Source organism: Psychromonas antarctica, assembly GCF_022267535.1.
GTDB lineage: Bacteria > Pseudomonadota > Gammaproteobacteria > Enterobacterales > Psychromonadaceae > Psychromonas > Psychromonas antarctica.
This window is the reverse complement of record NZ_JAHNZV010000003.1, coordinates 1-57671: the sequence shown is the minus strand read 5'-3', so window position 1 is coordinate 57671 and position 57671 is coordinate 1. Positions and strand designations below refer to the sequence as shown.

Here is a 57671-nt window from a genome sequence, read left to right as displayed (position 1 = left end):
ACGTGTTTCGCCATTGACAGAGCAGTGAGAGATTTAATCGCAGACAAAAATCGAGTTAGCGTCATAACCGATTCTAATAACAAGGAAAAAAGGAGAGCACTTTTTAGCAACATGTAAGCTCTCCTGATTATTTTTACACTAGCACTTTTCAGCACCTTTACTACTGCGCTGTGCCGCTTTTAATGCTTGTTTTTTGCTGCGATTTTTTTCCTGATGCGTCATTACATCTGAGCCAATATGCACTTCACCTCGCTCACTGGCCAAGCGAATCTGCTTTTCACGTTGTGCAAAACGGCTCTTTTGCAAATCGCTCAGCTGATCGTAACAGTGGTGACACGCGATCCCCTCGCTATATTTTTCTGAGCGCTTATCTTGCTCGGTAATCGGTAAACGGCAACCGTGACATTGGTCGTACAAGCCCTTTTCCAACTGATGGTTTAGGGAAACCCGATTGTCAAAAACAAAGCATTCTCCTTGCCACAGAGTGTCCTCTTCAGGCACCTCTTCAAGGTATTTAAGTACGCCTCCCTGAAGATGATAAACCTCATCAAATCCTTGCTCTTTAAGATATGCCGTCGATTTTTCGCAGCGAATCCCTCCGGTACAAAACATCGCTACTTTTTTATGTTTTTCAGGGTCGAGATGGTCTTTCACATATTGCGGAAACTCTCTGAAATTCGTTGTATGAGGATTCACTGCATTTTTAAAAGTGCCAATGCTTACCTCATAATCATTACGCGTATCAACTAATAACACCTCTGGATCGCTAATTAATGCATTCCAGTCTTTTGCTTTCACATAACTGCCGACCACTTTTTGTGGATCTATCCCCTCGATCCCCATGGTGACAATCTCTTTTTTAAGTTTCACTTTAGTACGATAAAAGGGATTTTCCGGAGTAAATGATTCTTTGCTAGTTAAAGCACTTAATAGTGGATTGGATTTTAACCAAGCAATTAGATTATCGACTTCCTCCCGACTACCGGCGACCGTGCCGTTGATCCCTTCACTGGCGAGTAATAACGTCCCTTTAATATTATTGGCTTGCATCACGCGGAGTAACTGCGGCTGAATTTCTAAGTAGTTGTTTAATGTAACAAAGCGGTATAACGCGCAGACAACTGTATTTGACATGTTTTTTTCCTCTGAGCTAACTGAAACGTAAATCCAGCGCTACTATTAATCGAGGGGGTATTATACGAAGCTAAATAAAGGTCGCAATCAATATTTTTAACAAAAATTTAACATGCGATTAGTGGAGATTCAGAAGTAAATAAAGATAAGTGACAGTTACTACTCGCGGCTTTATTTTCAAGGCGCAAGCCCGCTACAATCCCCAGCTGATTTGATCAACTCGAAATAGCAGCATGCTTTTGAACTGCAGTCATTATTTAGCGCTGCTGCCACCCGCTAAATTGAGAATTTTCAATGCTTCACAAAAAATAGCATCTATCTTGTCGGTATTAGCTATGTTGTCCGGTAATGCGTTTTGATCCGCTTCTACCCCCTTAATGATATCTTCAATAAGGCCGGTTTTTTCTCGCTCTAAACGCTGTAACAAAGCGGTTAATATATACACACATGCTTCTATTTTTGGGTTTTCCATCTTCACACTCTCTCTATAATTAAATTCACTAACCGATAAGGTAGATCTTTATTTTTTTAAGGGCGCGCCAACAATGTGGGTACTGCAATCACATGTCACCTCAAGCGGCTTTATCAGGCACTAGCTCGGATCCTAGAATAAGGCGTAACATGAGTATAGGTTTTAATTTTAAAGATAGTAATCCCTCCCACCTATGATTGCGATGGCAACGCCTTAACAAGATAAATTTATATTGGGTAAAAAGAGTATCGTATTCATACCATTAAGCGGCACAACATTAGTGATATAACCCTATAAAAACAAGGTGTTGTTAATTACATCCAAAACGAAAAAAGGAAAAAAGGAAAAAAGGAAAAATTATGAACAATCTATAATTTTAAATATACCGCTTTTTCTATCCCTATGAGATAATCGGAGGATGAGAATATATACCCGAATACATAAAGCGCCGGTTCGTGTTCTGCGTATCAGCAGACGACGTTTTTGGCTGCGCGTAAGACGTGAATTGCTGATTTTAAAAAGTGCATTGACACAGGAAAAACAAGAAACCAAAGAGATGCTGGCCATCTACAAACGTTATACGAAAAAGCAGGCAAGCGCCGAGGAGCTTCGCGAAGCGAATAAACAATTTGCGGACATATTGAAAGGACTCGGATTAGGTATGTTTGCTATTTTACCTTTAGCCCCTATCACGATACCGTTAATCGTCTGGCTCGGTAAAGTCGTCGGTGTAGATGTGCTGCCCAGCGCATTTAACGCAGGTTCGACAAAAACAGAAAAAAAAGATAAAGATTAATTACCCCCCACCCTGTAACACCCTTTACCTACAAATTTTATTATCCTATTTATACTATGATCACTTTTCAGCCACCGACGATCGTAAGATCTAAAAAATATTACGCTATGCTTGTCATACCCATGCAAAAAGTCGCTCTGTAGTTTGCTAAAAATTGTACTGAGGAAAGAGAAAATGCCTAAACGGAGCAAGCAGACCGCTGTGCAAAGCGATCAAAATAAGCTCGGTACTTTCGCAGGTGTCTTTACGCCGAGCATTTTAACCATACTCGGCATAATTCTATTTCTACGTCTCGGTTACCTGGTTGGCTCTGGGGGCTTACTACAGACATTACTAATTATTTTGATTGCTTACACGATCACAATATTGACTAGCATCTCACTATCGGCGATCGCCACCAATCTAAAAGTCCGCGGTGGGGGAGATTATTATCTAATATCACGAACATTGGGGATAGAATTTGGTGGCGCTCTGGGCCTAGTACTATTTTTTGCACAATCAATCTCAATCGGTTTTTACTGCATCGGTTTTGGCGAAGTGGTTGCAGGAATGTTCCCGATAGCCCACGGGATGGCGCAGATCATCGCGCTTGCTGCTATTGCTGTATTATTTTTCTTAGCATGGCGAGGCGCGGATTGGGCTACCCGTTTTCAGTATGCTGTCATGACGATCCTCTGTTTAGCGCTGATCTCCTTTTTTATCGGGGGGCTACAACATTGGGATAGTACACTGCTACAGGAAAATTTACTCTCCAGATCAGAAAGTCCGCCTTTCTGGCTACTATTTGCACTTTTTTTCCCCGCCGTTACCGGATTCACTCAAGGAGTCAGTATGTCTGGCGACCTGCGTTCGCCAAGTCAAAGCTTGCCACGAGGGACCTTTCTTGCGGTGAGTATTTCGCTACTTATCTATTTGCTCGCGGCACTATTTTTTGCTGCAAGCCTACCGCAACCATTATTAGTCAGTGATTATTCGGCAATGAATCGAGTCGCTTGGCTACCTAACTTTATTTTTGCTGGCGTCTGTGCTGCCACTTTATCTTCTGCGATGGCCTCTTTTCTGGGGGCTCCACGTATTCTACAATCATTGGCCAGTGATAAAATTTTTCCACTGTTAACACCGTTTGCTAAAGGGGCTGGCCTTTCCAATAACCCCCAACGAGGGGTATTATTGGCTGCCGCTATAGCATTACTTACTGTTGCCCTAGGCAATCTAAACTTGATAGCGAGTATTGTCGCTATGTTCTTTCTTATTTCCTATGGGCTGCTTAATTACGCTACCTATTTTGAAGCCCGATCAGCCAGTCCCTCTTTTCGTCCCCGTTTTAAATGGTTTCATAAATATGCCAGCCTAGCAGGCGCGATTATCTGCTTACTCGCCATGTTAGCTATTAACTGGGAATCGGGCGCACTGGCCGTTGCTTTGATTTTTGGCCTTTACCAATATCTACAACGCACCGTTAAGCAAAGTCGGTGGGCCGATGGTCGCCGCTCTTACCACTTGCAACAAGTGCGCGAGCATCTACTACAGATTTCACTAGAATTAGAGCATCCCCGCGATTGGCGGCCACAAATACTCGCTTTTTCGAGTAGTAAAGAGCGGCGAGAGCGACTACTCAAATTTTCTTCTTGGCTCGTAGCAGGTAGTGGCCTGACAACCCTGGTACATATATTGGAAAAGAGAAAATCAGAAAAAGTCGCAGCAGAAAATGAGCTTTACGAGGACATAGCCGCCAGCGGTGTACAAGCTTTTCCACTGGTGGTCAATGCACCGTCTCTTGCGATCGGCAGTGAATTATTACTACAATCTTTTGGTGTTGGTCCATTAAAAGCAAATACCATCTTAATCAATTATCTAGGTACCTATGCCCAACACTTTTTTAGCCAACAGCTGAAAAGCTTTGGCAAAAATCTGCATGCCGCATTACGCCTTGGTTATAATATAGTCATCCTCGATGCCAAGGAAGATGAGTGGCATCAACTTGAGCTACAGCCAGCTGATCAACGTCGCATTGATATCTGGTATATCCCCGGAAACAGCGGTTCACTGATGCTGCTACAGGCCCACCTGATTACCCGAGCCCCTTTTTGGGATCAAGCTGATTTACGGGTACTGAGTGCCCCTCATGGCAATAATAAAGGCGCGTTACAGGCCTTGCAAGATGAGTTAGAGGAGAGCCGCATTGATGCACAAGCGATGATTGTTAAAGATTTTAGCCGCGCTACTATCCGCCATTATTCGAAGGATGCCAGCTTAGTTTTATTGCCATTAACACTACAAGCCGAGCAGCTTGTAGACTGCTCAGGGCTCCCGGTAGCAGATCTCCTTGCAGAGCTTCCTCTTGTCGCTCTGGTTATCGCTGTGCAAAAGATTGATCTCGATGCTGAACCGGAGCAAGGTATTGCCGGTTTACTGGCAGAGGCGCAGGACAAATTAAATGCAGCACACACAAGCGCTAAACAAGCAGAAGAGGAGGTAAAGAATGAAAATATAGCCATCGAAGCAAGCCTAAAAGCGCTACTAAAAACACCACTGCATGGCGACGATGAAGATCGGAATACTATCTATGCTCAGTTAGCGAAGATCCGCCAAAAACTAGATAGTGCAACTCGCCGCTCCGCTAAAGCAGAAACAAAGCAAGAATTATATAAGCAACAACTCGAACGATTACAAAAACAATGTCACCTCACTAATGGTGACATTAAAAAGACTGCAAACGGAGAAGACAACAAAGAAAGTTAAGTAACCTCAGTTCGGGGTTAGCAAATCGATATCGTACAGCTATTCCCGTGTACTTCTGCGCTAAAGCATTACGTTTCAAGAAGGGGCGAATGATCTGATTACCCCCCTCTTTATTAACTTTCAAATGAAAGTTTATCAGCGAAAGCGCCATGCCAGTCCTTGCTGAACTGATCAACTGCAGGTTGTACTGCCGGATGGGCAAACATCTGTGCGGCCACTTCGACAGGCAGTGTAATTGCGCCGATCCCCAGCTTCATAACCTCCAACGCTTGCTGGGTGTTTTTAAAACTTGCCGCTAATATCTTAGTCGGTAACCGATGTTGATTTATCAAATGCTGTAGATCAGCAACAACGCCAACACCATCGGCGCCCATTGTATCAATACGATTGACATAGGGAGCAAGGTAATCAGCCCCGCATAATGCAGCCAGAAAACCTTGTTGAGCAGAATATATCGCTGTTGCAAGCACGACAATCCCCTCTTGTTTTATTTGCTTAATAGCAGCTAAGCCAACCTCAGTCGCGGGCACTTTAACAACCATGTCATAAGGCAACTGATTGATTTTTTTAGCTTCCTCAACCATGCCTTCAACAGTGGTACTGACTACCTGCGCAAAAAAACGCGCATTGGGCCCCATTATCTCTGCTAATGAAGCAAGTAGATCTCTCAGACCGGTGAGAGACTTGGCAAGAATAGTCGGATTAGTAGTCACTCCTTTTAATGGTAGGCATTGCTTGAATCGAGCTACTTGTTCGATATCTGCGGTATCAAGATACAGTTCAATCATCGTTATTACTCCGTGGGTTTATGAGGTAGCAAAACTATAACGATTAAAAAGCACCTACCACTTGATCTATATCAAAGCAGGTTTCGTATGTAAGTATTATTGTTTCACTTATCGAAACTTTAAAGTTTCATTTGAGGTGACCATGTATTTTGATATTCAACGATTTTCTACCCATGATGGTGATGGCATCCGTTCTATCTTGTTTTTGAAGGGATGTAGCCTTGCCTGCCCATGGTGTCAAAATCCAGAAAGCCGCAGTGAAAAGCGTTCATTATTATTCGATCAGCGTCTCTGCTTACAAGACTGCCAAGCATGCCAAAAAGAGACAAATACAATTACCCGCAATAAAGAAGGTCTGATAGTCATCGATCGTTTAGCTATTGATGAAAAAGTATTAGACAGCTTAACGCAATGCTGCCCAACACAAGCGCTCTCTGTTTGCGGAAAAGAGACACAACAAGATATTCTCTTTGAGACGCTATTAAAAGACAAAGCCTTTTATATTCAAAGTGGTGGTGGTGTAACATTTTCAGGTGGGGAACCGCTAATGCAGCCAGAATTGGTTGAGAATATAGCCAAAAGAATGCATCAACAAGGAATCAATACGGCCATTGAAACCTGTATGCATGTGCCATGGAAAAATATTGAACGGGTTCTCCCGTATATTGATTGCTGGTTAACGGACTTAAAACACACCGATCAACAAAAATTTCAAGAGTGGGCAAAAGGCTCTCTATCCCGTATACAAAAGAACTTTCAACAACTCGCATTACACGCTAAACGCATTGTGATCCGCATTCCTATCGTGCCAGGTTTTAATGATACGGAGCAAGAATTACACGCGATCATTGATTTTGCAGTTTCACTTAAAGCTTGCTGTGAACTTCATCTATTGCCCTATCACACGTTAGGCATCAATAAATATGACTTACTTGATATGCCTTATCACTGTGCCGACAAGCCATTAGACAACCCTGTATTACTTATCAATGCACAAGAATATGCACAAAACCATCCACAGAGTGTGCAAAAGCTTACCGTTACTATTAGAGGTTAACCAAAATGAATCTTAATTACTTAGCAAAACGTATTAGTGCTCATAAGCTTCAGCTGATTAATATCCTTACACCGCCAATTTGTACTGAGCGGGCGCAGGCCTATACCCATATTTATCAACAACATGAAGATAAACCGGTGATTGTGCAGCGCGCTTTTGCATTACAAGCACATTTACAAACACGCACCCTTTGGATAAAGCATGACGAGTTGATTATCGGTAATCAAGCCAGTAAAGTCCGTGCTGCACCTATTTTCCCTGAATACACAGTACGTTGGCTTGATGCGGAAATTGATGATTTAGCGGAGCGGCCGGGAGCTGGATTTTCAGTAAGCGAAGAGGATAAAAAAAACATCCATCAACTGGCGCCATACTGGCGAGGTAAAACGGTGCAGGATCGTTGTTACGGTTTGTTTACTGATGAACAACAAGCGCTGCTCGCATCAACCATTATCAAAGCAGAGGGCAATATGACCTCTGGCGACGCACACCTAGCGGTGGATAATGAAAAAATATTACGTATTGGTCTTACTGGTTTAATTGATGAAGTGCGTGCACACCGCGCCAATATCGATCTTGCCGATTATGAAGATTTAAAACGTGAACAATTTTTAAAATCGGTTGAAATTGTGCTCTTAGCCGTACAACAACATATTATTGATTATGCCAACCTTGCAGATACAATGGCGACGCAAGAGACACGTCCAGAGCGAGTTAAAGAGCTGCAAACTATGGCCGCTAATTGCCGTTTAATTGCATTTAATAAACCCGAGTCTTTTTGGCAGGCTTTGCAGTTATGTTATTTTGTGCAGCTTATATTGCAAATTGAATCAAATGGACATTCAGTTTCATTTGGGCGAATGGATCAATACCTGCACAGTTTCTATCAGCAAGACGTTGAAACAGATAAAACAATCACTAGAGCGTTTGCACTTGAACTGTTACAAAGCTGTTGGTTGAAATTACTGGAAGTGAATAAGATCCGCTCTGGTGCCCATTCAAAAGCCTCCGCAGGCAGTCCACTTTACCAAAACGTCACTATTGGCGGGCAAAAATTAGCGCAGGATGGCACCCCTTGCGATGCGGTAAACTCGTTATCTTGGGCAATTCTTGAATCTTGTGGGCAATTACGCTCAACCCAACCCAACTTAAGCGTGCGTTACCATGAAGGCTTAGATCAGCCGTTCTTAATGGCCTGCATTGAAGTGATTAAATGTGGATTTGGTATGCCTGCATTTAATAACGATCAGATTGTGATCCCCGAATTCATTAAATTAGGCGTTGAAAAACAAGACGCTTATAACTACTCTGCGATTGGCTGTATTGAAACAGCGGTGCCGGGTAAATGGGGATACCGCTGCACAGGCATGAGTTTTATCAATTTTGCACGTATTTTATTAGCGGCACTAGATGAAGGTCGTGATGCAACATCAGGCAAGGTTTTCTTGGCATCAGAAAAGTCATTAGCAAAAGGTAATTTTACAGACTTTGAGCAAATCATGGCAGCATGGACCGAGCAGATTAGTTACTTCACGCGTAAATCTATTGAGATTGATTGCGTAGTCGATTCTGTGCTCGAGCAACAAGTACAGGATATATTCTGCTCTTCCTTGGTAGATGATTGCTTAAGCCGTGGTAAAACGGCTAAAGAAGGCGGGGCAAAATATGATTGGGTATCCGGTTTACAGGTCGGCATTGCCAATTTGGGCAACAGCCTAGTAGCGATTAAGCATCTCGTTTTTGATCACCCTAAAATTACCCAACCAGAATTAGCGCAGGCATTAGCGAACAATTACGCAACATCTGAAGGTGAGCGACTACGTCAGCGTTTATTAAATTTTGCGCCGAAATACGGCAATGATGATGACGCGGTGGATCAACTTATCACTATTGCCTATAACGCCTACATTGATGAGTTGTCAAAATTCCACAATACCCGTTATGGACGCGGCCCGATAGGCGGTAAATACTATGCGGGTACATCGAGTATCTCTGCAAATGTGCCCTTTGGCGCAGCGACAATGGCCACTCCCGATGGGCGTAAAGCAGCCTCACCATTAGCTGAAGGCGCAAGTCCCGCTTCGGGTTCGGACAGATTAGGGCCAACAGCGGTGTATAATTCCGTTGCCAAAATGCCGGTAAATAAGATCCTCGGAGGCGTACTGCTTAATCAAAAACTGACCCCCGCTACCATTGAAAGTGAAGGCGATATGCTGAAGTTATCGATGCTCATTCGCACATTCTTTAATCACCATAAAGGTTGGCATGTGCAGTATAATATAGTCTCACGAGAGACCCTGCTAGCCGCTAAAGCGAATCCAGAATTGTATCGTGATTTGGTGGTCAGGGTGGCGGGATACTCAGCCTTTTTCACGGCATTATCACCCGATGCACAAGACGATATTATTGCTCGCACTGAGCATAACTTGTAAGATGTCAGGCTTTCACTGCAGTTTCACCTGAAACCAAGCTGAAAGCCTATTCATCACAGGATTGTTTATGAACCCCAGACACAGCGAAATAGTACAGTTAGTCAATCAACAAAAGCGCGTGATGGTCTCAGAGCTTTCTGTTTATACGGGCGTATCAGAGGTCACTATTCGTCAGGATCTCAATCAACTGGAAAAAGAGGGTTACCTAAAACGGGTGCATGGTGCTGCTATGTCATTACAAAGTGATGATCTCCGTGACCGCATGGCGGTACGTTTTGATGCTAAACAAAAGCTAGCGGAACGCGCCGCGCAACTGGTTAAGTTCGCTGAAACCGTGATCATTGAAGGTGGCAGTGCGAACGCTTTATTAGCACAGGTATTAGCAGCACGCGGTGATGTCACTATTATCACACCAAGTGCCTATATTGCACATCTCATTCGCCATTCAAAAGCCAATATCATTCTACTCGGCGGTGTTTATCAGCATCAGGGAGAAAGTTTAGTGGGATCGCTGACCACTTTATGTATTGAACATATCCATTTCAGCAGTGCATTTTTAGGTATCGATGGCTACCATCAAGATACGGGATTTACCAGTCGAGACATGATGCGCGCTGATGTTGCCAAAGCCATATTAGCTAAAAAAAGACGTAATATTGTGCTCACCGACGCCAGTAAATTTGGTCAAATTTTTCCAACGAGCTTAGGGAATGGTCAGGAAATTTCAGTGCTGGTTACCAATAAAGATGCCCCACAGCATGATATTGACGTTTTACGTACACAAGGTGTGGAAATATTCTTAGAATAAGCGTTATAACGCGGGTAGAGAAAAATAACCCTCAATCTAAGTTAAGAATAAGGATTATTATTTGCCGTCTAGAGAGTTACGATAGCCATCGCAGCCATAGGCTTCAATACTAGCGAATCAAGCATGTTCAACAAGTGCAACTTCTGGTGCAACAAATTCCATATGATGTGCGACGGCGACACTTTCACATGTCAACTTTCCGTTAATCACATTAAGGCCGTTTAATAAACCTTGATCATTTAATAGCGCAGCTAGGTAACCTAGATTTGCTAGTTTAATGATATAAGGCAACGTTGCATTATTAAGTGCGAAAGTTGAAGTACGCGCAACTGCACCCGGCATATTAGCGACACAATAATGAACCACTTCATCGACAATGTAGGTTGGATCTTGGTGAGTCGTTGCATGCGAGGTTTCAAAGCAACCACCTTGGTCAATCGCAACATCGACAATTGCTGAGCCAGCTCTCATTTTTGCGATATGCGCTTTAGTGATTAGTTTCGGTGCTGCAGCCCCCGGAATAAGCACCGCACCAATAACTAAATCGGCGGCTATTACTTCTTTTTCCAACACATCAGCTGTTGAATAAAGCACTTTAGCAGTGTTAGCAAATTGAATATTTAGGCTGCGTAATGTATCAATACTACGATCTAAAATAGTGACATCAGCACCGAGACCAACAGCCATTTGCGCCGCATTATTACCCACCATGCCACCACCAACAATAACAACTTTAGCAGGCTCAACACCGGGGACGCCGCCTAATAACATACCACTGCCTTGATTTGACTTTTCTAATGCTCGCGCTCCCGCTTGAATGGCCATTCGCCCAGCAACCTCAGACATCGGTGCTAATAGCGGCAATCCGCCCTTAGCATCTGTTACTGTTTCATAGGCAATACACACAGCTTTAGAATCAATCAGATCCTGTGTTTGTGGCAAATCAGGTGCCAAGTGTAAGTAAGTAAATAAAATTTGTCCTTCACGCAACATTGCACGTTCTGTCGCTTGTGGTTCTTTCACTTTAACAATCATTTCCGCTTTAGCAAAAATAGTTGCAGCTTCATTTTCAATACTCGCGCCGGCTGTAATATAGTCTTGATCATTAAAACCAATCCCCATTCCGGCATTTGTTTCAACAATAATATCATGACCGTTTTGCACTAGTTCACGGACACTCGCAGGGACCATACCAACACGATATTCGTGATTTTTAATTTCTTTAGGTACACCGATAAGCATAATTATTTCCCTTAAATTGATCATTAGTTGTTGATTAGACGTTTGTGACTAAATACCCATTTAGTGGATAAAGTATAAAATATTTGCTACAGTTTTTTTGCCACTATTTTTCTGTTTTGCATACAAAACTTAGTTTATAATTCTGTTTAATGCATTAATTTAGATGATAAAACTACACGCGAAAGGATAGCAAGTTGATCTCACTAGACAGAATAGATCGTAATATATTACAGGAACTGCAAAAACAGGGGCGGATCTCTAATGTTGAATTATCTAAAAGAGTCGGGTTAAGCCCAACACCTTGTTTAGAAAGGGTTAAACGCCTGGAAAAAAATGCGGTTATTAAATCTTATACAGCATTACTTGATCCTCATTACTTAAATGCATCACTGTTAGTTTATATTGAAATCACGCTGAAGCGTGCTAATCCAGATGTCTTTGAACGCTTTAACAAAGCAGCCAACCAACTGGATGAAATTTTAGAGTGTCATTTGGTTTCAGGTGATTTTGATTATTTATTAAAAACGCGGGTAGCCGATATGTCCGCATATCGCAAAGTGCTCAGTCAAACCTTGCTTGCACTGCCGAATATAAAGGAGTCACGAACTTACGTGGTAATGGAAGAGGTTAAATGTTTAACCTCTATTAATATTATGCACCCATAACACTTCAACGCGCTGTATCAGGACTCAGCGAGGTGTTCAGTAAAGGGCTTTCTAGGTAAGCCCAAATTCGACTCCTCTGCGCTGTTATAAAATGTCAATCTTGAAACACGATACTTCAATTTTATTCCTATCACCTAAGTACACAATTTGTCTTGCTGATTGTGTACTTTAAAGCAACAAGAGTATAAATGGCTAAGGGAATAAAAAAGTCAATGGCCACAATAAGCAGGCATCTTTTAATCGTGGAGCTTATTTTTTAGCTTGCGTAAACAAGTTGAAAAAGTTTTCCGTGGTTGTTTTTTCCAACTCCGCGAATGAAACCCCTTTTAAATCGGCAACAAACTGCGCGACATCACGCGTGTAAGCAGGTTCATTTTCCTGACCGCGATGGGGCACCGGCGCTAAATAGGGTGAATCTGTTTCAACTAATAAACGATTCAACGGAATGGCTTTAATCACCGCTTGCAGCGCTTTGGCATTTTTGAAAGTGACGATACCGGAAACCGAGATATAAAAACCCATCTCCATTGCCGCCTGCGCCATCTCTAAAGATTCAGTAAAACAGTGTAAAACACCACCCACCTGCTCAGCCCCCTCTTCACGCAAAATAGTCAATGTTTCTTCTCGCGCATCGCGGGTATGGACTATCAGCGGTTTATTAACCAATTTAGCAACACGAACTTGTGCGCGAAAAGAGGCTTCTTGCTGCGCTTTATTATCAGGAGAATAGAAAAAATCAAGCCCCGTCTCGCCAACGGCGACCACATTTTTATGCTGTGCATATTCCAGTAATAAAGCTGAATCAACCGCTTCATCCTGATATAGAGGATGCATGCCAACGGAAGAGAATATTTGTGGGAAAGGGGCAATAAGTTGCGCCATGGCAGGATATTTTTTTAATTCTACGCAAACGCTAAGTAAATAATTGATTCCTTGCTGTGCGGCTTTACTCACAACATCCGCTAAATCTTTATGTCTATTTTTATAATCTAGGCCATCAAGATGGCAATGCGAGTCTACTAACATGTTGTATTTTCCTTAAATTCATTTTTTATTTTGATAAGTAGAGCATTAATTAACAACTCTTTTTTTAGCCCCGAATGATCAATTAGTAAGGTACGCGTATGCAGTAGTTCGGAGCACAAATAACGTAAACTTTTCAAGGTTACCTGCGACTGCCAAATTTTTAATTGTGGCAATGCAAAGGTATAAATAGCATCGTTATCAATCGCATCATCCGATAGTTTTAATTTATGTAAATCGTGGAGCAGATGAAAAAGTAGCTGTAACCGTTTTTCTACTGACTCTGCTAAAAAATGGCTAAAAGTAAACAAAGTTTCAGGCATATATAGAAGAGTAAAAAGCCCTTCAACACAGTTTTTCCGCTCATCCTGTTCACTTCCTTGCTGCACATTTTTCAGATGGTTTAACAAGGCGAGTGGACTATTTTGATATAAGCGCAACAGACCTTTATCTTCAACAACAAAACCCAAATCAGCAAGCCAAGCTAATAAGACTGAATCTTCCGGAGTATGAAGATGGGTATGTTGCACTCGACTTAGCATAGTCGGCATCAATTGATGATGGGTACGGGCCAATAAAATAATATAACTATTACCTTGTGGCTCTTCTAAAGTTTTAAGTAGCGCATTTGCAGCAGGAACAGTTAACAACTGTGCATTTTTTATAATCACTACTTTATTATCACCCAAGTTCGGGCGCTCATTGAGTATTGCTATTAAACTCCGCACCTGCTCAATACCGATTGTTTTATTTACTTCATTTTCCAAAAAGTGAAAATCTAAATGGTTATGCGCGAGAAACAAGTTACAAGAATGGCAGTGATAACAAGGTCCATCTGCTTGCTTATTACTGCACAACAGATATTGCGCAATCTTTTGTGCTTGCTTAAATATTCCAATGCCGGTACTGCCCGTTAGTAATAAACCATGAGCAAATCGTCCCGTCTGATAGGTGGCCACTAAATGTTCAAAAATAGGCGTTAACCACGGGGTGGAAACATCAGAAAATTGATTATTCATATCCACATCCATTATCAATTTAAACTCGCTAGCCAGTTATCTAATTGTGTAAAAATCGCTTTTTCAACAAGCAATGGCGTTTGTGAAGCGTCAATAGTAAAAGCATTTTGATCCTTGGCAACCAAATCCAGAAACACCGCACGTGTTCGTTGAAAAAAACTAATAGCTTGACGCTCAATACGGTCTAACTCCCCCCGCCCTCTTGCACGACTCAACCCCAGCTCAGGCTCAATATCTAAATAGAGTGTCAGATCAGCTGTAAAATCCCCCAGTGAAAGTTGTTTAAGCCCTTCAATAAGGGCCATATCAATACCGCGGCCTCCTCCTTGATAAGCAAGCGAAGAATAATTATGACGATCGCCGATCACGACTTTGCCGTCGGCTAAAGCAGGTTTAATAATATGTTCAACAAGCTGCACGCGTGCGGCGTACATTAGCAGAAGCTCCGCTTTATCTTGCAACGTCTCACCCTGCACCTCCATTTTTACAATATCTCGGATTCTTTCAGCCAGCTCGGTACCACCAGGCTCTCTTGTATAAACAATTTTTTCAGCGGGCATATTTTGTAATGCCAGCCATTTATCGATATAGGAGATGGCGGTACTTTTACCCGCGCCTTCGAGTCCTTCAATAACAATAAATTTATTTGCTAATTTTTTTAAAGCTGACATGGATTACTTTCCTAAAATACAATTATCACAGCGCAATTATACGCATTTAAAAGAAGAGGGAAACAACACACCTAAAGAAGAACGATTACATTCTGCATTATTCATAATGACCGCGATTATTATTCTGCGCCAAAATCCAATTTAAAAAGGCTTGATACTTCGGCCGAACCTCCTGTCCTTTTGAGCACATCAAATCATAACCCAGCCCCGCTTTAACAGAAGCAAAAGGGGTAATCAGTTCACCAGATTGAAGATAAGATTGAATAAGTTCAACACGTCCAATGGCAACCCCCATCCCTTGCCTAGCGGCTGTAATTGCCATTTCACCATGATTAAAGACATACTGCTTCTGCTGTGTATCGAGATCAATTTCATTCGCTTTCAGCCAAACAGACCATTCATGTGCAGGAGAAATAGTTTCAAGCGACTCAATACAATGAATAAATGTTACTTCTTTTAATTGCTCAATACCGTCCATTAAAGCAAATTTTTGGGCATACAAAGGAGTACAAACAGGCACTAATCTTTCTGAAAAAAGACGTAGGCAATGCAGGTCGGGATTAAATTCATTACCATAATAAATAGCCAAATCAACCGGCTCATACTTAAAATCGAGTTTGCTGGCTTTTATTCTGATTTTTACATTTAGATTGGGGTATTGCTGTTGAAAACTAGGCAGTCGCGGCATCAGCCATGCAAGAGCGAAGTTAGGAGATGCACCAATATACAACTCACCACGTAATTCATTAAAACGGATATCATCCAATTCCGAAAAAATTTGTGCAAAAGAGTCATTTAATGTGGCTAATAAACGCGCACCTTCAATGGTTAACTCTAAACGACGCGTTAGACGCACAAACACTAAAAAACCGAGATGTTTTTCAAGATTTTTAATCCTATGACTCACCGCCCCTTGCGTTAAACACAATTCTTCACCCGCTTTGGTAAAACTGAGAAAACGCGCCACGACACTGAAAGTATGCATATTGGCCAACAATGCCTGTTTATTATCCATCCGCCCCTCCTTTTTGTATAAAGCAGCAAAGTACAAATCTACTTAATATCAGAATATACATTAAAATTTTTAATAGATAGTGTTTTTTATTTCGTTTGCCTGACGACTTTATTGCGCATGTAATAGATGTGAGTTAACACACAACGAGGAGGTTATTATGAAAAACGGATTAAAGATTGCAGTTATCGGTGCAGGCTCTAGCTACACTCCCGAACTGATTGAAGGACTGTTAAAAAGAAAAGATGAATTACCAATCAGTGAACTATGGCTGGTTGATATCGAAGAAGGCAAAAAGAAAGTTGATATTATTGCCGCTCTTGCTAGGCGAATGATTAAAAAAGAAGGCGTTAAGATCAAAGTTGAAGTTACTTTAGATCGCCGCCTTGCTTTGCAAGATGCTGATTTTATTTGTTCACAATTTCGCGCTGGTTGCCTTGATGCTCGTGTCAAAGATGAACGCATCTCTCTAAAATACGGCATGATTGGACAAGAAACTAATGGCCTAGGCGGCTTTGCCAATGCCTGTCGTACCATTCCTATCGCACTTGAAATATGTAAAGAAATTGAAGAGTTATGCCCAAATGCTTGGCTACTCAACTTCACGAACCCATCAGGGATGGTCACTGAAGCTATTTTAAAACATAGTAAAGTAAAAGCGATTGGCTTATGTAACATCCCGGTTATTATGCAGAAAGGGATGGCTGCAATGCTTGATAGCGATGAAAAAGATATTATTATGCAGGTTGCGGGGATCAATCACTTTATCTGGGCACGGCAAGTATTACATAACGGTGAAAACAAACTCGAAAAAATTGTCGATAAGATTATTGCCGGTAACGATCAGCTTGTTCCAAGTAATATTCCTGCTTTTTCTTGGCCGGCTGAGTTATTAAAAAATATGGGCATGATCCCTTGTGCTTATTTACGTTATTACTATATGAGTCAAGATATTCTCGAGCAAGAGTTAGTCGAGGCAGAAGGCGAAGGAACACGCGGTGAAGTCGTTAAAGCAATGGAAAAACGGCTATTTGATATTTATAGTGATCCGCAAGTCAATACTAAGCCCAAAGAACTAGAAAAACGCGGGGGGCAATATTATTCTGAAGCCGCCTGTGAATTAATGACGTCTATTTATAACGACAAACGCACTATTATGCATGTCAATATACGTAATGATGGCGCGATTGCCGGTCTGCCCGATGACTGCGTAGTGGAAGTAAGTTCAATAATAACTAAAAGTGGTCCATTAGCGCTTAATGTTGCGCCATTTCCAAGCGACACTTTACGTCTACTGCAGCTCATGAAAGAGTTTGAAACACTGACCGTTGAAGCTGCCGTTAGCGGCGATCTGAATAAAGCTAAACGTGCACTTATTTTAAATCCACTGGTAAACACCGGCACTATTTTGGATCGTGCGCTGCGAGAAACTGTGCGCGAGAATATTGAATTAATGCCGCAGTTTGCACACATACTAAAATAAAATTTAAAAGGCGCATTAACGCTTATTGATAATGTGCCTCTTAAAATAAATAGGAAGTTACTTTCCTAAAATATATTTTTGCACGGCGCGATTATGTTCGACTAAATTTTTGGAAAAATAAGAACTCCCATCACCTTTGCTGACAAAATAGAGATAGTCAGTTTTAGCTGGATGCAACGTCGCATAGAGCGCGGCTTCGCTAGGCATGCAAATAGGTGTTGGCGGCAAGCCATTAATCCGATAAGTATTATAAGCAGTTTTCTCACGTAGATCCTTAGTGCGGATGCGCCCTTGGTAATTATCTCCCATTCCATAAATAACCGTCGGATCGGTTTGTAAACGAATGCCTTTTCGCAAACGGTTAATAAACACCGAGGCAATTTTGTCACGATCCACAGAGATACTGCTCTCTTTTTCAATAATAGAAGCCAAAATTAGCACTTCATAGGGGGTCTTTAATGGCAGATTTTTATCACGTTCAGCCCACAATGCATCTAAAGTCTGTAACTGTTGTAGATAAGCTCTTTCAATAATTTTAAATGCACTCATCTGCGCGTGGTAATGATAAGTTTCAGGAAGTAACAACCCTTCCAGTTTAGAATGTGGACTACCCAGCTGTTGTAATATTTCTTTTTCGCTATTCACTAAAGGGGCGAGCGCCTCAGCATTAGCGAGCGTTGCAAGCCACTCCCTAAATGTACTGCCTTCAACAAAAGTCACTTTAAACTGATATTCAATACCTTGATTCAAAATGGTGAACATATCTTCGAGATTGGCCCCCTCTTGAAACTGATAAGTGCCTGATTTTATTTTTGTAAATTCAGGATGCAATTTAGCGACGATTTTCCACCAGGTGAGATCATTAACAATTGCCTGTTCTTCAAGCTGATCGCCTAATAAATAAAAATTACTACCAGCGCTGACGGTAAATAACATGGTTTTATCGATACGAGAAATAGTCAGATAATTTTCTATTTTTTCCTGTACGAAAAAAATGCTCGTAAATATCAAACCTAGTAATATTAATATCGCTATTGATATTTTCTTGATCGTCATTTTACAGTTAGACCTCTTGTAATAGTGATTGTAATCGGTGAATAAAAGAGAAACCCGATAGTGGGTAATAATGCGATTGCAGCTGTTTAACTGGCACGACCCCCATCAGGGAATTAGTTAAGCATAATGCTTGCGCATTAAACAGATCTGCAGGTTTAATTCTGACCTCAGGGATAACTATTCCTGCATTTTTTGCGCATCTGATCACTTCCCGGCGTTTAACCCCGGCCACACCGCAACCATCAATTTTAGGCGTTAACCAATGATTATCTAAGTAGATAAAAAGATTAGCGCTGCAGGCTTCAATCACATCCCCTTGATTATCACAAACGATCCCCTCAAGCGCTTGCTGATTTTCTAATTCATGTTTTATTAAGATTTGCTCTAAGCGGTTTAATGTTTTGATCCCTGCTAATTGTGGGTTAATCGCTAATTTTTGCTCACATAAAATGACTTTAATGCCTTCTGTTTTCCACGCATTGTAAAAATCAGGAAAAGGATAACTGGCAATAATACGTGTCGGAGAGTCACACCCTTGAATACTGTATCCACGTCCGCCGCTGCCACGCGTTAGTGTCACTTTAATCACCGCTTGCGGCTGTGCAGCCAGACTTTGCGCGACAGTGATCACTTCGGTGCACAATAATGCCCAGTCCACAGAGGGGAAAAAAAGACGCTGCGCACCGAGCTGTAAGCGTTGCAAGTGAAACGCCCACAATTGCAATTCGCCCTGTTCAACTTTTATTGTTGAAAATAATCCATCACCATAAGCCAAGCCACGATCAGTGGCTGCAATAACAGTTGATTCTATTCCATTAATTAGCATATCTAATACCAAATCTACTCATTTATACTTGTTAAAACGTATGCTGGCTGTGTTATTTGTTTTCCAATTAGAGCAACGAGTTGTTGCAAAAATGTATTGCTTTCATCCATTTACCCTACGCCTAAACAGATCATTTGATAAGTGAAATGAGTATGATTTTATTTAAGTCATAAAAAACCCGATTATAAAATCGGGTTTTTATTCTAACTTGATTTTATAAAACTAGATACGTTTAAAGATTAATGTACCGTTTGTACCGCCAAAACCAAATGAATTAGACAGTACATATTCGATATTAGCTGGCCGTGCTTTGTTACCCGCCACATAATCTAAATCACAACCTTCGCTTGGATTAACTAAGTTAATCGTCGGTGGAGCAACCTGATCACGTAGTGCTAAGACACTAAAAATAGCTTCAATGGCACCAGCAGCACCTAATAGGTGCCCCGTCATCGATTTAGTCGAACTCATCATTACTTCATTTGCTCTATCACCCCAAAGGCCTTTTACAGCTTGCGTTTCTGCGATATCACCAGTCGGTGTTGAAGTACCATGCGCATTGATATATTGAACATCAGTCGCTGCGATTTTTGCATCCTTAAGCGCATTTTTCATTGATAATGCAGCACCCGCACCGTTTTCTGGTGGCGCGGTCATATGGTAAGCATCTCCGCTCATACCAAAACCGACAAATTCAGCGTAGATTTTTGCTCCACGCGCTTTTGCATGTTCGTACTCTTCCAGCACCACAACACCAGCACCGTCACCTAATACGAAACCATCGCGAGATTCATCCCATGGACGGCTCGCAGTTTGTGGTGAATCATTACGCGTTGACAGTGCGCGTGCTGAAGCAAACCCACCCATACCCAATTGACTCGATGCTTTTTCAGCACCACCAGCGAACATGACATCGGCATCGCCATATTGAATCATGCGAGCTGCCAGTCCTATGCTGTGCGTACCTGTCGTACAGGCTGTTGTTACAGCTATATTCGGACCTTTTAAGCCTTTGTTAATTGATACATGTCCGGAGATCATATTAATAATTGTTGCAGGTACAAAAAATGGGCTGATTTTACGCGGACCGCTTTTTTCGAAATTTTGTACATTTGTTTCGATGGTCGTGATGCCACCAATCCCCGAACCAATGGCAACACCAATACGCTCTGCATTTTCTTCTGTTACCACAAGGCCCGAATCTTGAAATGCCTGCTCTGCGGCGGCAACACCGTATTGGATAAAGGTATCCATTTTACGTGCCTCTTTTTTAGGCATGTAATCTTCAGCATTGAAATTTTTGACTAACCCGGCAAATTTACAAGCAAATTTTTCAGTATCAAAATGCTCAATATTGGAGATCCCGCTTTGTCCTGCTTGTACTGCCTGCCAAGATTGCTCTACTGAATTTCCTACTGGGGATAACATTCCTAAACCAGTGATTACAACTCTACGCTTTGACACTATGACTTCTCCTAAATACGTACTAAATTAGACTAAATAAATATATTTTTATCTGTTTGTATAATGATTTAGTTAGTTTAACTTTTGCCTGTCTATAAATACAAAAGGCGGTCTGAAGACCGCCTTTTGATAGTTAAAATCCATTCTAAAATGAATGATTAACCATTTTTCTGAATGTAATCAATCGCTGATTGAACTGTTGTTATTTTTTCAGCTTCTTCATCAGGGATTTCTGTATCGAATTCTTCTTCAAGCGCCATTACAAGTTCAACTGTATCTAAAGAATCAGCACCTAGATCGTCTACGAAAGAAGCATTATTGACTACTTCGTCTAGTTGAACACCAAGTTGCTCAACGATGATGTTTTTTACGCGTTCTTCGATATTGCTCATTTTTATTTTCCTTTGTGGATACGCTGTTGCGTTAATTAATGGCGGTAGTTTATGCTATCGCGTTTAATATTCAAGTATTCTATCACTGGTTAGACCAGAATTATTTGGATTTTAATCAATAAATGAGTAAATTCCAACTGTTTTCTCTTTTTACTGGCCTAACTTAGACCATATACATACCGCCATTAACGTGAATAGTTTCACCATTAATGTAAGCCGCACCTTCAGATGCTAAAAATACGACCGTCGCAGCTATCTCTTTTGTTGAGCCTAAACGCCCTGCAGGTACAGCAGATAAAGTCGCTGCGCGTTGCTCTGCAGTTAATGCTTGAGTCATATCTGTTTCAATAAAACCCGGTGCCACTGTATTCACTGTGATACCACGACTAGCCACTTCACGCGCAAGTGATTTAGTAAAACCAATCACCCCCGCTTTAGCCGCTGCATAGTTAGCTTGGCCAGCATTGCCCATTGTACCAACAACAGAGCCGATATTAATAATGCGTCCAGCACGTTTTTTCATCATAGGGCGAAGCGCTGCTTTGCTCATTCTAAAAATCGGCGTTAGATTGGTTTCGATGATGTCATTCCACTCATCTTCTTTCATGCGCATTAATAGATTATCGCGTGTAATACCCGCATTATTAACTAATACATCGACAACACCGTATTGTGCTTTGATATCAGCAAAAAGTGTACTAATTGAATCGATTTCTGTTACATTTAGCACAAAACCTTTACCCGCTTCACCAAGATAATCACTGATCGCAGCAGCGCCGGTTTCACTTGTTGCAGTGCCTAAAACGGTGGCTCCTAATGCAGCAAAACTTTCTGCAATTGCGCGGCCAATACCGCGGCTTGCTCCAGTAATTAATACCACTTTATCTTGCATACTCATCATTATTCTCCTTTAACTGCAATTAATGCATTTTCTAAGCTGACACTGTCATTGATAAACTCAGCAGTAAAACTTTTATCGATACGGCGAACTAAACCGCTTAATACTTTACCTGGACCCGCTTCAATTTGTAATGTGATACCGTCAGCGGCCATTTTTTTAATGATCTCAGTCCAACGGACCGGACAAAACAGTTGGCGTACTAGCGCATCTTTGATTTTATCTGCAGCGGTTTCCGCAACCACATCAACATTATTAATCACTGTGATTTCAGGTGTTTTAAATTCTATCTGCTGTAATGCAATCGCTAATTTTTCAGCGGCAGGTTTCATCAATGCACAATGTGAAGGTACACTAACAGGTAGCGGCAAAACACGTTTCGCACCAGCCGCTTTAAGTAAAACACCCGCACGTTCAACGGCTTCTTTATTACCCGCAATCACCACCTGTCCGGGTGAGTTAAAGTTAACTGGCGAAACAACTTGTCCTTCTGCCGCCTCTGTACAACACTGTGCAATTTTATCGTTGTCTAAACCAATAATGGCAGACATAGCGCCCGTTCCTGCGGGAACAGCTTGCTGCATTAACTGACCACGTAGCTCAACCAGTTTTATCGCCGCTTTAAAATCAATCACACCCGCGCACACAAGGGCTGAATATTCACCTAAACTATGACCGGCGATCACAGTCGGTTTTTGGCCGCCTTGCTGCAACCAGACTCGCCAAATAGCCACTGATGCGGCTAATAAAGCGGGCTGTGTTTTGTCCGTTTGGTTTAAAACTTCGCTAGGACCTTGTTGCACAAGCGCCCATAAATCATAATCTAATGCTTCGCTTGCTTCTTTATAAGTGTCTACAACCACAGGAAACGCATCAGCCAGTTCAGCTAACATTGCGACACTTTGCGAGCCTTGCCCAGGAAAAGCAAAAATAAAGTTTGTCATATTTGAAAATTCCTAATATTTATAAATATCTAAATGGGTTACAGCAATTCCGTTAACTAAATTTTCTATTTAGGCGCGAGAAAATGATTGCAAGCAAGTCATTGATTACCGTAATTAGCTGTTCTAATTACAAAATCACTAACAAAAACGCAAATATTATTTGCGTTTAGCTAACAGCCATTTTGACAAGCATAAATATATAGAAAATCATTAGATTTGCTGTTACATACGAATTAACGCACTGCCCCATGTAAATCCGCCACCGAATGCTTCTAATAAAACCAGTTGCCCAGTTTGTATTTTACCACTGCGAATGCCTTCGTCCAAAGCAAGTGGTACAGAACCAGCAGACGTATTACCATGTTTATCAAGTGTTACAATGACTTGATCCATTGATATGCCTAACTTTTTGGCCGTTGCACTAATAATACGTTTATTTGCCTGATGCGGCACTAACCAGTCCAATTCTTCTTTTTCAATATTATTGGCAGCCAGTGTATCAACAACCACTTGGCTTAATTTTTTAACCGCCACTTTAAATACATCATTACCCGCCATGGATAAATAGGAATTATTAATGGTTAATTCATTACCACGTTCAGCATAAGGCAATTTAAGTAACTCACCAAATCGACCATCTGCATTAATATGTGTTGATAAAATCCCTTGCTCTTGTGTTGCACTGACAATCACAGCACCCGCACCATCACCAAAAATGATAATAGTAGAGCGATCCGTTGGATCACAGCTATTTGCTAAACTATCTGCACCAATGACCAGAATATTTTTGGCACTACCTGCTTTAATAAAATTATCAGCAATGCTTAATGCGTAAGTGAAACCCGCACAGGCAGCCGACACATCAAATGCCGGAATATCATAAATACCCAATAAATGTTGCACTTCGCAAGCAGCCGAAGGAAATGCGTTGTGATTACTCGTTGTGGCAACAATAATCAAGTCTAAATCTTGAGCAGTTAAATTCGCAGCTTGCAGTGCTTTAACAGCGGCTTCTTTGCCCATATAAGCAATAGTATCTTGCTTATTAGCAATGCGGCGCTCTTTAATTCCCGTACGCGCAGTGATCCATTCATCGCTGGTATCAACCATTTTTTCTAAATCGGCGTTTGTACGCACTGTTTCGGGTAAATAACTCCCCGTACCTGTAATTTTACTATTCATGTGATAAACAATCTCGCTCTAATAAAACAGCTTCTAACTTTTTTGCTATACCTGCTGGAATCTGCCACTTAATCTCTTTTATTGCTTGCTCGATAGCCGAGGAGAATGCAACTTCATTTGCACTCCCATGACTTTTAACAACAATACCGCGTAACCCAATTAAACTGGCCCCATTATACATATCCGGATGTAAATGTTTTAACTGCTTTTTTAAAAATGGCTTTAATAATTTACCAAGCAGCTTACTATATAGATTTATATTAAATACTTTATCTAACTGCTCTAAAAATACTCGCCCCATACCTTCATAACTTTTTAGCGCAATATTGCCACTAAAACCATCGGTTACAATCACATCCGCTTGGCAATAGAAAAGCTCATTAGCTTCGACAAAACCAATATAATTGATCTGTTTTGTCTGTTTTAACAGATCCGCACAACGTTTAATAACATCGTTGCCTTTATTATTTTCTTTACCTACATTAAGTAGCGCAACTGCAGGCGTTTTTAATTGCTCTACCTTTTCGCAAAGCACACTACCCATAATGGCAAAATTAAACAAAGTATCACTGTCACAGTGCAAATTAGCACCTAAATCAAGTAAGTAGGTATGGCCCGCTTCATTATTCGGTAAGCCCGCGACCAATGCCGGACGAGAAATCCCATTAATCATTTTAAGTGATTTTTTTGCAAGTAACATCAACGCACCTGTATTACCCGAACTCACACAAGCATCCGCTTGTCCTTGCGCAACAAGATCTAAAGCAATATGCATCGATGAGCCTGACGTATGACGCAAAGCATAAATAGGATTATCTTCCATCGAGATGAAATGTTCAGCATGGATAAAACTCAGACGAGGGTGCTCAAGAAGCTTATATTTTTTGAGTAACGGTAACAGTTGAGATTGATTTCCGACTATAAGAAGGAATAATTCAGGATGTAAAAGGAGTGATTTTGCTGCACCTAAAAGAGGAATATGGGGGCCAAGATCGCCCCCCATGACATCAAGCGCAAGGGTTAGTTTACGCAAAGTAATCCTACAATTCGATTACTTTTTTGCCTTTGTAGAAACCATCAGCAGTCATGTGATGACGACGGTGAGTTTCACCAGAAGTAGCATCAACAGTAAGTTGCGCTGGAGCACTTAATGCATCATGTGAACGACGCATGCCGCGTTTTGAAGGAGTCTTACGACTTTTTTGTACTGCCATTTTAAAATTCCTGCTTGTTATTTGCGCTTTAGCTGAGCTAGAGCATCAAATGGGTTGGGACGCTGTTCGTCTTCATCAATTTCACCAAAGGTGATTTCATACTCACTTTGTTGACACTCGTTAATTGCATGTTTTGCAATTTGCGGAAGTACCAATATCAGTTCGTCTTCAACAACCTGATGAAGATTTACCTCTCCATTTTCATCGTAATAAATGGATTCGTAGGCGTCTGGTAAATTATTTTCCTGTTCTTGGTTATGAACGGGACAATACGTAAATTCAGCTTCACACTGATAAAGCATAGGCTCATTGCACCGTTGACAAATCAGCTCTACAGCGACACTTGCTTTACCATGAAATATTCTAAGCTTTTGCTTATCAATATCAAATGAGAAAACTGCGTCGATATCAGAATGAACACTGATTGTTGACTCTGCTAATCTACTCATTAGTTCTTTTGGAATTCGACCTTCAAGTTCCAAACCCTTTTGAGCAGCGCGAACAGGATCAACGCTAACCGGTAGTTTAATCTTTTGCATGGTCGCGAATAATATAGATTGCTGTCGCCATAGTCAAAGGAAAAGGGATATTTTTATTAAGTTATCGCTTTATTATTTCACAGCCCATAAAATAGGCTAATAATTCAATAAACACAGGGCAAATTATGCCACAACAACTTGTTTTAGCCTCCACTTCCCCCTTCAGAAAAGCGCTGCTAGAAAAACTTCATCAGCCCTTTTTAACCGCTAAACCAAACGTCGATGAAACGCCACTTGCGGGTGAAACAGCCATGCTATTAGTTGAACGTTTAGCCATAGGCAAAGCACAAGCTATCTGTCCTACATACCCGAATGCACTGGTGATAGGTTCAGATCAAGTGTGCGTGAATAATGGTGAAATCCTGGGTAAACCGGGTGACTTTGAAAATGCCTTCAAACAATTAAAAGCCGCTAGTGGTAAACGCATTACTTTTTATACGGGATTGGCTTTAGTGAACAGTGAAACAGGAAAAATCCAGTCTCTGGTTGAACCTTACGTAGTACAATTTCGAACATTAAGCGATACAATGATCCGTGCTTACCTTGAAAAAGAGCAGCCTTATAATTGTGCGGGTAGCTTTAAAAGTGAAGGTTATGGCATCGCCTTGTTTGACAGTTTTGAAGGTAAAGATCCCAATAGCTTGGTTGGTCTACCATTAATATCTTTGATTACAATGTTAGAGAATGAGGGTGTTGCGGTAATCTAAACACGTTAATAGCAAACCATAAAAAGCCTTTTTATCAATCCAAATTTTAAAAAGGCTTAGCTGACCGAGTTGTTTCCTTTAGTCCCTCCTCAATTATTAGTTTAAAGACATTTTTTTCTAATAGCCTCGATAAATAGCAGTCAGTAACCGCTATTAAGTTAAATCTGCCACACCAATAAATTCGCCTGTTTTTGTTTAATAGTTATTAGTTTTTTAATGGCAAACTGATCTTTTTTAATGTCCAACACGTAAATCTCTGTAGATAACTTTTTGGAGCAACTATGGATACGTTGGCATTAGATTTAGCACGGTTTCAATTTGCATTTACCGTGGCTTTTCATATTATTTTCCCATCCTTTACCATTGGACTGGCATCCTATTTGGCGGTGTTAGAAGGCCTCTGGCTGAAAACAAACAATGAAAAATATATTCAGCTATATAAATATTGGCTGAAAATATTCGCCGTCAGTTTTGGTATGGGGGTTGTCAGTGGGATTGTACTGAGCTATCAATTTGGCACCAACTGGAGTGTATTCTCAGACAAGACGGGTCCTATTCTTGGGCCACTAATGGGATATGAAATTTTAACAGCCTTCTTTTTAGAAGCAGGATTTCTGGGGGTGATGTTATTTGGTATGCAACGAGTGGGTAAAAAACTACACTTTGCATCTACTTGTGTTGTCGCATTTGGTACTTTTCTGTCGGCTTTTTGGATACTTTCAGTCAACAGTTGGATGCAGACCCCAGCCGGCTATGCTATCAATGAAGTCGGGCAATTTATTCCCGATGATTGGTTCGCGATTATTTTTAACCCTTCGTTTCCCTACCGATTAGTGCACATGTTATTAGCGTCTTATTTAACCACCGCCTTGGTTGTTTCCGCAGTAGGGGCTTATCATTTAATCAAAGCGCCTCACAATCCTTTAGCAAAAACCATGTTTTCCATGGCGCTGTGGATGATCACCATTGTTACCCCGATTCAAATTATTGCCGGAGACCTGCATGGCTTAAACACCCTACAGTATCAACCCGCAAAAGTTGCAGCAATGGAGGGGCATTACCAGTCTCACGATGGTGCCCCACTCATTCTATTTGGTATTCCCGATGACCAAGCAAAAGAGATGAGGTATCAGGTCGCCATCCCGAAGCTTGGCAGCCTTATTTTAACCCATGACCTTAACGGCAGAGTGGAAGGACTTGATGCATTTCCTGAAAGCGATCATCCACCTGTTTCAATCGTATTTTGGAGCTTTAGGGTGATGGTCGGAATTGGCTTTGCTATGTTAATGATTGGTCTCTTCAGCTTATGGTTGCGAAAAAAAGGCAGGCTTTATGATATGCCACTTTTTCATCGGGTTTGCATTGTATTTGGCCCCGCTGGTTTTGTCGCGGTACTCTCAGGCTGGATCACCACTGAAGTTGGCAGACAACCGTTCACCGTTTATGGATTATTAAGGACCGTCGATTCTGCATCGCCAATCGATGCGCTAGCGATCAGTTTCTCGCTAGCTGCCTTTGTGGTTGTTTATCTTTGTGTTTTTGGTGCGGGATTCTTTTATCTTATTCGACTAATGCGTAAGTCCCCTACGCGATATGAAAAGTCTTTAGATCCTCGACTTGCAGACGGTGCCCAAGTACCACCCGCTTCTCACCCTAATCGATTAACTTAGAGGTAACAACATATGGATTACGCATTAATTTGGTACGGGCTGATTGGTTTAGCGGTGTTAATTTATGTTGTTCTCGATGGATTTGATTTGGGGATAGGCATTCTTTTCCCCAAAGCTACAGAGGAGTCAGAACGTGACTTAATGATGAATAGTATTGCGCCTGTTTGGGATGGTAATGAAACTTGGTTGGTACTCGGTGGAGGGGGATTATTTGCGGTATTTCCACTCGCCTATTCCATTGTTATGCCTGCACTTTATGCGCCATTAATGATTATGTTACTGGGGTTAGTGTTAAGAGGTGTTTCATTTGAATACCGATTCAGAACTAAACGCGGAAAATTTATCTGGGATACTTCTTTTTTTGTTGGCTCTCTTGCTGCCGCTGCAATGCAAGGGATCATGCTCGGTGCTATGTTACAAGGTATCGAAATAGAGGGGCGAAGTTATGCCGGTGGTTGGTTTGATTGGTTAACGCCATTCACTTTGTTCTGTGGATTTGCAACCATTTGTGCATACGCACTACTAGGTGCATGTTGGTTGGTTATCAAACTACCCAATGAGTTAGCTGAAAGATACTATGGTGTGGCTAAACGTTGGGGCTTGGCATTAGTTTTTTGTATTGTCATTGTCAGTGCTTGGTTGCCACTCAGTCAGCAAATAGTTTCTCAACGATGGTTCAATCTGCCTAATTCAATACTGTATTTTACGGTGCCCGTGATGGCCGTAATTTGTATCTGGCAGTTGTTTAAATCCTTAAATAATCACCGAGCTGTACGAGCTTATTTATTTGCCATTGGCCTGTTCTTAGTGTCCGCAATCGGATTTTCTGTGAGTACATTTCCATACATTGTTCCTTTTGCAGTCACTTATTCCGATGCAGCCGCGCCGGACAGTAGTTTGAAATTTTTACTTGCCGGTACCGCCTTTTTATTACCAATGGTGATCGCCTATAGCGCCTATGCCTATTGGGTGTTCAGAGGGAAATTAAAACATGAAGAGGGGTATCACTAATGAAACGATTAATTAAACAGTGGGGTTGGATGATTATACTTTGGGGAGGAAGTGTTCTCGCACTGACTATATTTGCATACTTACTTCGTTTTGTTATTAAATAACCTCAGTTCTGGATAATGGAAGCGAAATTAGATTAAATATCAACAAGTTAAAAAACATATTATACAGTGCTGTTAGTTTTGCGTAGTTCAAGGCGAATCATCGCAGCAATAACTGGTTATTGGCAGATGATTTAACGCAGAAATACGCGTAAATAACGGTACTGTATCGTTTAGCTTATCCAGAATTGAGGTTAAATAATGCAGAAGACAGCTAATCGCAGATAGATGGAAGAATAGTCCAGTGAACGTGTTTACTGGATTACTCTCATTGTTAAATCCCAAGGCAATCATTCACCTATTTTTGCAATATGTCTGCTCAATACAATCATAATGTAAATTATCAGCGGATGCTTACCGAAATAAGGCTTCCATTAGCCCGCAAAGAATCTCAGGTTGACATGCATTTTTCGCTAAAAGTCAGCCCTGCCATATAGAGAGAGCTACCGCAAAACCAATAGGGTCACCCATTAGCTTTATAGGTTTAAACCGCATTTGCTAATAAAGCATAATCACTGACGTTTTTTACATCACTCGTTGTTATATATGTCACGGTTAAATCCTTTTATTTGTAAAGTTTTGATAGCAATGAATATTTAGATCGAGTATTTATAGCTGAGCATGAGAGTGAGAAATTAAATAAAGTTTTAGTTTCAAAGAGTTTAAAATCTCTGTATACCATTAGCTTTTTTGAAAAAACAAACTCCTCTCCACTAACTTTATCAACAAGAGATACTTTCTTTTCATTTAAGGAGTAAAGATCATTAGCAATTCACTTGAAGTGACAAGTCAAAGATAAAAATCAGGGAGGTTATTGATGGGAGTTGCAATAAAATAGATAAAACCTAAAACGGCTGGTTCTTGAACTCTCCGATTGGAGATCTGCCTGAAATAGAAGTCAGCGCTAAAACCCACAACGCGCTTAGATGTTTATAAAGAAAATGGGCTAAAGGAGGCTTTTGTAGATTATCCTCTTCAGGCGCCTGAACTGGGCTCTGAATTCACATCTTTCAGTACGGCCGTACTCTTCGCTCTCCTTTCTAGCCCATAGAAACTAATTGCTCATGCAATTTAGAGACTTCATCTCGTAACTGTGCAGCTTTTTCAAATTCAAGATCTTTAGCAAAAGCAAACATCTCTTTTTCTAGTTTTGCTATCTGTTTAAGGACCTCTTGCTCGCTTCTAAAGTGATAATTGGCTTTGTACTCTGCCACTTTATCCAACTTTGAATTACCTTTTTTAAGATTGCGTTGCCCGAGTTGCATCACATCATTAACTTGCTTATTGAGGCCCTGCGGGATGATACCATTGGCTTTATTAAATTGATCTTGCATGATACGACGATCTTCTGTCACTTTTATCGCCTTCTGCATTGAGCCGGTTACCCTAGCGGCATATAAAATGGCTTTACCTTTTAAATGACGCGCAGCGCGCCCCATGGTTTGAATAAGCGATCGCTCTGAGCGTAAAAATCCCTCTTTATCGGCATCGAGTATCGCCACTAGTGACACTTCAGGAATATCTAACCCTTCACGTAATAAGTTGATCCCGATTAACACATCGAAAACACCTAAACGCAGATCACGTATAATTTCAACCCGCTCAACCGTATCAACATCAGAGTGCAAATAGCGCACTTTAATACCATGATCATTAAGATAATCGGTCAGGTCTTCCGCCATTCTTTTCGTTAAGGTGGTCACTAATACACGTTCTTTAAGGGGGACTCTAATATTAATTTCAGACAGCAAATCGTCAACCTGCGTCGCCACTGGTCGTACTTCTATTTCCGGATCAAGTAATCCCGTCGGCCTTATAACTTGGCGGATGACATCCCCTTGAGACTTTTCAATTTCATAATCACTGGGTGTGGCTGATACATAAATAGTTTGCGGCGCAAGTTTCTCAAATTCTTCAAACTTTAAAGGACGATTATCTAATGCAGAGGGTAAACGGAAACCATAATTAACTAAATTTTCTTTACGAGATCGATCGCCTTTATACATAGCCCCGATTTGCGGCACGGTAACATGGCTTTCATCAATAATCAGTAAGCCGTTTTTGGGGAGATAATCAAATAAAGTCGGCGGCGCTTCTCCTGGTCCGCGTCCAGATAAATAGCGTGAATAGTTTTCAATGCCTGAGCAATAACCCAGCTCATTCATCATTTCTATATCGTATAAGGTGCGCTGCGAAATACGCTGCTCTTCCACGAGCTTATTTTCCGCTAAAAACTCTTTTTTACGTTCATTGAGTTCGACTTTAATACTATCAACGGCTTTAAGTATTTGCTCTCGCGGAGTCACATAATGGGTCTTGGGGTAGATAGTCACTCGGGTCAGTTTATCGAGTTGCTGGCCAGTTAAAGGATCAAAGACCGAGATCTTCTCAACTTCATCATCAAAGAGTTCGATGCGTAATGCTTCTTTTTCAGAATCAGCAGGAAAAATATCGATCACTTCACCACGTACCCGAAAAGTCCCACGACTCAGTTCGGTTTCATTGCGGTTATATTGCAGATTAACCAGACGCTGCAAAATGTCACGACTGGAAATGATTTCCCCGATGGTTAGATGCAACATCATCTTTAAATAGGCATCTGGATCGCCCAGGCCATAAATGGCAGAAACAGAAGCAACTAATACCACATCTTCACGTTCTAATAACGCTTTGGTAGCGGACAAACGCATCTGCTCAATATGCGCATTCACTGCCGCATCTTTTTCTATAAAAGAATCTGAGCTGGGTACATAAGCTTCCGGCTGATAATAATCGTAATAGGAAACAAAGTATTCAACGGCGTTATGTGGAAAAAATTCCTTCATTTCACCATAGAGTTGCGCTGCTAAGGTCTTATTTGGTGCAAGAATTAATGTCGGTCGATTTAACTGCGCAATGGCATTAGCCAAGGTAAAGGTTTTACCTGACCCCGTCACACCTAATAGTGTCTGATAGGCCAATCCAGATTCAATCCCTTCCACCAACTTTTCAATCGCTTGAGGTTGATCGCCAGCGGGTAAAAATGCAGATGATAATTGAAACTGTTTTTTCATCATAAACCTCAATACTTATCTATAACCTATTGGAAAATCCAAAGGAATTCGCACTGCCTAGCATCTAAGTTTACCAAACTGTTAGCTATCCACAATCTTATTCTAAACGTGCGGCTTATCCCCCCCCGCTTACCTCAAGATATAAAATGAGCATCCAGAGGTAAGAAGCATATAAGAATTACTGTCAATTGGCTTGCTTACTCTCTATTGATACGCTCTGTCCCCCTAATAGTAAGGCTTTCTTCTATAACAGATGAAGCATCTTTTCTTCTCTATAAAAACAAACTAGGTATAAATAGATAGTTACCCTTTGTATTTTAATCAAATGCACTTTTTAAGTAGTTAGCTTCGAGATAAATGGCCTTTCCCTGTCCTTTTATTATAAAATATAATAAGTATCAATTGGGTGCGTATAAAAACAAGAAGTCTTTTTACTACCAATCAGCATTACCCGACGTTTATATAATAAACGATAAAAATCGCTATTAATTTAGAATTGTCAATAACTTTTCTGAAAATTAAATTTAAATAACTCACATAAAATTGTTGACTTCTAAATAAAAAAAATTTTACAAAAAACAATAGAACAGAAACAACAGAACCCCACTTGACATTGTTAAGTTGTTGTTTTAAAAGACAATTCCGCATTGTTTATTTTTACTGCAATGTGCAACAAAGTAAGTGACAATAAGGCTTGCAGACGGTTTTAATAAAAGTTCCCACAGAGTTATCCACAGAAAAAGTGGATAACCGCGTTAGCGCTAGAGAGCATAGGCGCTACAGTCTATTCACAATAAATTTTGTCATATCGCTCTCAATAAATTTTTTATAAGTTGATCATATTTTATACAAAAAAACAGAAAAACAGATAAATAAGAGCGGTGATACGCAATACACAAATAATCAAGGAAATCAGATCTAAATTAACCATTTATTAGCAACTATTTAACCTTTAATCTTTATAACGCTTACAAAACGTTCATATATGCAGCTTAAATAACAGCGGTTATGGGGAAGCAGTACCGCTATTATCCTGTATCCGGCATTGACTCCGTGAAGTCGCTGGCTATGGTGATACTGAATCGCCTTACAGGATAAAACCCCATCAACACTGTATGATATAAAGCATTAACTTTGATATTAAAGGGAGTTATTATTTATTTCTCTGTAGCTGAAGTGAAATAAAAATACGAATCAAATTTATTTGCTATGATCTCTGCCACTCTCTACCTAAAGGAAAGCAATCATGCTTCATTTAATATTAAAGAATGCTCACAAAACAATGCTCGTGATGAGTGCTATTTTATTAGTCGCTTGCAGCACGCCACCTACAAGTGTGCAACTTCAACCAGAAATATCATTTAAACAAACGGGGGAAATACAGCAAAGCGCGTTAATGTGGAAAATTAGTAGCCAAGATCAACGCATTGCACACTACCTTATTGAAGTCACACGAGGAGATAACGCGGCTAGCCTAATTAATGAATCACAAAGCAGTCGCTTAACGATTGAGAATCTTTTACATGAGCAGTGGGCAGAACAAGGCATCGCATTGCAAGCAACGAGTAAAAATACAATTAATATTCAGCTGATTAAGTTACTAGCAAAAGTAGAGCAAAACAGTCTTACTTACAAAACCGATGCCAATATAGTTATCGAAGTAAAATTAACCGCTGAAAACAAAATATTTAATAAAACATTCAAATCTCATTATGGACAGGAGGGTGTCTTTAGAGTCAGCGAACAAACCGTGACGAAACAATTAAATGATCAGCTATCACAACTCTTAAATGAAATAGTTCAAGATTCAGAACTTAACGCTAAACTGCATCAATTTTAAAATTACACCATTTATAGTTGAGGAATGACCCCCATGAAACAGTTATTATCTTTTTTTCTGCTTTTGATTAGCAGCACAACGTTTGCCGCAAATAATCCAAGCGTTATTATAGACACCTCAAAGGGACAAATCACCGTGGAACTGTTTCCTGATCTGGCACCAAAATCTGTCGCTAACTTTTTAGCTTATGTCCAAAAAGATGGTTTTAAACAGACCATATTTCATCGTGTGATTAATGGATTTATGATCCAAGGTGGAGGGGAGAATGAATCAGGGAAAAAATTTGATAGCTTGACAGCGATCGAAAATGAATCACGAAATGGGTTAAGCAATGAACGCGGTACACTTGCAATGGCAAGAACCTCTTTCCCCCATTCTGCTACTCGACAGTTCTTTATCAATCAAAAAGATAATACATTTTTAGATGCAAAAAATGGCAACTGGGGTTATGCAGTTTTTGGTAAAGTCACCCAAGGCATGACAATTGTAGATAGCATTGCGACCGTTAAAACACGTGGCGCAGATAGACCCGTACAAGCGGTTACCATCAATAGTATTACTTTGCATGGCAGTGAAATAAAATAAACATTCAGATAACGCCAGTGCCATACATTGGCGTTTATCCAACAATCATTTTAAAAACAAGACTAATTACAGGCAACACATTGATTTAATTTACTATTTATACTGATTGCAAAATTAAAAAAAGTTCACTTGCGTTTAGCTAGCAGTCATTTCAACAAGCATAAATAAACAGATAATCAGTCGATTTGGTATTATACAACTACCCTCCCCTTCGCTACTCCTCATCGCATACCTCAGTGATATCACTGTTACAACAAATTAATTAATAAAGTGAGCAAATATTGCGCAGGAGGGAAATTTTCACTAACAAGAGATAAGTTGCAGGAGATAGCTGTTCTCTATTCGCAACATCCCATGGAATGATTTTGAATGGTTTTAGCTGACCCAAGGAGATGAATAACAGGATGTTCAACATCAAACTTATGACGTAAGTAGCATCTATTTCTAACAATTTAGAGCGATCAGCTTTTTATTTTAATACGTTTGCACGGGAGAGGAGCGCATAAGTGCATTCACTAGTTAAGTACTTTTGCTACTTAACCCAGTGATATATTTTTTGATGAAAACATAACCTAGCGTAATAAAACGACTAGGGTATGTAGTTTACTTGTGCTTCGGTAATGCGACATTCACTTCTAATACGGACATGTCATCTTCCGCTTTATCACTGAACTCACACTTTACATCATCGCTAGAAATATCCATATATTTACGAATAACAGCAACAATCTCTTGCTGCATTTCAGCTAAATAGGAAGGTCTTGCCGCAAATGAATGCTCGTGTGCAACAATAATCTGCAAACGATCTTTGGCAAGCCTTGCGCTACCTTTTTTGGGTTTTTCCTGTCTAAAATATTTTAATAGTCCCATCTTAACCTCCAAATATTCGGCTTAAAAAACCTTTCTTCCGATAGGTAACAAAACGAAACTCTCGATCAATACCCAACAAACGGTCTACAGCATCTTGATATGCTTTTCCTGCATCACAATCTTGATTCAAAATAACGGGCTCACCTAAGTTAGATGCATTTAATACATCTTGAGATTCAGGTATCACCCCCAACAGCTCGATGCCTAATAGATCATCGATATCTTCAATACTTAACATTTCTTCTTTTTCAACACGCTCAGGACAATAGCGGGTGATCAAAAGATGCACTCGGATTGGACTAAGTTGTAACTCTGCGCGGTGAGATTTGCTTGATAACATCCCCGTAATCCGGTCTGAATCGCGCACAGATGAAACTTCGGGATTGGTTGTTACTATCGCCTCGTCTGCATAATAGAGCGCCATCATTGCGCCTTGTTCTATACCGGCAGGTGAATCACAAATGATATACTCAAAACCATCCGCTTTTAAATCCGCGATGACTTTCTCAACACCGACTTTAGTCAGCGCTTCTTTATCTCTAGTTTGCGAAGCAGGTAAAATAAACAGAGTACTTATGCGCTTATCTTTTACTAACGCTTGCTGCAGGTTGGCTTCACCGTTAATCACATTAATTAAATCATAAACAACACGCCGTTCACAGCCCATAATCAAATCGAGATTACGCAAACCGATATCAAAATCGATAATAACTGTTTTTGCACCACTCATTGCAAGGCCACAACCAATTGCGGCACTGCTTGTTGTTTTGCCAACACCGCCTTTACCTGATGTTACGACAATTACTTTTGCCATCATTATTCCTTAACATAATTAAACCCGACTTAAATTGGATAATACAATCTGTTCGTCTTGTAGTGAAACAATACAGCCCTTTCCTACAAAATCAGCAGCTAAATCATCGCTTAGTTTATAAACTCCTGCAATAGATACCAGCTCAGAGCTTAGAGATTGGCAGAAGATACAGGCACTTTTTTCTCCCATCGCCCCCGCCAATGCTTTACCACGTAACGCACCATAAATATGGATATTACCATCAGCAATCACTTCAGCGCCCGCACCAACATCCCCATTGATAACGAGATCACACTCTTTGGCATAGATCTGTTGACCCGATCTGACCCGGCCAGTATGAATTTTGGTTTTAACCTCAACGGGAACAAAAGCACGCCGTTCTACTTCTACCGTCTTATTTGCAGAATCAATTTCAACTTTATTTCGCGCAACAACGCGTTTTGAACTTTTTAATATGGCAATTTTTTGTGCCTTAATTTGTTCTTTTTGTAAGTCAGACAAATCACCGGTAATGCCCAGCAAAATAAATCCTTGATCGTTCACTCTCTGTTTTAATTGCAAATAATCTAAATTTAGCGTTTCACTTTCTACCTTAACAACAACAGGCGCATCACTAAAAAAGTCAGGTGCCATCATCCGTTTTTTATTGAGCTCCTCCGAAAGAAGAGAGAGCTCATCACTATCAATATTGACCACCAACAAGGTGAAATTCAACGATTTCAATGTCATAATCATCCTATCTTTTTAAATTTTAATTAATTGATTTAAAAATCAGTGATTTTCTATCAAAATTAAACCTATATGCATGTTATAGTTTGCTATCACAATAGGCAAGCAAAGGGCTGCATTAGTATTATGTTATGTGCTGTATATAAAAGTATTCGCAAATCACAGACGTATCTTTTTATCGCTAAAAGAGATGATTTTTCGCCTGTTCCTGATGCACTACTAGTACAATTTGGTCCACCGCAGCTAGTTTCTTTATTAAATATTAAAGAGGATACAAAACTCGCGCTTATCGAGGCTAAAAATGTACTTTCAGCCATAACCAATGAGGGCTATTATTTACAGCTCCCCCCCCCTCCCATTGATCACTTAAAAGAGCATAAGAAGTGGCAAGAAAGGCAAAAAAGGAAACCGTTATGAGAGCATCTAAAGAAGCGTCTATCCCTAACCTATTTAAAAGAAATGGTTTGCTGATTTTAGCAAGCCTGGCACTGGCACATTCAGCCCTTGCTGATGAGTCACAAAAAATACCTTTTAACGAATATGTTAACAATATAAAAATAGAAGCCAAGGCTAAAGGAATAGATGCAGCAGTTGTTGATAGTGCATTTAGCAACGTTGAATTTTTACAACGCAGTGTCAAGTCCGATAAAGCACAACCTGAATTTAAATTAACATTAGATACCTATATCCCGCGCGCAGTGCCTGACTGGAAAATTGAGCAAGCACGCGATGCCTATAAAAAGCATTACCACCTATTGCATCAAATTGGTAAAGAATACGGTGTTCAACCACGTTTTATTGTTGCGCTTTGGGGCATAGAAACTAATTTCGGTAAACTCACTGGCCGCCATAATGTTATTTCATCGTTAACGACCATGGCATATGACGGCCGGCGTGAAGCGCTGTTTAAGAAGCAGTTATTTGCAGCATTAACTATTTTACAAGAAGGCCATATTAAACAAGACGATTTTATCGGTTCATGGGCAGGTGCAATGGGGCAGGTTCAGTTTATGCCAACCTCATACCTTAAATACGCAGTTGATTATGATGGTGATGGCAAAAAAGATATCTGGAATAACTATGCAGACGTTTTTGCTTCTGCCGCTAATTATTTAAAAACAGAAGGTTGGGACTATGACGAAACATGGGGCCGCCAAGTCTTATTACCCGATGATTTTGATAGTCAACTCGCCGGTTTTAAGCAACAAAAAACACTGCAGCAGTGGCAAGATTTAGGGGTGCGTCGTTTTGACGGTTCGGCGCTACCAAAGGTCGATATTAATGCATCCGTTGTGATCCCCGATGATGCTAGCGGTCGTGTCTACCTTGCGTATAATAACTACCAAGTATTGATGCATTGGAATCGTTCATATTATTTCGCCACAGCAGTCAGTTACCTGTCTGAGCGAATCAATCATCCGCGTATCAACGCACCAACAGAATAGGGTAATATGGCTAATTTTTGGGAAGAAAAAACGCTCTCGCAAATGGACAATAAAGAGTGGGAATCACTTTGTGATGGCTGTGGGAAATGTTGCTTAAACAAGATAATTGATGATGACACCGAGGCGTTACATTTTACTAATGTCGCTTGTCACTTACTGCATACTAAATCATGCAGGTGTAAAAAATATGACCAACGCTTCAAATTGGTCAAAGATTGTGTCAAAGTTTCTTTAGACGATATCGACCAATTCCACTGGTTGCCAGCAAGTTGTGCATACCGTTTGTTGGTTGAAGGGAAACCTTTGCCTGTATGGCACCCGTTAATCACAGGCAGCCAATCAGCGATGCATAAAGGCGGATTCTCAATTCGCGGTAAAACAATTTCAGAAACAGCAATAAATCTCGACAATTTAGAAGATTACATTGCCATTTGGCCAGCAGAGTAGTCACTTGGGTCGCTAAATGAACAGTCAAAAGGAATAAAGATGAGCGAAATTACTATCTACCATAATCCACGCTGCTCAAAAAGTCGTGAGACTTTAGCCCTGCTTGAAACTAAAAGTGACAGTGTGGTTGTCATTAACTATATAACAACACCGCCGAGTGTTGAAAAACTGCAGCAAATAGTTGCCTTATTAGGTTTTGGCAGTGCGCGTCAATTAATGCGCACTAAAGAAGAAATCTACAAAACCCTCGCCCTGGAAAATGAAAATGATGAAGCAGTGCTGTTGAAAATGATGGTTGAAAACCCCAAGCTGATTGAACGTCCGATAGTGGTCAGCAATGGGAAAGCGGCTATTGGTCGCCCCCCTGAAACGGTGCTTGTTATTATTTGATCAAGGAAGAGTCAGTATTATGACTCTTCTTTCTATACTGGTTTATATGAAAAGTAGAGTTATATGAAAACCGTCCACTATCAGTTGCTGGCAAAATCAGGTTATTTTGGATTGATATTTTTGATCCCTATCTGGCATTTATGGCTATCACCTGCCTCATTCGATATTAACCCGTGGTTCGTCACCAGTATTTGGTTTATTCCACTTTTATTTCCATTAAAAGGAATTCTGCAGAGCAATCCATATACTTATGCATGGAGTGGATTTTTAGCGTTGTTTTATTTAATGCATAGCATCGTTATTTTATTCAGTTCAGAAAGTGAAACCGCCCTAGCAACGGTTGAATTAGTGTTTACGCTTTTATTTCTAACCGGAGGAATTGGCTTTGCCAAGTATAGAGGAAGAGAGTTGGGATTAAGTATTCGTAAGAAGAAAAGTGAGTAAATAACAAGAGCTAATTAAAGCTCTAATACCTCTTTTACAAATGGTATCGTTAATTTACGTTTTGCAACAAGTGAGGCGTTATCTAAGCGATCCAAGGTTTTTAACAACGTATCCATATCCCGAGATAAACGATTTAATAGAAAGCGACCAACATCTACCGGTAACTTCATCCCTTTGAGCTCTGCTCGTAATTGCAATGCACCAAGTTTTTCTTCATCATTGAGAGATGCTAAATGGTAACAAGCTCCCCACTCAAATCGCGAAACCAGGTCATCAAGTTTTATGCCTAACAGCTTAGGAAGATCACTTGCACAGAGCACTAAGCTTGCGCCTGGCAAACGATTGCTTTTATTATCTAACCAACGATTATAAAAGTCGAACAGAGCTTTTTCCCAGATTTCATCACCCGCAATAGCATCTATATTATCAATACAGACAAGGGTAACGGTTTCCATATTTTCGAAAATATCTAAACTCATCCCCTGATAATGATCCAAGGGAATATAAGCAACGCTTTCCCCTCGTTCATCTACTTCAGAACACAAAGCATGCAACAAGTGTGAGCGACCACTACCAGCTTCACCCCACATATATAATACGGGCTCACCTAGGCCGACAACACTATTTTTCAATTGGGTCAGTAAACTAGCATTTTGTCCTGGATAAAAACTGGCAAAGGTTTCATCATCTGGAAATTTGAGTGCTAATAATGGGTATTGAAAGCGCAATTCATCCTGTGGCATGGGGCTCCTTAATTAGCGCCAGTCAAAGTGAAATTCGTCACTTTGAGACAGATCGGCTTGTAAATTGGGCTGTGCAAATAGTCCATTTTTAAAACTCGCCAACCCACCATTAATTTTAATATTGACAGTAACTTGGCTACCATCTGCTTCAGCGATTTCAAATGAAGCAATTGCCAATAAGCTAGATAGTACTTTATTAAGCTCTGTTAACTGCACTAAGGAGTTAATACCGCTAACATAAATAGTCTGCGAAAAATTTTCAGTTTGATTTTCTAAAATAGCATATTGGCTCGCATAATAATCAGCCGTATCACCGACCATTGCAGAAAGTAGTATCGTTTTGCTGCCCTTAGCATTCTTAGAAAACAATACTTCAGTTTGCTTACTAAGGGAATTATATTTAACCAACTCCCAAGCGAGAGACCATATATCTGCATTAGTTTGTTTTAAATTAGCAATCACGAAATGATTGGCTCCATAACGCTGAGAGGCGGTTGCTATTGGTCCATAAAAGCGACCTGAAATGTCTGATAAAGATAAAGCTAAATTATCTTCTAAATCCATTATTGGAAATTGCAATGCAATCCCCCGGCTGCGCTGTTCTTCTTGAAGTACCGAAGATAATTCAGAATCCGTGCTGAAGTTAACCATATTGTCAGAAAGAAGTTGTCGATCACTGCCACTATCTTCAATTAACCACACCAGAGTCGTTGGCCTTGTATCGCCCCAAATCGGCTGTTGCATAGATTGTAATGCTTCATTAATTTTTCGACTATCAAATACGGCCATAAAATAACGATCATTTTGAAAAACATGGTAACCATATTGAGACAATAGACTGTTTGTTTGATTAAGTAGATCCGTACCAACAAGATCTGCAATTTTCACATTTCCAGAGACTTTAACTAGCACTTGTTTCAATGCCAACTCTTTTAACTCACTTTCGCTTTGTTTCTCGGCAATAATATTGCCCTGATAAGGATTATCGAACTGCGCCGCAAAAAGCAAACTGCTAAATGAAAAAAACAAGATAAATAAACTACGTGCGAAGAAAACCAATGACATTAATTTAACTACCTATTTGCAACAATAAAATTAGATCATAAGCAGATCTAATTCTATTGCAAGATGATAATGACAATTAAGTTGCTAAACCCATCAAATTGAGCAAACGAAGTGCCACTTAATTTCCATTAAAATGCAATATCCCTATTAATTTATAGAATATTCACCTTAAAATTTAAAATCACCCCATAAATAATTAGATCCTGCTCGTATAAATGCTAAAATACGTGCAGTTATAAATTCAATAAAAGCGACAACCGCTTTTAAATTTTGCGAGGAATGCAAGTGAGCAACGAAAAAACCTCTTTAAGCTATAAAGATGCTGGCGTTGATATTGATGCGGGCACAGCATTAGTTGAACGTATAAAAAGTGTAGCAAAACGTACTAAACGCCCTGAGGTAATGGGTGGTTTAGGTGGTTTTGGTGCATTATGTCAACTACCTTCAGGATATAAAGAGCCTTTATTAGTTGCAGGTACTGACGGTGTCGGTACAAAGCTGCGTTTGGCAATTGACCTTAAAAAGCATGATACTGTTGGTATTGATTTAGTCGCAATGTGCGTTAACGATCTTATCGTTCAAGGCGCTGAACCCCTCTTTTTCTTAGATTACTACGCCACGGGTAAACTGGACGTAGATGTCGCAGTCGATGTTGTTACAGGTATCGGTGTCGGTTGTGAGCTTTCTAACTGCTCACTTATCGGTGGTGAAACCGCTGAAATGCCAGGGATGTATGAAGGCGACGATTATGATATCGCAGGTTTTTGTGTTGGTGTTGTTGAAAAAGCAGATGTTATTGATGGCTCTAAAGTAGCCGCAGGTGACGCACTGATTGCTGTTGGCTCAAGTGGCCCTCACTCAAATGGTTATTCACTGGTTCGTAAAATTTTGGAAGTATCAAAAGCGGATACAAACGCTCCATTTGGTGATTCAACTCTGGGAGAAACATTATTAATCCCAACTAAAATTTACGTTAAATCAGCATTGGAATTAATTAAAAACTGTCCTGTTCATGCTATTTCTCATATTACAGGCGGTGGTTTCTGGGAAAATATCCCACGTGTATTACCGAAAGGCAGTAAGGCTGTTATTGATGGAAAAAGTTGGCAATGGCCTGCTATTTTCAACTGGCTACAAGAAAATGGTAATGTCAAAACTGAAGAGATGTACCGCACTTTTAACTGTGGTGTAGGTCTTATGATCGTTGTACCTGCTTCTGAAAAAGAAAGAGCGGTTGAAATTTTGACTGCACAAGGAGAAAACGCTTGGGTACTGGGTCATATCGAAAATGCGACTGAAAATGAAGCACAAGTAGAGATTAACTAAGCGCTTATGGCAATTTTACCGATTAAAAAAATTGTAGTTCTTATCTCTGGTAATGGCACTAACCTGCAAGCGCTTATTGATAAGTTACATAATAAAGAGCTTAACAACCATAAGATTGAGATTACAGCTGTATTAAGTAATACAGAAAATGCATATGGATTGCAACGAGCTGTTGACGCTGGAATTGCCAATCAGGTTGTGCTGAGCAAAGGAGTTAGTACGCGCGAGCAGTACGGCACTTTATTAAGCACCGCCATTGATAAATTTCAGCCAGATCTTATTTTAATGGCTGGATTTATGCGTATTTTAAGTGCGCAATTTGTTGATAAATATCAGGGTAAAATACTCAATATCCACCCATCGTTATTACCTAAATATCAAGGTATCAATACACATCAACGTGCTATTGATGCAGGTGATAGCGACCATGGTGCAAGCGTTCACTTTGTGACTGCAGAGTTAGATAGCGGTCCAACCGTGCTACAAGCAAACGTACCTGTTTTTGCAGAAGATAGTGCGAATGATCTCGTCGAGCGAGTATTAACCCAAGAGCATTTGATTTACCCCCTAGCGGCGCAATGGTTTTTATCCGGCCGTTTACTGATGAATGTGAATAACCAAGCAGTACTTGATGGTGAAATATTACCAAAAAATGGTTATGCCGCGGATTAACAATCAGCTGTAATAGATGAAAAAAGCCGAAGTATCCCTTCGGCTTTTTTATATTCTATGAAAAGAGAAAAGCATAAAAAAGTGGCATTAATAGAGCTGATAAAATAGCACTGAGTATCAAGGCAACCGAGGAAAATGCTCCCGCAATACTATCGACTTCTAAGACTTTGGCCGTGCCTAACGCGTGAGACGCACAGCCTATTGCAACCCCCTGTGCTTGCCTATCCTTCACACCAACCCGATTTAAAAAGCCCAAACCGACACTTGAGCCAATAATACCCGCGAAGATCACCATCGAAGCTGTTAAAGAAACAATACCGCCCATACTTTCACTTATCGCCATAGCAATAGGAGTTGTTACCGACTGAGGGGCAAATGAAGCTGAGGTAATAAGATCAGCACCGAATAACGGCATAATATAAAAGGCACAAGAAAAAGCAGTCACTACTGACAGTAGACAAGCCAATACAATCGAATTTAATTTTGACTTAAGAAGGTGAAGTTGTAAATAAAGTGGCACAGCTAAGGCAACAACGGCTGGCTCTAATAGTGCCGTTAATGGATAAGTTCCTTTTTGATACTGACTATAGTCAAGCCCAAATAGATAATGGATCAATATCAAAAACAAAATAGACAACAAGACAGGGTTTAAAATAGCCCATGGCTTGACCGAATAGAGATATTTACAGACAAAGAAAACAGCGATAGTGAGCGGCAAAGCAAGGTAGAAAAACAAATCAGCTCTCCTTATGTTTATTCATATGCTGATAAAAATGGCCCACTAAAAGCATAATAAATAGCGTGGTAAAAAGTAAAGAAAATACAATAACCGACCAATGACTAATAATAAGATCAAAATAATTAAGCAAGCCCACCCCGATAGGAATAAACAGCAAAGCCATATATTTTAAAATAAAATGCCCTGACATCATTACCCACTCAACCTTAACTAACGAAGTTGATAATGCGCTAAAGAGTAGAATTAAACCAATAATACTGGCAGGGAAAGGGATAGGTAAATACGCGCTGATCAGCTTACCGAAAACGAGAAAAAGCAGAATAATTATAAATCCGCGCAAAAATTCAATCGTTATAGTGAATAGATCGCAACCTTGGAGTTGCTTGAGGCTCTTCTTAATAAATTTCATAATAAATTCAGCGTTAAATACTTATGCTCTCAATTATAGCTAAATTAAAAGCTAAACGCTCAATAAACTGCGGCTAATTTACATGTTATTGAGCGTGACTAATACTGCTAAGAACTACCTACCAGGTTTAGCTTAATCCGAATTTGATAAACAGCACCAACGTTATTCCCATAAATCAAGTAAACGTGTACCTTCATTTGCCATATTAACGTAGGCAGTGCATTAGATCACATTCGGAAAAATATAAAAAGCCGCAATACGAGAGCCCCCACATCCACAATTTTTACTCAAGTTCACAATTTAATATAGACATTAAACTTATAATGCATATTAATTTCAATAAGATGATAGGGTATTTATAACATTAAAGCGGTGTAGCTTTGGAATTGTTAGATTCATACGATTGATTAAATTTACTTTTATTAGCGACTTCCTAAAGCGTATATTAATAAACGTTATCTGGAATTTCACAGCGAAGAATATTTTCCAAAATGGCTTTTGCAAAAATGAGAGACATACTTGCACCGGTGCATTCAATAATTACAAGATAGAACTGGATATCCTTATTTATAATTTCACAAGCCCCCTATTTTATATGGCTAAGTTTGGTACAACATGAAAAAACGTCTCACCTTTGGATTTGTTTTAGATGATATTAATTTAGAAGGCTATTACTATTCATCGTCCTTACACGGTGCAATTCGATCGTGTGAAAAGCTTAAAAGTGACCTCTTCGTTTATCCGGGATCTTACCTAAACTCCCCTAATCCCAAAGAACGTCAATACAATGTCATTTACTCTCTGATCAACTCTAATAAATTAGATGGACTGATGGTAGCTTCCGGATCGATTGGCCTGTACCAGACACATCAGCAGATGCAGAAATTTTTTGAACCGTTCACTAATATTCCACTAGTCAGTTTATCGATCTCCATACCCGGTTATCACAGCATTGAAATTGATAACAAACAGGGCATTATCGACGTCGTCACGCATTTTATTAGTAAACATAAATTCACCAATATTGCTTATCTTGGCGGCCCTAAGAATCATGATGAAGCCATAACCAGACTGGCGGGCTATAAAGAAGCACTTGCTCTGCACAATATAAAATTTAATGCAGACCTCTACTATGAGGGAAATTTCACACACAGCTGCGCAAAAGAGGCTGTCCGTGTTTTCTTGGATGAAAGAAAAATAAAGGTTGATGCAATCGTCTGTGCGAATGACGATATGGCAATCGCCGCAATAGCGGAGTTAAAAGCGAGGGGTATAAATGTACCCGGTGACATTGCAATTTCGGGCTTTGATGATATCGAACGCGCTGAATTTTTGAACCCTGCACTAACCACTGCCAGTCAAGCCTTTCATCTGCAAACCTATCAAGGCATTGAAACCTTATACAAGCTACACCATGGACAGACTGTGCAAGAAAGACAAATTATTGCATCTACCTTACAAATAAGAAAATCATGTGGATGCAGCAGTGCCATTAGTAATGATAAAACTAAAAAGATCAGTACTAAAGTGGTGATAGTCGACACCAGCGAAAATGATATTATCACTAAATATTCGACTTTTATTAGCAATGAATTGAAATACTACAATACAGAAGAGAGCAACAAACAAAGAAACATTACGGATGTTGTTCCTCCCTTTATAAAATATGTCGTGCTTAACAACAATCTGACCGGGATGCTTGACTACTATTCTAAAAATATTTTTAGTCGGGCGAGAAGAGAATTCGATGATCTGACTTGCATTCGTAAAATTTGCCGCCTTCTCCACGATGCCCTACTACAGGACTATAAGGATCTGGTGATCGTCACTCGAATAGAAAAAGCCTTCCATGAAGTTTTTTTCCTGCTTAGTGAATATTTTAATCGCGGTCAATTAGAGAGCTATTGGGATAACCAAGTAATAAGGGAAATAATCTCTTCTAAGTTCAGCATGAAGGAGATTGAAGGGGCTCTATTAGAAAAAATACCCGCCATTTGCAACTTAAAATGTTTTTATTTTGCCTTATATGAGGGGGAACAATTCGCTTATCAATTTGAGCAGCTTCCAACAGAGCAGTTGAAACTGATCTATGCCTACAATAATGAAAAGATAGAGTTGCCAAAAGAGGGGCTTATTTATCCCGCTAATGAGCTCATTCCAGACTCTCTCCGGCCTGTTGGTGATGCTAATACTTTTATTGTTTTCCCGTTGATTTGTAACAATCGCCATTACGGTCTTTTTATAGCGAAATTCGAGCTAAACAATATGCTCGAACGTCCCTTGAGAATTATTCGCGAGGAACTAGGAACAAATCTTGATACCATCCGTCTATTTAAAGAGATCGAAGACAGTAACCGAATGCTCGATGATCTGAATAAAAATCTTGAGCATAAAGTTAAACAAAGAACCGAAGAGTTAGAAACTGTAAATCAGCAACTACAAGGATTAAATAAATTAAAAAATGATTTCATTGCCAATATCACTCATGACTTCAGATCGCCTCTTATGGTGGTCTTGAATTTGGCTGAACTTGCACTTAATTATGATCAACCCAAAGAAGCATTGATTCAGGATCTCAACAGCATTTATCAATCAGGAACGAAGCTGAATAATATTATTGATAGTTTACTAGATCTTTTAAAAATGGATGCACAGGCCGTAAAACTGCATGTCCAAGAAATTTCACTGACTGATTTTTTACAGGAAACACTCAACTTTTACAAACCGATCACCGATAAACAAGGTGTGACATTGCAACTAAGTCAGGACAGTTGCAATATCACGAATTTTTATTCTGACCCGCAAAAACTAGAGCAGATACTCAATAATCTCCTATCCAATGCGATTAAGTTTGTCAAAAAAGGCAGCGGCATCATCACAGTCTCCTGCGAAGATGCGCAAGACTACCTAAGAATTACTATTACAGATAACGGGATAGGCATTGAGATAGAAAATTTAGCCAATATTTTTAATCGCTTTGAACAAACGAAAATGGGTAGAGAAAAATCCAATGTGCACGGCACTGGTATAGGTTTGGCTTTTTGCAAACAATCGATCGAATTTCTTCATGGTCAAATATGGGCAGAATCAGAAGGAATAGGCAAAGGTGCTAAATTCATTATTGAATTCAGTAAAGGCACAATGATGTTTTCTGCTGACGAACTTGATAGAAGAGAAAACATTGCAGCCAAACAAAAGAATTTACACCAACTACTGGGGCTTGAAGGTAGCCAGGAGGAAGAATCAGGTTACTCGATCCATTTTCATCATCATAAAGAAAACGAACAAAACCTGACTAGCAAGCATGCTATTATTTTGGTTATTGATGATGACAAAGTGATCAGAGATATTACTCACAGATACTTAACACTGGCTGGATATCAAAACATTATGTTAGCGACGGATGGCATTCAAGGATTAAATGCTATGTATGAACACCTTCCAGATTTGATTATTTGTGATTTCAACATGCCCAATATGGATGGTAAAGAGTTCCAGAAAGAGGTCGCCAAAAACAAACTTTTCAATATGATCCCACTGATCTTTTTATCAGCCGTAGCAGATGCTGATTTTATATTGGAAAGGAAAAAAGAGGGAGCAATCGAATATCTGAAAAAACCAATCGAACGCAAAGAATTTCTGATCACCATCGAAGTCAATCTCAAAAAGCAGATGAACTACAAGAAAACACTGGCATTCGCTATGATTGATGAGTTAACTGGCGTATACAACAAACGCCAGTTCCTGACCATGTTAAAAGACACGCTCTACCGTAAGCCACTTAAAGATATCTCTTTAGTCTTTTTCGATATTGACCATTTTAAACACTTTAACGATAGCTACGGACATCAGGTGGGAGATGAGGTACTAAAACTGGTTGGTGAAACATTAACAAAAACCTTGCGTACTGGTGATTTGATAGGACGTTATGGCGGTGAAGAATTTATTATAACACTACCTGACACAGACCTTCAGGGGGCATTATTGGCGACTCAAAAGGTCAAGAATGCATTGTCTAGCAAATATATTCTGCATAACGATAAAAAGCTATATGTTACATCTAGCTTCGGAATAGTAACACTATCCTCCAATTTGCAATATATTTCCAAAGCGCTGCAAGTCGAGAATATCCTTTCACTAATAAATAGTGGCAATGACAAAAATAGTGATTATAAAAATCTGATCGAGAACCTAATCAATCAACTTATAGAGATGGCTGATCATGCGATGTATGAGTCTAAAAGGACAAAATGTTTAACTTGCGGTTTTGCTTCCGAGAAAGAATTGATGTTCCAGCAGCAAAAATGCCCACAATGTAAAAGCAATAGGCTAAGTAAAGGGAGAGATAAGATAAGTTTTTATCATTAATCCGCAAGTTTGATTGAGTAGTATTCCCGTTACCAATCAAAATACATTTATCAGTCATTAGCTGAGACATCACGACAAGGCACAACATGATGGCTTTTTGAGAACTTCGCCGCGTTAATCCTCTATCGCTAGGATTTAGCCCTTATTGAATCTTGCACCACAGGATTGATTTTCGAGCTAGAGCCCTGAGGCAAACATCTTCGTTGTTGTGACGTTTTGATTTAACCCGTTAGTTATCACCTTCACACTTAGAAACTGTTCACCTTTGGACTTACTGAGTATTGCGTCCCCCTAATTTAGAATAAATAAGTTGACGTAGATCGTCACATTTTATCTATTACTTATCTTTGGGTGGTGGATAAGCAATGACATATTCTATTAAAAATATCGACCATTTGGTTCTGGTCTCTGGCATGTGTAAAGAAATTGGTATTGCAAAAATCATCGTTCAAGCACATCGCAAACAAAGTAAAGATAAAAAGGTAACGTATGGTCAGCTCGTTGAAGCTATGATTTTAAACGCTCTTGGTTTTGTTGGCCGGACATTACACATGTATCTTGAATATTTTGCAGACAAGCCTGTTGAGAGCCTTATTGGGAAAGGAATAAAAGCTGAGCATATTAATGAATGATGATGCATTAGGACGTTGCATGGATCATGCTCTATGAAACAGGTGTTTCGCCGCTTTAGCATACATTAGCAGTGCGTGCTGTTGAACTTTTGAGACTGCCTTAATTCGGTCGCTGTCAATATAGTTGCGATGATTTGTTGTTATCAAGCAGCCGATTTTAGTTGCTCAGTTCCTTCTTCCGATGGTTTATTAATATAAACATCACCTATTGGATCGCAATTTCTTGTGTCTCCTGACCAGCGTTCTGGATGCTCTGATTTAGCTAACTCGATCACCATTTTCCGCTGCCTTAATTGCTCTTTATCTTTACCCTTGTGTCGTTGATTTGGTGTGACAAAATTCAGGCCGCTGTGTAGGTGCTCATTATTGTACCAACGAGTGAATTGCAACACCCAGGACTGCGCTTCTTCTATTGTATTAAAACCTGATACCGGGTACTTAGGACAATACTTTAATGTTTTGAATATTGATTCTGCAAACGCGTTGTCATTACTCGTATGAGGCCGATTAAATGAACGTGTGATACCTAAATTTTGCAGCGTTCCTTGCAGTGTTGCGCTACGCATTGGACCACCATTATCACTGTGTAATACACGTGGAATCTGAGCATTTAGCGCTTTTTCTCTTGCTACCGCCTGCTTGGCGAGCATTGATGCATTATCAGCACTCTCTGAATGTAATACTTCCGCCAATACTATTTTTCTGCTGTAAAGATCTAAAAATAGATGTAAGTAAAAGAACTGCCCAAGCACTTTGGTTTTCAATAATGAAACATCCCAACACCACACTTCATTTGGCTTGCTGGCCTTTAATCTAGGTGGGTTACGTTTAACAGGCTTCGCACTATGACCGCGATGTGACAGCATATTATAGTGACGTAGCATACGGTAATAGGTTGATTCACTTCCATGCCAAATACCTTTATCAAGAAGTAGCGGAACGATTTGTGTGGGTGGTAAATCGGCATATTCTTTTTGGCAGCAAACTTCGAGTATTGTTTGCACTTCAGTGCATGATAACTTATTTTTAGGTGCCTGCCTTTTAGCCGTAGGCCGCCGGTCATCAATAACCTTATTGAACTTATGCCAACGATAATAGGTCGATGCATTAATACCAATTACTTCACAGCATTTGTATAACGACGCGCCATTGTGATGAGCAATATTAATGTCGAAAACGATCGTCTTTCGCTCGCTCAGATTGGTTAATTTTCCTCGTCTTGAAAGTGATGACGGTACTTTTTTGATAGCACCATTAACGCAGCGGCCTCTGCTAACGCCTTTTCTTTTCGACTAAGCTCTTTTTTTAATTGTTTGATCTGTTTATCCTTCTGAATCTGCTCTGCTTTTTGTTTTGCATTTAATACGGGCGAGGTATTAAAGCCAGATAAACAAGCAGCACGCCATTGTTCAAGCTGTTCTAAATAGATGCCTTTATGGCGGCAGTATTCGGCTTTTTCAGCTTGCGTCATGACAGAAGTTTCAATAATAGTAGCGAGCTTAACTTCGTTACTCCATTTATTGCTATAACTCGAGTTCGTGACTAGTTGGCCTTGTTCAACGGCTTTCTTGCGCCAACTGTAAAGCGTTTGTTTGGGGACGTTATACTTTGTGACAAGTTCAGGGATCGGTAATGAGCTTGGTGGACTCATATCATTAATAACTTTCTGTTTTAACTCTTTAGAATAATGTGTCATACGTTGCTTATTTAACCTCTTTGGTAATTATGAGAACTCATTTAAGTAATCATTGCAACTATTCTGACACTGGGGGAATTTAGATTCGACCAGTATGCATGTCGATGGCCGTTATGATAATCATGACGATGACACGCAAACGATTAAAATTGGTGCGCGGTTACAGCAGAGGTCAGCGCCCAGAATTAAACCAAGCCCTACCGTTCACTGATATCAAGAATGCTCCAGATGACTCCGTGTTTTCCTTCATCAAGTTCGATTTTTGAACCGAAAAATTAAGTCCAAATGGCTAAATTTACCTCTCTACCAAAGAATGCCTGTTTAACTGGCATTCGATACCCACTAAAATTATTTTTATACAGTAATTTTTAATCTACTTGACCCCATATTTTGAATAAAATACACAGAGACTGCATATAAAAATAGTTAAGAGTAATGATTAGGATCGCCTACAAGGTAAGTATTCTCTATTTTAATTAACCTAAAAATCCAGATGTTTAGACTAATTTCAATTAAACAACTGAATGCTAAGAGAATGGAGTACTAGTGATTTTTATCGACGCTTACTACACTGTGTTATTCCGCATTATTTAAGTGTTCAGTCCATTTAAACAGCGCCTGATGATCGCTTTCACGGGCATCCACCCAATAACTCTCGCCCGGCTTAATACATTCTTTTTTCCAAAAAGGGGCTTTAGTTTTCAGATAATCCATCATAAACTCACAACAGGCAAAGGCTTCTTGGCGGTGTAAACTGGCAATGCCCACAAAAACAATTTGATCCTGTAAGGCCAGTTTTCCCACTCGATGAATCACCGTACACGCCAAAATATCCCAACGTTGCTTCGCCTGCTCGACGATTTCCGTTAAGGCTTTTTCGGTCATGCCCGGATAATGTTCAAGTGTTAAGGCACAAACAGACTTTCCTAAATTACAGTCACGCACTAAGCCACTAAAGGTGACAACGGCACCCACATTAGACTGCTGACGCAGCTTGTCATACTCTACTTGCAGATTAAAATCTTCGCTCTGAACACAAATCAAAATCAGCCTCCGGTAACGGGTGGGAAAAAGGCGACTTCATCACCATCCTGCAAAAGACAATTACTCGTCGCTATAGTTTGATTGACCGCCACCATCAACTGCTTCTGTTTAAGCGCCTTCGACCAGTGTTGATCTTGTGCTTTTAAATTATCTAATAAACTATTGGTATCGGGGTTCGCTTCACAAGGTAGTTGTAATTCACTAATGCCTAGCTGATCACGCAAGCTTGCAAAAAAAAGTACTTTGATCATCTTATTATCCTAGTTTAACAAACACCTTCAATCGGCCTTAAACAGCCCTGATTTACCACCTGTTTTTTCCAGCAGTTTCACCTCTGAGATGATCATATCTTTCTGAACCGCTTTACACATATCATAGATGGTTAATGCTGCCACAGAAGCTGCCGTTAAAGCCTCCATCTCCACACCGGTTTTTCCTGACAATTTACATAAACTGATGATACACACACGATTAAATTCCGGCTCAGCAGTGATCTCCACCTGCACCTTGGTTAAAGCCAAAGGGTGACATAAAGGGATCAGATCGGCGGTTTTTTTTGCAGCCATAATGCCGGCAATACGTGCGCTAGCAAACACATCGCCTTTATCATGTTGCCCGCTGACGATTAATTCAAGTGTTTCTGCCGACATCAAAATATAAGCTTGGGCAACAGCCTGTCGCTCGGTAACAACTTTATCTGTGACATCGACCATATTAGCTTGGCCATCTTGATTAAGATGGGTAAATTGCTCGCTCATGAAAATCCTTTTATTTGCTGAGATGAGGGATGAAATTACACGGTTTCTGCTGTGAATCTAACTGTTCAACAATAATTTTTGTCCACGCAGTTTTACAAGCACCCGTTGAGCCCGGCATACAAAAAATAACAGTTTTATTGGCAAACCCAGCCAAGGCGCGACTTTGTATGGTAGAGGTACCAATCTCCAAATACGAAAGTTGGCGGAACAGCTCACCAAAACCTTCCACCTGTTTATCAAATAAAACAGACACCGCTTCAGGCGTGATATCGCGCTCGGTAAAACCGGTGCCGCCGGTGATCAAAATAGCTTCAATTTCTTGATCTGCTATCCAAGTAGAAACGATTGCACGAATTTTATAAGGATCATCAGTCACAATCTGTTTATCCGCAAGTTGATGGCCGGCTTCCGTCAAAGCCCTAGCCAAATAACGACCTGATGTATCAGTTTCTTCATTACGAGTATCTGAAACCGTTAAAACGGCAATATTAGTGACTTTAAATATCTTACTAGCAAGGTAACTCATACTTTATCCTTATGCTGTATTAAACAATTATAAGTTGCGATACAGTATTCCCACTGCTCAGGCGTATTGCTATTTTGGAAACGAAAATCCTGTTCTTTAGGATAACTGATCGCTTGTGCTTTGCATCTTTTTAATAAGCGATAAATGGATCGCTATTTTTTATCTTTTGCAGTCAAAGCCTCTAATAGATAGTCTTTTATTCATAGCAACTTCCGACAGTCCATATTACCCCCCAATCGAAGCTAAATGTGGGGTGCTACCCATTTTCCCTAAGGCCAAATAGTGGCTAATTTTTTTATCCGCAAGTGCCGCTACAATACGGGTTTTAAGTTTTTCTTTATCAGCAGGTGAGGTTAACAAGTCGCGTAAATCAATACCCTCTTCACCAAACAAACACAAGTGTAATCGCCCCAAAGAGGACACGCGTAGGCGATTACAGCTATCACAAAAATTTTTACTGTAGGGCATGATCAATCCCACTTCACCCTGATAGTCTCTGTGAGTAAACACTTGAGCGGGACCATCGTGACTGAGCGGTTTTTTTTGTATCCAACCGGACTTGAGCAATTTATCTTTAATCGCCTGTCCGGAGATATGGTATTTATTAAAAAATTTACCGTTATCTTCAGTCTGCATCAACTCGATAAAACGTAGTTGTATCGGTTGCTTCTTTATCCACTGGATAAAGAGATCAAGATTCGTATCATTAAGCCCTTTCATTAACACACTATTGATTTTTACGGGTTGAAAACCCGCCGCAGATGCTGCACTTACGCCATCCATCACTTTTTGAAAAATATTTTTCCCGGTAATTAAATGAAAAGTTTTAGGATCGAGACTATCGACACTGATATTAATACCATTAAGACCCGCATCAAACCAATCTTGGGCATTTTTTTCAAGACTAAATCCATTCGTGGTGGTGGCTACTTTGGCTATGCCCGGGATGCGCGAAATACTGGAGATAATGGCAGCAAAATCTTTACGTAAACTCGGCTCACCGCCCGTTATGCGCACTTTTTTCGTACCAAGCTCAGTAAAAGCTGAAACTAAGTTTTTTATTTCATTTTCACTAAGAAACTGTTTTTTATGGGTGCGCTGATATCCATCGGGAAGGCAATAATTACATTTAAAATTACACTCATCGGTAATGGATAGACGCAAGTATTCAAACTTCCTATTGAAGTTATCAACCAGTTGCTGTTGCATCTTAAGTTCCTTTCCAAACACGGGAGGCAAAGTAATTTCTCGCTTTGTCCTTCTTAAACCAACAACATGGGTTGGTTAAGCGACTAAGTGCGCTTATTTATAGTTGAGAGCATAAACTTAGCGGCACGAAGCTCGGCGCTATTGTGATTTATCTAATTTATAAATTATCATTAACCAAGTTAAACAGTGAGCTATTTTAAGAAGACGATTTTATTACGTTATGTCATCATTACTATCTACGATCCAAAACATGTCATTAGTCTAATAGATGCGTGTAAGGTTCAATAGTCACACGTTCACCAGCCATCACATTGCCTCTATCTTGTTCAAGAACAATAAAACAGTTGGACTGACACATTGAACTGAAAATTCCGGATCCTTGTTTACCTGTACTTTGTACAACTATCTGCTCCGCTTTATCAACAAAATATAGTCCTCGTTGAAAATCCGTTCGCCCCGCTTTTTTTCTGATATCGTCCTGCATAATTGCAGTAAAGCGCATAGCTGATTTAACCGCCATCCCACTTAATTTTTCCATGGCAGGCACCGCAAGCTGATAAAGAGTGACAAGCGCTGAAACTGGATTACCGGGCAGGCCAAAAAACACACTATTTGGTAAATGTCCAAATGCAAAGGGTTTACCGGGTTTAATGGCAAGCTTCCAAAAACTGATCGTGCCTAGCTCGGCTAATACCGCTTTAATAAAATCGGCTTCACCTACAGAAACCCCACCACTACTGATCACCACATCCGCTTGTTGATCCGCTTTAATGAAGGCTTCTTTAAGCGCACTTTTATCATCTTTGATAATGCCAAGATCAATCACCTCCACATTCAAACGTGATAACAGCGCAATCATGCTATACCGATTGCTATCGTAGAGCTCTCCTGTATTCAGAGGCTCACCAAGCGATTTAAGTTCATCTCCTGATGAAAGTACCGCTACTTTCAGTTTACGAAAGACTTGCAGCGTTTCCAACCCAAGTGAAGCCAATAAAGGGATGTCACGTGGTGTTAATCGATGTCCTTGCTTTAACACCCGTTGCTCAAACATGACGTCTTCACCCACCAAACGCACATTATCTCCAAACTTAGGGCTACGAGTAAATGTGAGCTGTTCTTCGCTGACTGAAACTTGCTCCTGCATCACCACCGTATCAACGCCGGTGGGCAAGACGGCTCCAGTCATAATACGTACACAACAGCCTCTGGGTATATCACCAATATAAGGCGATCCCGCTAAGGCGCAACCGACCTCTTTCAAAACAATCGGCTGTTCACAACTGCATATGTTCAAATCTGCATGAGACAGTGCATAACCATCCATAGCCGAATTATTAAAAGGAGGAACATTAAGCGGCGATAATATATCCTGTGCCAAAACAGCCCCCAAGGCCTGAGATAATGGCAATGTTATTGACTGACACACATTAGTTAGCTCTGCTTGCATTTTTGTTAATGCTAAGTCTATTGGCATTAATCCTTTCACATCACAACAGCCCATCTATTTCCCCTGCAGATAATAAAGTTATTTTATTGTGACGCTTTCTAAACAAGAGTTCAATGCACCGCAAAGAGATCAAAGATAAAATAGCAGTGGAAGTAAAACTTCTTTCGGCTCTTTCAAAAGCGCAAAAAAAAACCCAAGTTATTAAACCTGGGTTTTTAATGTGGCTCCTCTTGCTGGACTTGAACCAGCGACACACGGATTAACAGTCCGTTGCTCTACCAACTGAGCTAAAGAGGAATTGTTCTTTTTTACTACTAATGGAATAACACATTAACAGTGTCTCTATCGCTCTACCAACTGAGCTAAAGAGGAATTGTTCTTTTTTACTACTAATGGAATAACACATTAACAGTGTCTCTATCGCTCTACCAACAGAGCTAAAGAGGAATTGTTCTTTTCTAACCTAACATTTTTATACTAATGGATACATCACATTAACAGTGTCTCTATCGCTCTATTAACTGAGCTAAAGAAGAATATTCTTTTTCTGCTAATGAATACATCACATTAAAAGTGTCTCTATCGCTCTACCAACTGAGCTAAAGAGGAATTGTTCTTTTCTAATTTAATATTTTCATGCTAATGGATACATCACACTAACAGTGTCTCTATCGCTCTACCAACTGAGCTAAAGAGGAATATTCAAATGTTTATAGTGTTTTCACACTCTTAAGTTTCAAAATACTCAAAACTTAATAAAAGTGGCTCCTCTTGCTGGACTTGAACCAGCGACACACGGATTAACAGTCCGTTGCTCTACCAACTGAGCTAAAGAGGAATTGTTCTTTTCTACTACTAATGGAATAACACATTAACAGTGTCTCTATCGCTCTACCAACTGAGCTAAAGAGGAATTGTTCTTTTTTCTGTTAATGAACACATCACATTAACAGTGTCTCTATCGCTCTACCAACTGAGCTAAAGAGGAATTGTTCTTTTTTCTGTTAATGAACACATCACATTAACAGTGTCTCTATCGCTCTACCAACTGAGCTAAAGAGGAATTGTT

55 protein-coding genes, 2 tRNA genes, 1 pseudogene and 1 riboswitch are annotated in these 57671 nt (G+C 40.1%); of the genes and pseudogenes, 22 read left to right on the top strand and 36 right to left on the bottom strand.

Annotated elements, in window-relative coordinates:
* Positions 1–138: 138 nt before the first annotated feature.
* Entirely contained in the window at positions 139–1134 is a 996-nt protein-coding gene (trhO, locus tag KSO91_RS01730; protein ID WP_238740721.1) for an oxygen-dependent tRNA uridine(34) hydroxylase TrhO, read from the bottom strand.
* A 253-nt stretch (positions 1135–1387) separates the two neighbouring features.
* On the bottom strand, positions 1388–1606 hold the full coding sequence (locus KSO91_RS01725) for a hypothetical protein (RefSeq protein WP_238740719.1): 219 nt from the start codon (positions 1604–1606) through the stop codon (positions 1388–1390).
* 418 nt (positions 1607–2024) lie between these two features.
* On the opposite strand from KSO91_RS01725, the gene KSO91_RS01720 reads away from it, so the two are divergent.
* A complete protein-coding gene (locus tag KSO91_RS01720; protein ID WP_238740717.1) occupies positions 2025–2402 on the top strand; it encodes a hypothetical protein in 378 nt (125 codons plus the stop codon).
* Positions 2403–2576: 174 nt separating this feature from the next.
* Complete coding sequence (locus tag KSO91_RS01715) at positions 2577–5144, top strand: amino acid permease (RefSeq protein ID WP_238740715.1); 2568 nt, start codon at positions 2577–2579, stop codon at positions 5142–5144.
* A gap of 113 nt (positions 5145–5257) precedes the next feature.
* On the opposite strand, the gene KSO91_RS01710 is transcribed toward KSO91_RS01715, so the two are convergent.
* Positions 5258–5932, bottom strand: coding sequence for a fructose-6-phosphate aldolase (locus KSO91_RS01710; RefSeq protein ID WP_238740713.1), 675 nt, complete (start codon positions 5930–5932; stop codon positions 5258–5260).
* Positions 5933–6074: 142 nt separating this feature from the next.
* Between KSO91_RS01710 and KSO91_RS01705 the strand changes: the two genes are divergently transcribed.
* The 3 genes from KSO91_RS01705 to KSO91_RS01695 all read left to right on the top strand — a co-directional run bounded on the left by KSO91_RS01705 (position 6075) and on the right by KSO91_RS01695 (position 10229).
* Positions 6075–6989 carry a glycyl-radical enzyme activating protein gene (locus tag KSO91_RS01705; RefSeq protein ID WP_238740711.1) on the top strand — a complete coding sequence of 305 codons (915 nt, stop codon included), beginning with the start codon at positions 6075–6077 and terminating at the stop codon, positions 6987–6989.
* A 5-nt stretch (positions 6990–6994) separates the two neighbouring features.
* Positions 6995–9421: a formate C-acetyltransferase/glycerol dehydratase family glycyl radical enzyme gene (locus KSO91_RS01700; protein ID WP_238740709.1), complete on the top strand. Its 2427-nt coding sequence runs from the start codon at positions 6995–6997 to the stop codon at positions 9419–9421.
* Positions 9422–9488: 67 nt separating this feature from the next.
* On the top strand, positions 9489–10229 hold the full coding sequence (locus KSO91_RS01695) for a DeoR/GlpR family DNA-binding transcription regulator (protein ID WP_238740707.1): 741 nt from the start codon (positions 9489–9491) through the stop codon (positions 10227–10229).
* Positions 10230–10346: 117 nt separating this feature from the next.
* Here the strand turns inward: KSO91_RS01695 and ald are convergent, their stop codons facing one another.
* Entirely contained in the window at positions 10347–11471 is a 1125-nt protein-coding gene (gene ald / locus KSO91_RS01690; protein WP_238740705.1) for an alanine dehydrogenase, read from the bottom strand.
* A 197-nt stretch (positions 11472–11668) separates the two neighbouring features.
* Between ald and lrp the strand changes: the two genes are divergently transcribed.
* Positions 11669–12136 carry a leucine-responsive transcriptional regulator Lrp gene (lrp, locus tag KSO91_RS01685; protein ID WP_476705449.1) on the top strand — a complete coding sequence of 156 codons (468 nt, stop codon included), beginning with the start codon at positions 11669–11671 and terminating at the stop codon, positions 12134–12136.
* A 249-nt stretch (positions 12137–12385) separates the two neighbouring features.
* Here the strand turns inward: lrp and KSO91_RS01680 are convergent, their stop codons facing one another.
* The 4 genes from KSO91_RS01680 to KSO91_RS01665 all read right to left on the bottom strand — a co-directional run bounded on the left by KSO91_RS01680 (position 12386) and on the right by KSO91_RS01665 (position 15864).
* Positions 12386–13162: a TatD family hydrolase gene (locus KSO91_RS01680; RefSeq protein WP_238740701.1), complete on the bottom strand. Its 777-nt coding sequence runs from the start codon at positions 13160–13162 to the stop codon at positions 12386–12388.
* The gene (locus KSO91_RS01675) at positions 13156–14178 is read right to left on the bottom strand and encodes a DNA polymerase III subunit (protein ID WP_238740698.1); all 1023 of its coding nucleotides are present in this window, start codon (positions 14176–14178) and stop codon (positions 13156–13158) included. The genes KSO91_RS01680 and KSO91_RS01675 overlap by 7 nt, the downstream gene beginning before the upstream one ends.
* Positions 14179–14192: 14 nt before the next feature.
* Entirely contained in the window at positions 14193–14849 is a 657-nt protein-coding gene (gene tmk / locus KSO91_RS01670) for a dTMP kinase (protein WP_238740696.1), read from the bottom strand.
* A gap of 97 nt (positions 14850–14946) precedes the next feature.
* Positions 14947–15864 (bottom strand): LysR substrate-binding domain-containing protein, encoded by a 918-nt coding sequence (locus tag KSO91_RS01665; protein ID WP_238740694.1) that lies wholly within the window; start codon positions 15862–15864, stop codon positions 14947–14949.
* A gap of 157 nt (positions 15865–16021) precedes the next feature.
* On the opposite strand from KSO91_RS01665, the gene KSO91_RS01660 reads away from it, so the two are divergent.
* Complete coding sequence (locus KSO91_RS01660; RefSeq protein WP_238740692.1) at positions 16022–17344, top strand: 6-phospho-beta-glucosidase; 1323 nt, start codon at positions 16022–16024, stop codon at positions 17342–17344.
* A 57-nt stretch (positions 17345–17401) separates the two neighbouring features.
* Here the strand turns inward: KSO91_RS01660 and mltG are convergent, their stop codons facing one another.
* From mltG to yceD, 10 genes are all read right to left on the bottom strand, one after another.
* Positions 17402–18400, bottom strand: a complete 999-nt coding sequence (gene mltG, locus KSO91_RS01655) for an endolytic transglycosylase MltG (protein ID WP_238740690.1) — start codon at positions 18398–18400, stop codon at positions 17402–17404.
* Between the two features lie 7 nt (positions 18401–18407).
* Entirely contained in the window at positions 18408–19226 is an 819-nt protein-coding gene (gene pabC / locus KSO91_RS01650; protein ID WP_238740688.1) for an aminodeoxychorismate lyase, read from the bottom strand.
* Positions 19227–19448: 222 nt separating this feature from the next.
* On the bottom strand, positions 19449–20690 hold the full coding sequence (gene fabF / locus KSO91_RS01645; RefSeq protein ID WP_238740686.1) for a beta-ketoacyl-ACP synthase II: 1242 nt from the start codon (positions 20688–20690) through the stop codon (positions 19449–19451).
* A gap of 158 nt (positions 20691–20848) precedes the next feature.
* Positions 20849–21082, bottom strand: a complete 234-nt coding sequence (acpP, locus tag KSO91_RS01640) for an acyl carrier protein (protein WP_238740684.1) — start codon at positions 21080–21082, stop codon at positions 20849–20851.
* Positions 21083–21245: 163 nt separating this feature from the next.
* A complete protein-coding gene (gene fabG / locus KSO91_RS01635; protein ID WP_238740813.1) occupies positions 21246–21980 on the bottom strand; it encodes a 3-oxoacyl-ACP reductase FabG in 735 nt (244 codons plus the stop codon).
* A 2-nt stretch (positions 21981–21982) separates the two neighbouring features.
* A complete protein-coding gene (fabD, locus tag KSO91_RS01630) occupies positions 21983–22924 on the bottom strand; it encodes an ACP S-malonyltransferase (protein WP_238740682.1) in 942 nt (313 codons plus the stop codon).
* A 222-nt stretch (positions 22925–23146) separates the two neighbouring features.
* A complete protein-coding gene (locus KSO91_RS01625) occupies positions 23147–24106 on the bottom strand; it encodes a beta-ketoacyl-ACP synthase III (protein WP_238740680.1) in 960 nt (319 codons plus the stop codon).
* Complete coding sequence (gene plsX, locus KSO91_RS01620) at positions 24099–25139, bottom strand: phosphate acyltransferase PlsX (protein ID WP_238740678.1); 1041 nt, start codon at positions 25137–25139, stop codon at positions 24099–24101. The genes KSO91_RS01625 and plsX overlap by 8 nt, the downstream gene beginning before the upstream one ends.
* 7 nt (positions 25140–25146) lie before the next feature.
* On the bottom strand, positions 25147–25320 hold the full coding sequence (gene rpmF, locus KSO91_RS01615) for a 50S ribosomal protein L32 (protein WP_238740676.1): 174 nt from the start codon (positions 25318–25320) through the stop codon (positions 25147–25149).
* A 17-nt stretch (positions 25321–25337) separates the two neighbouring features.
* Positions 25338–25859 carry a 23S rRNA accumulation protein YceD gene (gene yceD / locus KSO91_RS01610; protein WP_238740673.1) on the bottom strand — a complete coding sequence of 174 codons (522 nt, stop codon included), beginning with the start codon at positions 25857–25859 and terminating at the stop codon, positions 25338–25340.
* Positions 25860–25984: 125 nt separating this feature from the next.
* On the opposite strand from yceD, the gene KSO91_RS01605 reads away from it, so the two are divergent.
* From KSO91_RS01605 to KSO91_RS17830, 4 genes are all read left to right on the top strand, one after another.
* A complete protein-coding gene (locus KSO91_RS01605; protein ID WP_238740671.1) occupies positions 25985–26566 on the top strand; it encodes a Maf family protein in 582 nt (193 codons plus the stop codon).
* Between the two features lie 281 nt (positions 26567–26847).
* A complete protein-coding gene (locus KSO91_RS01600) occupies positions 26848–28236 on the top strand; it encodes a cytochrome ubiquinol oxidase subunit I (RefSeq protein WP_238740669.1) in 1389 nt (462 codons plus the stop codon).
* Positions 28237–28248: 12 nt separating this feature from the next.
* Positions 28249–29247, top strand: a complete 999-nt coding sequence (gene cydB / locus KSO91_RS01595) for a cytochrome d ubiquinol oxidase subunit II (protein ID WP_238740667.1) — start codon at positions 28249–28251, stop codon at positions 29245–29247.
* Positions 29247–29351: a DUF2474 family protein gene (locus tag KSO91_RS17830; RefSeq protein ID WP_415225463.1), complete on the top strand. Its 105-nt coding sequence runs from the start codon at positions 29247–29249 to the stop codon at positions 29349–29351. The genes cydB and KSO91_RS17830 overlap by 1 nt, the downstream gene beginning before the upstream one ends.
* Before the next feature lie 1037 nt (positions 29352–30388).
* On the opposite strand, the gene uvrB is transcribed toward KSO91_RS17830, so the two are convergent.
* A complete protein-coding gene (gene uvrB / locus KSO91_RS01590) occupies positions 30389–32404 on the bottom strand; it encodes an excinuclease ABC subunit UvrB (RefSeq protein ID WP_275113877.1) in 2016 nt (671 codons plus the stop codon).
* 1243 nt (positions 32405–33647) lie between these two features.
* On the opposite strand from uvrB, the gene KSO91_RS01585 reads away from it, so the two are divergent.
* Together KSO91_RS01585 and KSO91_RS01580 are read left to right on the top strand one after the other, a co-directional pair.
* A complete protein-coding gene (locus KSO91_RS01585) occupies positions 33648–34241 on the top strand; it encodes a YajG family lipoprotein (RefSeq protein ID WP_238740665.1) in 594 nt (197 codons plus the stop codon).
* A gap of 33 nt (positions 34242–34274) precedes the next feature.
* Positions 34275–34826 carry a peptidylprolyl isomerase gene (locus KSO91_RS01580; protein WP_238740663.1) on the top strand — a complete coding sequence of 184 codons (552 nt, stop codon included), beginning with the start codon at positions 34275–34277 and terminating at the stop codon, positions 34824–34826.
* 603 nt (positions 34827–35429) lie between these two features.
* On the opposite strand, the gene minE is transcribed toward KSO91_RS01580, so the two are convergent.
* Genes minE through minC form a run of 3 tightly spaced genes read right to left on the bottom strand, consistent with a single transcriptional unit; the run spans position 35430 to position 37239 of the window.
* Positions 35430–35696, bottom strand: coding sequence for a cell division topological specificity factor MinE (minE, locus tag KSO91_RS01575; RefSeq protein WP_238740661.1), 267 nt, complete (start codon positions 35694–35696; stop codon positions 35430–35432).
* Between the two features lies 1 nt (position 35697).
* The gene (gene minD / locus KSO91_RS01570; protein ID WP_238740809.1) at positions 35698–36510 is read right to left on the bottom strand and encodes a septum site-determining protein MinD; all 813 of its coding nucleotides are present in this window, start codon (positions 36508–36510) and stop codon (positions 35698–35700) included.
* Between the two features lie 18 nt (positions 36511–36528).
* Complete coding sequence (minC, locus tag KSO91_RS01565; protein WP_238740659.1) at positions 36529–37239, bottom strand: septum site-determining protein MinC; 711 nt, start codon at positions 37237–37239, stop codon at positions 36529–36531.
* A gap of 126 nt (positions 37240–37365) precedes the next feature.
* Here minC and KSO91_RS01560 point away from each other — a divergent pair, with 126 nt between their 5' ends.
* The 5 genes from KSO91_RS01560 (at position 37366) to KSO91_RS01540 (ending at position 39965) form a co-directional block, all read left to right on the top strand.
* Positions 37366–37656, top strand: a complete 291-nt coding sequence (locus tag KSO91_RS01560; protein ID WP_238740657.1) for a YcgL domain-containing protein — start codon at positions 37366–37368, stop codon at positions 37654–37656.
* Complete coding sequence (locus KSO91_RS01555; RefSeq protein WP_238740655.1) at positions 37653–38684, top strand: lytic murein transglycosylase; 1032 nt, start codon at positions 37653–37655, stop codon at positions 38682–38684. The genes KSO91_RS01560 and KSO91_RS01555 overlap by 4 nt, the downstream gene beginning before the upstream one ends.
* Positions 38685–38690: 6 nt before the next feature.
* Positions 38691–39131, top strand: a complete 441-nt coding sequence (locus KSO91_RS01550) for a YcgN family cysteine cluster protein (RefSeq protein ID WP_238740653.1) — start codon at positions 38691–38693, stop codon at positions 39129–39131.
* Between the two features lie 39 nt (positions 39132–39170).
* Positions 39171–39521 carry an arsenate reductase (glutaredoxin) gene (arsC, locus tag KSO91_RS01545; protein WP_238740651.1) on the top strand — a complete coding sequence of 117 codons (351 nt, stop codon included), beginning with the start codon at positions 39171–39173 and terminating at the stop codon, positions 39519–39521.
* 63 nt (positions 39522–39584) lie between these two features.
* On the top strand, positions 39585–39965 hold the full coding sequence (locus tag KSO91_RS01540) for a DUF2069 domain-containing protein (RefSeq protein ID WP_238740649.1): 381 nt from the start codon (positions 39585–39587) through the stop codon (positions 39963–39965).
* A gap of 14 nt (positions 39966–39979) precedes the next feature.
* Here the strand turns inward: KSO91_RS01540 and hda are convergent, their stop codons facing one another.
* Positions 39980–40708 carry a DnaA inactivator Hda gene (gene hda / locus KSO91_RS01535; protein ID WP_238740647.1) on the bottom strand — a complete coding sequence of 243 codons (729 nt, stop codon included), beginning with the start codon at positions 40706–40708 and terminating at the stop codon, positions 39980–39982.
* Between the two features lie 12 nt (positions 40709–40720).
* The gene (locus KSO91_RS01530) at positions 40721–41773 is read right to left on the bottom strand and encodes a DUF2066 domain-containing protein (protein WP_238740645.1); all 1053 of its coding nucleotides are present in this window, start codon (positions 41771–41773) and stop codon (positions 40721–40723) included.
* Between the two features lie 285 nt (positions 41774–42058).
* On the opposite strand from KSO91_RS01530, the gene purM reads away from it, so the two are divergent.
* Together purM and purN are read left to right on the top strand one after the other, a co-directional pair.
* Complete coding sequence (gene purM, locus KSO91_RS01525) at positions 42059–43099, top strand: phosphoribosylformylglycinamidine cyclo-ligase (RefSeq protein WP_238740641.1); 1041 nt, start codon at positions 42059–42061, stop codon at positions 43097–43099.
* A gap of 6 nt (positions 43100–43105) precedes the next feature.
* Positions 43106–43771: a phosphoribosylglycinamide formyltransferase gene (purN, locus tag KSO91_RS01520; protein WP_238740639.1), complete on the top strand. Its 666-nt coding sequence runs from the start codon at positions 43106–43108 to the stop codon at positions 43769–43771.
* Between the two features lie 55 nt (positions 43772–43826).
* Here purN and KSO91_RS01515 read toward each other — a convergent pair whose 3' ends face one another.
* Both KSO91_RS01515 and KSO91_RS01510 read right to left on the bottom strand, forming a co-directional pair.
* Complete coding sequence (locus KSO91_RS01515; protein ID WP_238740637.1) at positions 43827–44507, bottom strand: LrgB family protein; 681 nt, start codon at positions 44505–44507, stop codon at positions 43827–43829.
* Position 44508: 1 nt separating this feature from the next.
* The gene (locus KSO91_RS01510) at positions 44509–44919 is read right to left on the bottom strand and encodes a CidA/LrgA family protein (protein ID WP_238740635.1); all 411 of its coding nucleotides are present in this window, start codon (positions 44917–44919) and stop codon (positions 44509–44511) included.
* Positions 44920–45534: 615 nt separating this feature from the next.
* On the opposite strand from KSO91_RS01510, the gene KSO91_RS01505 reads away from it, so the two are divergent.
* Both KSO91_RS01505 and KSO91_RS01500 read left to right on the top strand, forming a co-directional pair.
* Positions 45535–49287, top strand: coding sequence for a diguanylate cyclase (locus tag KSO91_RS01505; RefSeq protein WP_238740633.1), 3753 nt, complete (start codon positions 45535–45537; stop codon positions 49285–49287).
* 365 nt (positions 49288–49652) lie between these two features.
* Positions 49653–49975, top strand: a pseudogene (locus KSO91_RS01500) (DUF4277 domain-containing protein); the annotation flags it as partial.
* 87 nt (positions 49976–50062) lie between these two features.
* Here KSO91_RS01500 and KSO91_RS01495 read toward each other — a convergent pair.
* The 10 genes from KSO91_RS01495 to KSO91_RS01450 form a co-directional block, all read right to left on the bottom strand.
* A complete protein-coding gene (locus KSO91_RS01495; RefSeq protein ID WP_238740807.1) occupies positions 50063–51082 on the bottom strand; it encodes an IS3 family transposase in 1020 nt (339 codons plus the stop codon).
* 41 nt (positions 51083–51123) lie between these two features.
* Positions 51124–51615 (bottom strand): transposase, encoded by a 492-nt coding sequence (locus KSO91_RS01490; RefSeq protein ID WP_238740630.1) that lies wholly within the window; start codon positions 51613–51615, stop codon positions 51124–51126.
* A 576-nt stretch (positions 51616–52191) separates the two neighbouring features.
* Entirely contained in the window at positions 52192–52659 is a 468-nt protein-coding gene (moaE, locus tag KSO91_RS01485) for a molybdopterin synthase catalytic subunit MoaE (protein WP_238740628.1), read from the bottom strand.
* 2 nt (positions 52660–52661) lie between these two features.
* On the bottom strand, positions 52662–52910 hold the full coding sequence (gene moaD, locus KSO91_RS01480) for a molybdopterin converting factor subunit 1 (RefSeq protein WP_238740626.1): 249 nt from the start codon (positions 52908–52910) through the stop codon (positions 52662–52664).
* A gap of 27 nt (positions 52911–52937) precedes the next feature.
* Positions 52938–53417 (bottom strand): cyclic pyranopterin monophosphate synthase MoaC, encoded by a 480-nt coding sequence (moaC, locus tag KSO91_RS01475; RefSeq protein ID WP_238740624.1) that lies wholly within the window; start codon positions 53415–53417, stop codon positions 52938–52940.
* Positions 53418–53427: 10 nt separating this feature from the next.
* Positions 53428–53943 carry a molybdenum cofactor biosynthesis protein B gene (gene moaB, locus KSO91_RS01470; RefSeq protein ID WP_238740622.1) on the bottom strand — a complete coding sequence of 172 codons (516 nt, stop codon included), beginning with the start codon at positions 53941–53943 and terminating at the stop codon, positions 53428–53430.
* 225 nt (positions 53944–54168) lie between these two features.
* Positions 54169–55152, bottom strand: a complete 984-nt coding sequence (moaA, locus tag KSO91_RS01465) for a GTP 3',8-cyclase MoaA (protein ID WP_238740620.1) — start codon at positions 55150–55152, stop codon at positions 54169–54171.
* Positions 55143–55302, bottom strand: a riboswitch (molybdenum cofactor riboswitch). It overlaps the preceding gene by 10 nt.
* Positions 55303–55408: 106 nt before the next feature.
* The gene (gene moeA / locus KSO91_RS01460) at positions 55409–56656 is read right to left on the bottom strand and encodes a molybdopterin molybdotransferase MoeA (protein WP_238740618.1); all 1248 of its coding nucleotides are present in this window, start codon (positions 56654–56656) and stop codon (positions 55409–55411) included.
* Positions 56657–56823: 167 nt separating this feature from the next.
* Positions 56824–56899 (bottom strand) — tRNA-Asn (locus KSO91_RS01455).
* A gap of 465 nt (positions 56900–57364) precedes the next feature.
* Positions 57365–57440: transfer RNA gene (locus KSO91_RS01450), tRNA-Asn, on the bottom strand.
* Positions 57441–57671 lie beyond the last annotated feature (231 nt).

Bases quoted from the DNA above. Each gene is read 5' to 3' on its own strand.
- trhO (WP_238740721.1), bottom strand. From the start codon at position 1,134: ATGTCAAATACAGTTGTCTGCGCGTTATACCGCTTTGTTACATTAAAC.
- KSO91_RS01725 (WP_238740719.1), bottom strand. From the start codon at position 1,606: ATGGAAAACCCAAAAATAGAAGCATGTGTGTATATATTAACCGCTTTG.
- KSO91_RS01720 (WP_238740717.1), top strand. From the start codon at position 2,025: ATGAGAATATATACCCGAATACATAAAGCGCCGGTTCGTGTTCTGCGT.
- KSO91_RS01715 (WP_238740715.1), top strand. From the start codon at position 2,577: ATGCCTAAACGGAGCAAGCAGACCGCTGTGCAAAGCGATCAAAATAAG.
- KSO91_RS01710 (WP_238740713.1), bottom strand. From the start codon at position 5,932: ATGATTGAACTGTATCTTGATACCGCAGATATCGAACAAGTAGCTCGA.
- KSO91_RS01705 (WP_238740711.1), top strand. From the start codon at position 6,075: ATGTATTTTGATATTCAACGATTTTCTACCCATGATGGTGATGGCATC.
- KSO91_RS01700 (WP_238740709.1), top strand. From the start codon at position 6,995: ATGAATCTTAATTACTTAGCAAAACGTATTAGTGCTCATAAGCTTCAG.
- KSO91_RS01695 (WP_238740707.1), top strand. From the start codon at position 9,489: ATGAACCCCAGACACAGCGAAATAGTACAGTTAGTCAATCAACAAAAG.
- ald (WP_238740705.1), bottom strand. From the start codon at position 11,471: ATGCTTATCGGTGTACCTAAAGAAATTAAAAATCACGAATATCGTGTT.
- KSO91_RS01680 (WP_238740701.1), bottom strand. From the start codon at position 13,162: ATGTTAGTAGACTCGCATTGCCATCTTGATGGCCTAGATTATAAAAAT.
- KSO91_RS01675 (WP_238740698.1), bottom strand. From the start codon at position 14,178: ATGAATAATCAATTTTCTGATGTTTCCACCCCGTGGTTAACGCCTATT.
- tmk (WP_238740696.1), bottom strand. From the start codon at position 14,849: ATGTCAGCTTTAAAAAAATTAGCAAATAAATTTATTGTTATTGAAGGA.
- KSO91_RS01665 (WP_238740694.1), bottom strand. From the start codon at position 15,864: ATGGATAATAAACAGGCATTGTTGGCCAATATGCATACTTTCAGTGTC.
- KSO91_RS01660 (WP_238740692.1), top strand. From the start codon at position 16,022: ATGAAAAACGGATTAAAGATTGCAGTTATCGGTGCAGGCTCTAGCTAC.
- mltG (WP_238740690.1), bottom strand. From the start codon at position 18,400: ATGACGATCAAGAAAATATCAATAGCGATATTAATATTACTAGGTTTG.
- pabC (WP_238740688.1), bottom strand. From the start codon at position 19,226: ATGCTAATTAATGGAATAGAATCAACTGTTATTGCAGCCACTGATCGT.
- acpP (WP_238740684.1), bottom strand. From the start codon at position 21,082: ATGAGCAATATCGAAGAACGCGTAAAAAACATCATCGTTGAGCAACTT.
- fabG (WP_238740813.1), bottom strand. From the start codon at position 21,980: ATGAGTATGCAAGATAAAGTGGTATTAATTACTGGAGCAAGCCGCGGT.
- fabD (WP_238740682.1), bottom strand. From the start codon at position 22,924: ATGACAAACTTTATTTTTGCTTTTCCTGGGCAAGGCTCGCAAAGTGTC.
- KSO91_RS01625 (WP_238740680.1), bottom strand. From the start codon at position 24,106: ATGAATAGTAAAATTACAGGTACGGGGAGTTATTTACCCGAAACAGTG.
- rpmF (WP_238740676.1), bottom strand. From the start codon at position 25,320: ATGGCAGTACAAAAAAGTCGTAAGACTCCTTCAAAACGCGGCATGCGT.
- yceD (WP_238740673.1), bottom strand. From the start codon at position 25,859: ATGCAAAAGATTAAACTACCGGTTAGCGTTGATCCTGTTCGCGCTGCT.
- KSO91_RS01605 (WP_238740671.1), top strand. From the start codon at position 25,985: ATGCCACAACAACTTGTTTTAGCCTCCACTTCCCCCTTCAGAAAAGCG.
- KSO91_RS01600 (WP_238740669.1), top strand. From the start codon at position 26,848: ATGGATACGTTGGCATTAGATTTAGCACGGTTTCAATTTGCATTTACC.
- cydB (WP_238740667.1), top strand. From the start codon at position 28,249: ATGGATTACGCATTAATTTGGTACGGGCTGATTGGTTTAGCGGTGTTA.
- KSO91_RS17830 (WP_415225463.1), top strand. From the start codon at position 29,247: ATGAAACGATTAATTAAACAGTGGGGTTGGATGATTATACTTTGGGGA.
- uvrB (WP_275113877.1), bottom strand. From the start codon at position 32,404: ATGATGAAAAAACAGTTTCAATTATCATCTGCATTTTTACCCGCTGGC.
- KSO91_RS01585 (WP_238740665.1), top strand. From the start codon at position 33,648: ATGCTTCATTTAATATTAAAGAATGCTCACAAAACAATGCTCGTGATG.
- KSO91_RS01580 (WP_238740663.1), top strand. From the start codon at position 34,275: ATGAAACAGTTATTATCTTTTTTTCTGCTTTTGATTAGCAGCACAACG.
- minE (WP_238740661.1), bottom strand. From the start codon at position 35,696: ATGGGACTATTAAAATATTTTAGACAGGAAAAACCCAAAAAAGGTAGC.
- minD (WP_238740809.1), bottom strand. From the start codon at position 36,510: ATGGCAAAAGTAATTGTCGTAACATCAGGTAAAGGCGGTGTTGGCAAA.
- minC (WP_238740659.1), bottom strand. From the start codon at position 37,239: ATGACATTGAAATCGTTGAATTTCACCTTGTTGGTGGTCAATATTGAT.
- KSO91_RS01560 (WP_238740657.1), top strand. From the start codon at position 37,366: ATGTTATGTGCTGTATATAAAAGTATTCGCAAATCACAGACGTATCTT.
- KSO91_RS01555 (WP_238740655.1), top strand. From the start codon at position 37,653: ATGAGAGCATCTAAAGAAGCGTCTATCCCTAACCTATTTAAAAGAAAT.
- KSO91_RS01550 (WP_238740653.1), top strand. From the start codon at position 38,691: ATGGCTAATTTTTGGGAAGAAAAAACGCTCTCGCAAATGGACAATAAA.
- arsC (WP_238740651.1), top strand. From the start codon at position 39,171: ATGAGCGAAATTACTATCTACCATAATCCACGCTGCTCAAAAAGTCGT.
- KSO91_RS01540 (WP_238740649.1), top strand. From the start codon at position 39,585: ATGAAAACCGTCCACTATCAGTTGCTGGCAAAATCAGGTTATTTTGGA.
- hda (WP_238740647.1), bottom strand. From the start codon at position 40,708: ATGCCACAGGATGAATTGCGCTTTCAATACCCATTATTAGCACTCAAA.
- KSO91_RS01530 (WP_238740645.1), bottom strand. From the start codon at position 41,773: ATGTCATTGGTTTTCTTCGCACGTAGTTTATTTATCTTGTTTTTTTCA.
- purN (WP_238740639.1), top strand. From the start codon at position 43,106: ATGGCAATTTTACCGATTAAAAAAATTGTAGTTCTTATCTCTGGTAAT.
- KSO91_RS01510 (WP_238740635.1), bottom strand. From the start codon at position 44,919: ATGAAATTTATTAAGAAGAGCCTCAAGCAACTCCAAGGTTGCGATCTA.
- KSO91_RS01505 (WP_238740633.1), top strand. From the start codon at position 45,535: ATGAAAAAACGTCTCACCTTTGGATTTGTTTTAGATGATATTAATTTA.
- KSO91_RS01490 (WP_238740630.1), bottom strand. From the start codon at position 51,615: ATGACACATTATTCTAAAGAGTTAAAACAGAAAGTTATTAATGATATG.
- moaD (WP_238740626.1), bottom strand. From the start codon at position 52,910: ATGATCAAAGTACTTTTTTTTGCAAGCTTGCGTGATCAGCTAGGCATT.
- moaC (WP_238740624.1), bottom strand. From the start codon at position 53,417: ATGAGCGAGCAATTTACCCATCTTAATCAAGATGGCCAAGCTAATATG.
- moaB (WP_238740622.1), bottom strand. From the start codon at position 53,943: ATGAGTTACCTTGCTAGTAAGATATTTAAAGTCACTAATATTGCCGTT.
- moaA (WP_238740620.1), bottom strand. From the start codon at position 55,152: ATGCAACAGCAACTGGTTGATAACTTCAATAGGAAGTTTGAATACTTG.
- moeA (WP_238740618.1), bottom strand. From the start codon at position 56,656: ATGGGCTGTTGTGATGTGAAAGGATTAATGCCAATAGACTTAGCATTA.